53 protein-coding genes and 1 riboswitch (1 of these 54 running past the window's edge) are annotated in these 57,091 nt (G+C 60.3%); of the genes, 31 read left to right on the plus strand and 22 right to left on the minus strand.

The genetic code is table 11. The annotated features are described in order from the left end of the window. The 6 genes from ABJ99_RS07225 to ABJ99_RS07250 all read right to left on the minus strand — a co-directional run. Positions 1-2,406: 5-oxoprolinase/urea amidolyase family protein (locus tag ABJ99_RS07225; RefSeq protein WP_154864410.1), on the minus strand; the 2,406-nt coding region annotated here is incomplete at its 3' end. 109 nt (positions 2,407-2,515) lie between these two features. Then, positions 2,516-3,133: an urea amidolyase associated protein UAAP2 gene (locus ABJ99_RS07230; protein WP_054085236.1), complete on the minus strand. Its 618-nt coding sequence runs from the start codon at positions 3,131-3,133 to the stop codon at positions 2,516-2,518. Positions 3,134-3,144: 11 nt separating this feature from the next. Continuing rightward, positions 3,145-3,870 carry an urea amidolyase associated protein UAAP1 gene (locus tag ABJ99_RS07235; protein ID WP_054085237.1) on the minus strand — a complete coding sequence of 242 codons (726 nt, stop codon included), beginning with the start codon at positions 3,868-3,870 and terminating at the stop codon, positions 3,145-3,147. Then, positions 3,867-4,649: an ABC transporter ATP-binding protein gene (locus ABJ99_RS07240; protein ID WP_054085238.1), complete on the minus strand. Its 783-nt coding sequence runs from the start codon at positions 4,647-4,649 to the stop codon at positions 3,867-3,869. The genes ABJ99_RS07235 and ABJ99_RS07240 overlap by 4 nt, the downstream gene beginning before the upstream one ends. Then, positions 4,646-5,461, minus strand: a complete 816-nt coding sequence (locus tag ABJ99_RS07245) for an ABC transporter permease (protein ID WP_054085239.1) — start codon at positions 5,459-5,461, stop codon at positions 4,646-4,648. Before ABJ99_RS07245 ends, ABJ99_RS07240 begins: the two co-directional genes overlap by 4 nt. Before the next feature lie 27 nt (positions 5,462-5,488). After that, complete coding sequence (locus tag ABJ99_RS07250; RefSeq protein WP_054085240.1) at positions 5,489-6,556, minus strand: putative urea ABC transporter substrate-binding protein; 1,068 nt, start codon at positions 6,554-6,556, stop codon at positions 5,489-5,491. 63 nt (positions 6,557-6,619) lie between these two features. After that, a riboswitch (guanidine-I (ykkC/yxkD leader) is annotated at positions 6,620-6,722 on the minus strand. A gap of 490 nt (positions 6,723-7,212) precedes the next feature. On the opposite strand from ABJ99_RS07250, the gene ABJ99_RS26745 reads away from it, so the two are divergent. Together ABJ99_RS26745 and ung are read left to right on the plus strand one after the other, a co-directional pair. Continuing rightward, a complete protein-coding gene (locus ABJ99_RS26745) occupies positions 7,213-7,587 on the plus strand; it encodes a hypothetical protein (protein WP_162491544.1) in 375 nt (124 codons plus the stop codon). Between the two features lie 164 nt (positions 7,588-7,751). Beyond that, entirely contained in the window at positions 7,752-8,444 is a 693-nt protein-coding gene (gene ung, locus ABJ99_RS07255) for a uracil-DNA glycosylase (protein WP_054085241.1), read from the plus strand. A 9-nt stretch (positions 8,445-8,453) separates the two neighbouring features. On the opposite strand, the gene ABJ99_RS07260 is transcribed toward ung, so the two are convergent. The 4 genes from ABJ99_RS07260 to ABJ99_RS07275 all read right to left on the minus strand — a co-directional run bounded on the left by ABJ99_RS07260 (position 8,454) and on the right by ABJ99_RS07275 (position 12,501). Beyond that, positions 8,454-9,488, minus strand: coding sequence for an AbrB family transcriptional regulator (locus tag ABJ99_RS07260; protein WP_054085242.1), 1,035 nt, complete (start codon positions 9,486-9,488; stop codon positions 8,454-8,456). Further along, positions 9,481-10,995, minus strand: coding sequence for a tripartite tricarboxylate transporter permease (locus ABJ99_RS07265; RefSeq protein WP_054085243.1), 1,515 nt, complete (start codon positions 10,993-10,995; stop codon positions 9,481-9,483). The genes ABJ99_RS07260 and ABJ99_RS07265 overlap by 8 nt, the downstream gene beginning before the upstream one ends. Position 10,996: 1 nt before the next feature. Continuing rightward, a complete protein-coding gene (locus tag ABJ99_RS07270) occupies positions 10,997-11,455 on the minus strand; it encodes a tripartite tricarboxylate transporter TctB family protein (protein WP_054085244.1) in 459 nt (152 codons plus the stop codon). 62 nt (positions 11,456-11,517) lie between these two features. Further along, on the minus strand, positions 11,518-12,501 hold the full coding sequence (locus ABJ99_RS07275) for a Bug family tripartite tricarboxylate transporter substrate binding protein (RefSeq protein WP_174518460.1): 984 nt from the start codon (positions 12,499-12,501) through the stop codon (positions 11,518-11,520). Between the two features lie 480 nt (positions 12,502-12,981). Here ABJ99_RS07275 and ABJ99_RS07280 point away from each other — a divergent pair, with 480 nt between their 5' ends. Both ABJ99_RS07280 and ABJ99_RS07285 read left to right on the plus strand, forming a co-directional pair. Continuing rightward, positions 12,982-13,653, plus strand: a complete 672-nt coding sequence (locus ABJ99_RS07280; RefSeq protein ID WP_007248804.1) for a response regulator — start codon at positions 12,982-12,984, stop codon at positions 13,651-13,653. Then, positions 13,646-15,031, plus strand: coding sequence for a sensor histidine kinase (locus ABJ99_RS07285; RefSeq protein WP_054085246.1), 1,386 nt, complete (start codon positions 13,646-13,648; stop codon positions 15,029-15,031). Before ABJ99_RS07280 ends, ABJ99_RS07285 begins: the two co-directional genes overlap by 8 nt. 10 nt (positions 15,032-15,041) lie before the next feature. Here the strand turns inward: ABJ99_RS07285 and ABJ99_RS07290 are convergent, their stop codons facing one another. Continuing rightward, positions 15,042-15,863, minus strand: coding sequence for an HDOD domain-containing protein (locus tag ABJ99_RS07290; protein WP_054085247.1), 822 nt, complete (start codon positions 15,861-15,863; stop codon positions 15,042-15,044). A 112-nt stretch (positions 15,864-15,975) separates the two neighbouring features. After that, positions 15,976-16,917 (minus strand): CAF17-like 4Fe-4S cluster assembly/insertion protein YgfZ, encoded by a 942-nt coding sequence (gene ygfZ / locus ABJ99_RS07295; RefSeq protein WP_054085769.1) that lies wholly within the window; start codon positions 16,915-16,917, stop codon positions 15,976-15,978. A 159-nt stretch (positions 16,918-17,076) separates the two neighbouring features. Between ygfZ and ABJ99_RS07300 the strand changes: the two genes are divergently transcribed. Both ABJ99_RS07300 and ABJ99_RS07305 read left to right on the plus strand, forming a co-directional pair. Beyond that, positions 17,077-17,331 carry an FAD assembly factor SdhE gene (locus ABJ99_RS07300; protein ID WP_004881759.1) on the plus strand — a complete coding sequence of 85 codons (255 nt, stop codon included), beginning with the start codon at positions 17,077-17,079 and terminating at the stop codon, positions 17,329-17,331. After that, a complete protein-coding gene (locus ABJ99_RS07305; RefSeq protein WP_054085248.1) occupies positions 17,315-17,782 on the plus strand; it encodes a protein YgfX in 468 nt (155 codons plus the stop codon). Before ABJ99_RS07300 ends, ABJ99_RS07305 begins: the two co-directional genes overlap by 17 nt. On the opposite strand, the gene nadB is transcribed toward ABJ99_RS07305, so the two are convergent. Beyond that, complete coding sequence (gene nadB, locus ABJ99_RS07310; RefSeq protein ID WP_054085249.1) at positions 17,751-19,367, minus strand: L-aspartate oxidase; 1,617 nt, start codon at positions 19,365-19,367, stop codon at positions 17,751-17,753. The two genes, ABJ99_RS07305 and nadB, sit on opposite strands and share 32 nt — an antisense overlap. Positions 19,368-19,864: 497 nt before the next feature. On the opposite strand from nadB, the gene rpoE reads away from it, so the two are divergent. The 11 genes from rpoE to pdxJ all read left to right on the plus strand — a co-directional run bounded on the left by rpoE (position 19,865) and on the right by pdxJ (position 30,207). After that, entirely contained in the window at positions 19,865-20,446 is a 582-nt protein-coding gene (gene rpoE / locus ABJ99_RS07315) for an RNA polymerase sigma factor RpoE (protein ID WP_002554912.1), read from the plus strand. A gap of 33 nt (positions 20,447-20,479) precedes the next feature. Next, on the plus strand, positions 20,480-21,070 hold the full coding sequence (locus tag ABJ99_RS07320) for an anti sigma-E factor RseA C-terminal domain-containing protein (RefSeq protein ID WP_054085250.1): 591 nt from the start codon (positions 20,480-20,482) through the stop codon (positions 21,068-21,070). Positions 21,071-21,078: 8 nt separating this feature from the next. Continuing rightward, the gene (locus tag ABJ99_RS07325; RefSeq protein ID WP_054085251.1) at positions 21,079-22,038 is read left to right on the plus strand and encodes a MucB/RseB C-terminal domain-containing protein; all 960 of its coding nucleotides are present in this window, start codon (positions 21,079-21,081) and stop codon (positions 22,036-22,038) included. Positions 22,039-22,333: 295 nt separating this feature from the next. Further along, positions 22,334-23,752 carry a DegQ family serine endoprotease gene (locus ABJ99_RS07330; protein ID WP_230081001.1) on the plus strand — a complete coding sequence of 473 codons (1,419 nt, stop codon included), beginning with the start codon at positions 22,334-22,336 and terminating at the stop codon, positions 23,750-23,752. 171 nt (positions 23,753-23,923) lie between these two features. Continuing rightward, positions 23,924-25,720: a translation elongation factor 4 gene (gene lepA, locus ABJ99_RS07335; protein ID WP_042912503.1), complete on the plus strand. Its 1,797-nt coding sequence runs from the start codon at positions 23,924-23,926 to the stop codon at positions 25,718-25,720. Between the two features lie 9 nt (positions 25,721-25,729). Next, the gene (lepB, locus tag ABJ99_RS07340; protein WP_054085253.1) at positions 25,730-26,584 is read left to right on the plus strand and encodes a signal peptidase I; all 855 of its coding nucleotides are present in this window, start codon (positions 25,730-25,732) and stop codon (positions 26,582-26,584) included. 110 nt (positions 26,585-26,694) lie between these two features. Further along, complete coding sequence (locus ABJ99_RS07345; RefSeq protein ID WP_054085254.1) at positions 26,695-27,072, plus strand: DUF4845 domain-containing protein; 378 nt, start codon at positions 26,695-26,697, stop codon at positions 27,070-27,072. After that, the gene (gene rnc, locus ABJ99_RS07350; protein WP_007248792.1) at positions 27,069-27,758 is read left to right on the plus strand and encodes a ribonuclease III; all 690 of its coding nucleotides are present in this window, start codon (positions 27,069-27,071) and stop codon (positions 27,756-27,758) included. The genes ABJ99_RS07345 and rnc overlap by 4 nt, the downstream gene beginning before the upstream one ends. Further along, on the plus strand, positions 27,751-28,653 hold the full coding sequence (gene era / locus ABJ99_RS07355) for a GTPase Era (RefSeq protein ID WP_007248791.1): 903 nt from the start codon (positions 27,751-27,753) through the stop codon (positions 28,651-28,653). The genes rnc and era overlap by 8 nt, the downstream gene beginning before the upstream one ends. A gap of 59 nt (positions 28,654-28,712) precedes the next feature. Beyond that, a complete protein-coding gene (gene recO / locus ABJ99_RS07360; RefSeq protein ID WP_054085255.1) occupies positions 28,713-29,396 on the plus strand; it encodes a DNA repair protein RecO in 684 nt (227 codons plus the stop codon). A 70-nt stretch (positions 29,397-29,466) separates the two neighbouring features. Further along, entirely contained in the window at positions 29,467-30,207 is a 741-nt protein-coding gene (pdxJ, locus tag ABJ99_RS07365; protein ID WP_054085256.1) for a pyridoxine 5'-phosphate synthase, read from the plus strand. 8 nt (positions 30,208-30,215) lie between these two features. On the opposite strand, the gene cmoB is transcribed toward pdxJ, so the two are convergent. The 4 genes from cmoB to lon form a co-directional block, all read right to left on the minus strand. After that, positions 30,216-31,175, minus strand: coding sequence for a tRNA 5-methoxyuridine(34)/uridine 5-oxyacetic acid(34) synthase CmoB (gene cmoB, locus ABJ99_RS07370; protein WP_054085257.1), 960 nt, complete (start codon positions 31,173-31,175; stop codon positions 30,216-30,218). Beyond that, positions 31,172-31,915 (minus strand): carboxy-S-adenosyl-L-methionine synthase CmoA, encoded by a 744-nt coding sequence (cmoA, locus tag ABJ99_RS07375; RefSeq protein ID WP_054085258.1) that lies wholly within the window; start codon positions 31,913-31,915, stop codon positions 31,172-31,174. Before cmoA ends, cmoB begins: the two co-directional genes overlap by 4 nt. Positions 31,916-32,015: 100 nt before the next feature. Next, complete coding sequence (locus tag ABJ99_RS07380; protein ID WP_054085259.1) at positions 32,016-32,408, minus strand: protease inhibitor I42 family protein; 393 nt, start codon at positions 32,406-32,408, stop codon at positions 32,016-32,018. A gap of 209 nt (positions 32,409-32,617) precedes the next feature. After that, complete coding sequence (gene lon, locus ABJ99_RS07385; protein WP_054085260.1) at positions 32,618-35,035, minus strand: endopeptidase La; 2,418 nt, start codon at positions 35,033-35,035, stop codon at positions 32,618-32,620. Positions 35,036-35,214: 179 nt separating this feature from the next. Between lon and ABJ99_RS07390 the strand changes: the two genes are divergently transcribed. From ABJ99_RS07390 to ABJ99_RS07405, 4 genes are read left to right on the plus strand one after another with little or no spacing between them, the layout of a single operon-like run. Further along, on the plus strand, positions 35,215-35,889 hold the full coding sequence (locus tag ABJ99_RS07390; RefSeq protein WP_054085261.1) for a methylamine utilization protein: 675 nt from the start codon (positions 35,215-35,217) through the stop codon (positions 35,887-35,889). Further along, positions 35,886-38,240, plus strand: coding sequence for a putative bifunctional diguanylate cyclase/phosphodiesterase (locus tag ABJ99_RS07395; RefSeq protein WP_054085262.1), 2,355 nt, complete (start codon positions 35,886-35,888; stop codon positions 38,238-38,240). Before ABJ99_RS07390 ends, ABJ99_RS07395 begins: the two co-directional genes overlap by 4 nt. 3 nt (positions 38,241-38,243) lie before the next feature. Then, positions 38,244-39,107 carry a DUF3034 family protein gene (locus ABJ99_RS07400; RefSeq protein WP_054085263.1) on the plus strand — a complete coding sequence of 288 codons (864 nt, stop codon included), beginning with the start codon at positions 38,244-38,246 and terminating at the stop codon, positions 39,105-39,107. Continuing rightward, complete coding sequence (locus ABJ99_RS07405) at positions 39,107-39,529, plus strand: group I truncated hemoglobin (RefSeq protein WP_054085264.1); 423 nt, start codon at positions 39,107-39,109, stop codon at positions 39,527-39,529. Before ABJ99_RS07400 ends, ABJ99_RS07405 begins: the two co-directional genes overlap by 1 nt. A gap of 348 nt (positions 39,530-39,877) precedes the next feature. On the opposite strand, the gene ABJ99_RS07410 is transcribed toward ABJ99_RS07405, so the two are convergent. Then, positions 39,878-40,870, minus strand: coding sequence for a GntR family transcriptional regulator (locus ABJ99_RS07410; RefSeq protein WP_054085265.1), 993 nt, complete (start codon positions 40,868-40,870; stop codon positions 39,878-39,880). Between the two features lie 346 nt (positions 40,871-41,216). On the opposite strand from ABJ99_RS07410, the gene ABJ99_RS07415 reads away from it, so the two are divergent. The 8 genes from ABJ99_RS07415 to ABJ99_RS07450 all read left to right on the plus strand — a co-directional run bounded on the left by ABJ99_RS07415 (position 41,217) and on the right by ABJ99_RS07450 (position 48,975). After that, positions 41,217-42,587 (plus strand): amidase, encoded by a 1,371-nt coding sequence (locus ABJ99_RS07415; protein WP_054085266.1) that lies wholly within the window; start codon positions 41,217-41,219, stop codon positions 42,585-42,587. Positions 42,588-42,655: 68 nt separating this feature from the next. Continuing rightward, a complete protein-coding gene (locus ABJ99_RS07420) occupies positions 42,656-43,537 on the plus strand; it encodes a polysaccharide deacetylase family protein (RefSeq protein ID WP_002554892.1) in 882 nt (293 codons plus the stop codon). 27 nt (positions 43,538-43,564) lie between these two features. Then, positions 43,565-44,905, plus strand: coding sequence for an MFS transporter (locus ABJ99_RS07425; RefSeq protein ID WP_054085267.1), 1,341 nt, complete (start codon positions 43,565-43,567; stop codon positions 44,903-44,905). Positions 44,906-44,915: 10 nt separating this feature from the next. After that, on the plus strand, positions 44,916-45,677 hold the full coding sequence (locus tag ABJ99_RS07430) for an SDR family NAD(P)-dependent oxidoreductase (RefSeq protein ID WP_054085268.1): 762 nt from the start codon (positions 44,916-44,918) through the stop codon (positions 45,675-45,677). A gap of 32 nt (positions 45,678-45,709) precedes the next feature. Then, positions 45,710-46,459 (plus strand): SDR family NAD(P)-dependent oxidoreductase, encoded by a 750-nt coding sequence (locus tag ABJ99_RS07435; protein WP_054085269.1) that lies wholly within the window; start codon positions 45,710-45,712, stop codon positions 46,457-46,459. Between the two features lie 22 nt (positions 46,460-46,481). Next, complete coding sequence (locus ABJ99_RS07440) at positions 46,482-46,781, plus strand: hypothetical protein (protein ID WP_054085270.1); 300 nt, start codon at positions 46,482-46,484, stop codon at positions 46,779-46,781. Next, positions 46,778-47,782, plus strand: a complete 1,005-nt coding sequence (locus ABJ99_RS07445) for a CobW family GTP-binding protein (RefSeq protein ID WP_054085271.1) — start codon at positions 46,778-46,780, stop codon at positions 47,780-47,782. Before ABJ99_RS07440 ends, ABJ99_RS07445 begins: the two co-directional genes overlap by 4 nt. Beyond that, positions 47,779-48,975: an ABC transporter substrate-binding protein gene (locus ABJ99_RS07450; RefSeq protein WP_054085272.1), complete on the plus strand. Its 1,197-nt coding sequence runs from the start codon at positions 47,779-47,781 to the stop codon at positions 48,973-48,975. Before ABJ99_RS07445 ends, ABJ99_RS07450 begins: the two co-directional genes overlap by 4 nt. Before the next feature lie 318 nt (positions 48,976-49,293). Here ABJ99_RS07450 and ABJ99_RS07455 read toward each other — a convergent pair whose 3' ends face one another. Next, on the minus strand, positions 49,294-51,714 hold the full coding sequence (locus ABJ99_RS07455) for a glucose/quinate/shikimate family membrane-bound PQQ-dependent dehydrogenase (protein ID WP_054085273.1): 2,421 nt from the start codon (positions 51,712-51,714) through the stop codon (positions 49,294-49,296). A 444-nt stretch (positions 51,715-52,158) separates the two neighbouring features. Between ABJ99_RS07455 and ABJ99_RS07460 the strand changes: the two genes are divergently transcribed. Together ABJ99_RS07460 and ABJ99_RS07465 are read left to right on the plus strand one after the other, a co-directional pair. After that, positions 52,159-52,386 (plus strand): VF530 family protein, encoded by a 228-nt coding sequence (locus ABJ99_RS07460; protein WP_054085274.1) that lies wholly within the window; start codon positions 52,159-52,161, stop codon positions 52,384-52,386. Positions 52,387-52,458: 72 nt separating this feature from the next. Next, positions 52,459-53,118 carry a Pr6Pr family membrane protein gene (locus ABJ99_RS07465; RefSeq protein WP_054085275.1) on the plus strand — a complete coding sequence of 220 codons (660 nt, stop codon included), beginning with the start codon at positions 52,459-52,461 and terminating at the stop codon, positions 53,116-53,118. Positions 53,119-53,133: 15 nt separating this feature from the next. On the opposite strand, the gene ABJ99_RS07470 is transcribed toward ABJ99_RS07465, so the two are convergent. The 3 genes from ABJ99_RS07470 to ABJ99_RS07480 form a co-directional block, all read right to left on the minus strand. After that, a complete protein-coding gene (locus ABJ99_RS07470; protein WP_054085276.1) occupies positions 53,134-53,901 on the minus strand; it encodes a siderophore-interacting protein in 768 nt (255 codons plus the stop codon). Then, complete coding sequence (locus tag ABJ99_RS07475) at positions 53,898-54,497, minus strand: PadR family transcriptional regulator (RefSeq protein WP_080378068.1); 600 nt, start codon at positions 54,495-54,497, stop codon at positions 53,898-53,900. Before ABJ99_RS07475 ends, ABJ99_RS07470 begins: the two co-directional genes overlap by 4 nt. Before the next feature lie 80 nt (positions 54,498-54,577). Beyond that, on the minus strand, positions 54,578-57,091 hold the 3' portion of the coding sequence (locus ABJ99_RS07480; protein WP_054085277.1) for a transglycosylase domain-containing protein. 606 nt of this gene lie beyond the right edge of the window; only the last 2,514 of its 3,120 coding nucleotides appear in the window; its start codon lies off the right edge, out of view; it ends in the stop codon at positions 54,578-54,580.

Here is a 57,091-nt window from a genome sequence, read left to right on the forward strand (position 1 = left end):
CGGACTTGTCCGCGAAGAGGCCGGTACATCTGCGGCATTTTCTGTGTCTGAAATATAGCCTTCGCGAGCAAGCTCGCTCCCACATGGGTTTACGGTACTTTGGGGGAGGGTTGAGTTCATCGCCGCATGACACGCCTCGACACTCACCGGGTAAAACCGCACCCGATCTCCGGCCTTCAACTGTCCCAATTGCCACAAATCCGCTTCGATAATGGTCACCGGGCACACGAAGCCGCCCAGGCTTGGGCCGTCCGGGCCGAGGATGACCGGCATGTCGCCCGTAAAATCCACCGCGCCAATGGCATACGGGTTGTCGTGGATGTTGGACGGGTGCAGACCTGCCTCGCCGCCATCCGCACGAACCCATTCCGGCTTGGGACCGATCAGACGTACGCCGGTGCGGCTGGAATTGAAATGCACCTCCCAGTAGGTAGCAAAAAAGGTCTCGATATACGCTTCGGTGAAGTATTCCGGCGCGGCATGCGGGCCGTAGATTACCCGGATCTGGCGAACCTCCTTCAGTTCATCAAGCTCTTCATCGGCAATCCACTGGCCCGCATTGCGGTCAATCAAGGGCGCGATGTGCAGCACGTCACCGGCGCGTAACGCCCGGCCGCCATGTCCGCCGAACTGGCCGAGGGTGAAGGTGCTTTTGCTGCCCAGGTAATCTGGCACGTCCAGCCCGCCGCGCACGCACAGGTAACTGCGCACGCCTGCCCCCGTGATAGTGCCCAGCGACAGGGTCGACCCTGCGTGCACCAGCAACGCGGTGTTCATGGCGCAGGCTTCGCCGTCCAGTGTGATCGGGATCTGCGCGCCGGTCACGGCGATCACCGCATCGGTGTTGAAGCGCAGCAGCGGCCCGCTCATAGTGATTTCCAGCGCGGCGCAGCCCTCGGCATTGCCCAGCAGCCGGTTGCCCTGACGCAGGGCGCGGCTGTCCATCGGCCCGGACGGCGGCACACCGACTGCCCAGTAACCCAGTCGACCGGGATAGTCCTGAACGCTGGTTTGCGTTCCGCCGCTCAACACTTCAAATGTATCAGCGTGATACACCAGACCTTCCAGGCAGCGCGTCCACGGCTGACCGCTGGCAAAAGGCGCGTCGTCGATGATCTGGCGCAGGTAATCGCGGTTGGTCTCCACGCCGTACAGGCGCGTTTCGTGAAGCGCGGCAGCCAACCCGGCGCTGGCCTGATCGCGACTCGGCGCCCAACTGATCAGCTTGGCGATCATGGGGTCGAAATACGGCGGGATCTCGCATCCGGCTTCCACCCAAGTATCAATGCGCAGCGCACGGCCATCGGCAGGCGGAAAGCTGACAGCGGTCAGCAGGCCGGGGCAGGGCTGGAAGTCACGGCCCGGATCCTCGGCGTACAGCCGTGCCTGAATCGCATGGCCGACCGGCTTCAAGTTGGCCTGCAACTGATCGAGCGGCGGCAGATCGCCAGCGGCCAGTTGCACCATCCAACTGACCAGATCGACGCCCCACACCTGCTCAGTAACACCATGCTCGACCTGCAAGCGTGTGTTCACTTCCAGAAAATAAAAGCGCTGGTCCTCACTGTCGAACACAAACTCGACGGTCCCGGCGCTGCGATAGTTGACCGCTCTGGCCAGCTTGATCGCCGCCGCGCACAGCTCATCGGCCATGCCGTCCGGCAGGTTGGGCGCCGGGGTTTCTTCCAGCACTTTCTGGTTGCGGCGCTGCACCGAGCAGTCGCGCACGCCGAGGGCCAGCACCTCGCCCTGGCCGTCACCGAACACCTGCACTTCCAGATGGCGGGCGCGCTGGATGTATTTCTCGATGAATACTCCCGCGTCGCTGAAATTGTTCTGGCCCAGACGTTTTACCGCTTCGAACGAGTCCGCCAGCTCCTCGGCGCTGCGGCACACGCGCATGCCGATGCCGCCACCGCCTGCGGTGCTTTTGAGCATCACCGGATAGCCAATGCTGCGCGCAGCTGCGATGGCGTCTTCCAGGCTGTCGAGCAGTTCGGTGCCTTCCAGCAGTGGCACGTTATGTTGTCGGGCCAGCGCACGGGCGGTGTGCTTGAGGCCGAACACGCGCAGTTGCTCGGGCGTCGGGCCAACGAAGGCGATACCGGCGTCTTCGCAGGCTTGAGCAAAGCCGGCGTTTTCAGAGAGAAAGCCGTAGCCGGGATGAATGGCTTTGGCGCCGCTGGCGTTGGCGTTGGCGATGGCGAGGATCTTGTCCACCGCCAGATACGTCCCGGCCGCGCCGCCTTCGCCCAGGCTGTGGGCTTCGTCGGCCTGCATCAGGTGCAGGCTGGCAGCGTCGGCTTCGGAATACACCGCCACGCCGTTGACCTGCAAGCTGCGCAGGGTCCGCAGGATGCGGCAGGCAATGGCGCCACGGTTGGCGATCAGCAGTTTGTCGAACATGGCATAACCCCGGAAACCCGGCTAAGCCCGGTTTCGTGATGGGAAGCGGGCCGTCCCGCTATTGATCTATCTACGCAACGGTCGTCCGTTGCTGAGGGCGGTCGCCGGGTCAGTCGCGAATCAGTAAGTGCGCGGGCGTCGGGTTGTAACCGTTGCAAGGATTGTTGAGCTGCGGACAGTTGGAAATCAGCACGATCACGTCCATTTCGGCGCGCAGTTCGACGTACTTGCCGGGTGCGGAAATACCGTCTTCGAAGGTCAGGCCGCCGTCGGCTGTCACCGGCACGTTCATGAAGAAATTGATGTTCGGCCCGATGTCGGCCTTGGTCAGGCGACCGTCGTGCAGGCAGGCGCGCAGGTAATTGTCGCGGCAGCTGTGCATGTAGCGTTTTTCCAGGGCGTAACGCACGGTGTTGCTCTCCTGGGCGCACGCACCACCCAGTGTGTCGTGGCGACCGCAGGTGTCATCGATGATGGTCAGCATCGGCTGGCCGAGGTTGGAAAACAGCACGCTGCCCGTGGTCAGGTAAACGCTGTTCTGCCGCCGCAAAGTACGCTGCACATCGTAGCGCTCGCGCGGGTTAGCGAGGCTGAAAAACAGCGTGTCGACCGCCTGATTGCCTTGCAGATCGAGAATGCGCACGGTCTGCCCGGCCTTTACTTCGGCCAGAAACGGCTCGCCGGCCGGAATGGTCGCGTCGCAGCAATGATGATTGTGTGAGTTCATGACAGGGCTCCTCAGGCGAACAGGCGGTCGGTATTGATGAAGCCGCGCTCGTTTTCCGGGCGCGAGGTGCGGCAGTGCTCGGCAACGCTGGCGTCGGCTTTCATCCAGCCGAGTTTGAGCGGCTGCGGTGCGTATTCGGGGTTGGGGTCCATCGGGTGTTGCAGCGCGGTCAGCACCACCAGCGTGTCCATCGGCGCATACAGCTCGATGTAATCACCGGCTGTTGAGTTGTTCGGGACGAAATGCAGCGCGCCCGTGTCGTCGACATCGACGCGGCTGAACAGGTTGAGGGTCATCAGCAGATCCGACAGCCCGAGACCCCATTTGCCCAGCTCGACCAGCAAATTGTCGACGCCGTTGCGAAAGAAGCCGTTGCGCAGTTCCTGATAGCGGCCCTGGCCGTATTTTTCAGCGACTTCCTGGGCGTTGAGCACGCCGCCAATGCTGTCGCTCCAGCCGCAGGTGTCGGTGACGATGGCAGCCAGCACGCGGCCCATGTCCGAATACAGGCAATGGCCGTTGCTCAACTTGGCGGTGTGCTGGCATTTGAGGCTGTCGGGCAGGTTTAGGCGCTCGGTTTTTTCGTGAGCGTTGAGCAGCGTCAGGCTGACGTTCGCGTTGCCGTGCAGGTCGGTCAGGCGCAGCAGTTCGCCGCGCTTGAGGATGAACGAACGATGGCCGCCGCCGGGCAGCAGTTCTTCGGCGAAAACCGGGTACAGCGTGGTCGAGTCAGTCATTGAACGGGCTCCTCTGAAACGGTAAGCAGCGAATCGATGGCGGCGCGTTCGGCGCGGCGTTCGCTGTTGAGGGGGATGTCGTAAGTGATGCGCGCGCCATACGCGCCGGGTTCGTGCGGGTCATGGCGCACCTTGTCGAACACCAGCAGGCGGGTGCCGAGGTTGAAGCCTTCGGACAGGTCATGGGTAACCATGAACACCGTCAGTTTCGTCTCGCGCCACAGCTCCAGCAGCAGATGGTGCATGTCCTTGCGGATGCCGGGGTCGAGCGCGCCGAAGGGCTCGTCCAGCAGCAGCACGCGGGGTTTCATGATCAGCGCCTGAGCAATCGCCAGCCGTTGTTGCATACCGCCTGACAACTGCGTCGGGTACTTGTCCAGCGCGTGGCTCAGGCCGACTTTGTCCAGCAAATGCGCGGCTTGCTCGCGGGCCTGGCGTTTGGTCTGGCCGAACAGGCGACCGAGCAACGGCGAGCGGGGCAGCTCCAGGCCCAGCGCGACGTTGTCCAGCACCGACAGATGCGGAAACACCGAATAGCGCTGGAAGACCACGCCACGGCTGGCGTCCGGCTCATTGCACAGGGCTTCACCGTCCAGCGTGATCAGACCGCGGCTCGGGGTTTCCTGGCCCAGCAGCAGGCGCAGAAACGTCGATTTGCCGCAGCCCGATGCGCCGACCAGCGTGCAGAACTCACCCTCGGCAACGTCCAGATTCAGGCCCTCGAGCACCACTTGATCGGCGTATTGCTGCCAGACATTACGCACACAGATAAAGCTCATGCGCGGGCTCCTTCGTACCAAGGGAACGCGCGTCGGGTCAGGGCTTTGAGGCACCAGTCCATCAGCCAGGCGAGCAGGGTGATCCACACCACATACGGCAGAATCACATCCATCGCCAGATAACGCCGCACCAGAAAAATCCGGTAGCCCAGACCGTCAGTCGAGGCGATGGCCTCGGCTGCGATCAGGAACAACCATGCCGAACCGAGCACCAGCCGCAGGGCAATCAACAGGCGTGGCAACAACTGCGGCAGGATCACCCGCAGGATCAGCGTCCAGGTGGTGGCGCCCAACGTCTGCGCCTTGATCAACAGTTCGACCGGAATTTCCCGGGCGCGTTGTTCCAGGTCACGGGCCAGAATCGGCGTGATGCCGATCACGATCAGCATCACTTTTGACAGTTCACCCAGGCCGAAGACGATGAACAGAATCGGCAGGATCGCCAGTGGCGGCACCATCGACAGCACCGTCAGCAACGGCGACAACGGCGCGCTGAACAGCGGCAGAATGCCCGCTGCAATGCCCAGACACAGGCCCAGCAATGCGCTGATGCCAAGGCCGATCGCCAGGCGCTTGAGGCTCGACGCGGAGTCTAGCCACAGCAGGTAGTCGCCGGTTCGGGCGTCGGCAGTGAACGCCACGCGTTTGACCGCATCGGCCATCTGCATTGCGCTGGGCAGCAGTTTGTCGGTGGGGTTTTCCGCGAGCCGGGTGGCCGAGCCCATGAAATAGGCGAACAGCAACAGGGCGAACGGCAGGATCACCAGAATCAGGCGACCGGCGCGATCCGGATGGCGGTTTATCAAGCGCATGGCAATGACCTTTCTACTGAGCGTGATTTACAGCTTGCCGTCGGCGGCCATCTGCACGTAGCTGGGGGCAAAGTGCAGCTTGAGGTTGGCCTTGTCGCCGAGAACCACGCCGTTGGCGAACGACATGCCGACCGCGTTCGCGTCGCGAGCACCTTCGCCAAGCAAACCGTGGGCGAACGAGAAGTCAGCCACCTTGCGCTGGGTCTCGGGCAGCTGTTTGCTGGTGGCGAATTCGAGCGCTTCCTTTGGGGTGGCAAACAGCTTGGTGGTGTCGAGCTGCGCCTGGAAACCGGCCAGATCAGTGCCCGATGCCTTGGCCATGTGTTCCAGTGCGGCTTTGCTTTGGGCGTTTTTGGCGTTCATCAGCGCGACCACCTCAAACCACGCGCCGGTCAGGGCTTTACCCAGGGCCGGGTTGTCTTTCAGGGTCTGGCTGTTGACGACCATCATGTCCATGATCTCGCCGGGGATCTGGCTGGAATTGAACACTTCGGTCACGCCGGGCTTGGCCTTGATGTCCGACAGCATCGGGTTCCAGGTGGTGACCGCCTGCACGTCATCAGTATTGAAGGCAGCCGAGATATCGGCATCCGAGGTGTTGACGACTTTCAGGTCTTTTTCGCTGAGCTTGACGCTGTCCAGCGCGCGGGCCAGCAGGTAATGGGACACCGACAGTTCGACCAGATTGACGTCCATGCCCTTGAGGTCAGCGACTTTCTTGTCTTTGCCTTTGAGCACAATGCCGTCGTTGCCATTGGAGAAGTCGCTGACGATCAGCGCGGTGCTTTCCACGCCGCCTGCGGCCGGAATGGTCAGGGCGTCCATGTTGGTCATGGTGCAGCCATCGAACTGGCCGGCGGTGTACTGATTGATGGATTCGACGTAGTCATTGAGCTGAGTGACATCGATTTTGATGCCGTACTTTTTCGCCCACTTGTCGACGATGCCCTGGCTACCGGCATATTCCCACGGCATCCAGCCTGCGTAGATGGTCCAGCAGACGTTGAAGTGATCTTTCTGGGCGGCATTCGCCGAGAGGCTCAACGCAGCAAGCAGGCCTGCGGTAATCAGGCCGAAAAGACGAGACTTTTGCATGTTGAGAAATCTCCAGTAGTGAAAAAAGGCGGCCAGGAGCAACGTGACACCACTGGTGTCCCTGTCTCCCGGGCTTTTGTCCCGCCGTGTAACCTCTACTGGAGGTCGCCAACTCTCGGACCAGCCACTTGCCTGCTGGCAAGCCGGAACCCTAGTCGGCTATTGCAAATTGTGGTGCCGCGAACCTGTGTTGACTCCTGCACACCAGACATCAAGCGAGAGTTGTGCCAACTCGCCAGAAGTACCGGTTTACAGGGGGCGCTGCTGACGTCGAGCGGGCGGTGAATGCGAAATTGCCTTGTGCTGGTGCGGCCTTGCACCGCGATGAGGCGCACGTGCATTTATTGAAGTGAAATGTTTTGTAGCATGTTTGTATAAAACTGAAACAATCCCGTGGAGCACGGTTTTCGGGCCGCTTGGCACCATATCGCCATTATGGACGGGTCCCGGTCAGGGGCGTGTTCAGGGCACTAGAAGGGCATTTCGCTGTCATAACTTTCGTCCGCCAACCGCTTTGGCGGACGCCGACCAGCGTCGCTGGTTTGTGCCCAATCGCGGTCCAGGAGGCCGCCATGTATCGAAGACCCTTGCTTGTCACGTTGCTGACCCTTTTTCTTGCTGGTTGCTACGGAGGCCCCGGTTATTACGAATCCGATGTGTACACGCAGCCGACGACGGTCGTCAGTGGTGGCACTTACGCGTATGACAACGGCTACAACGCCACTTATTATCAGGAGCGGCGCATCTACATAGCGCCCCAACCGCGCTATTACAACCAACCGCGCTATTACGTTCCGGCACCGCGTTACTACGCGCCGCCGCCTGTGCCACGTTATTACCAGTCAGGACGTCAGCCCGGCTATGGCTGGAGGAATGATGGCTTTCGTGGCAATGGCGGTTTCGGGCGTAATGACGGTTTCCGCGGAGACCGGGGTAATCGCGGCTGGGACGACCATGGCGGTCGAGGCGGGCGCGATGGCCGCGATCATGGACGAGGCGGGCGTGGCGATGGTCGTGGTGGCCATCGCTAGCTGAAACTCACTTCAGACTGACTCTCGCTATCGTGCCGGCGCTCCGCGTCGGCACGCCTTTGCGGACGCTCTGCGTCCTGTTTTGAGTGCGCAAAGCGCAGCCGCCATTGACTTTGCCGCGGGGCTTTCCTAGTGTCCGCGCATTGTTTTTACCGGATGTAACCATGACTAGCGATGACCGCATCAAGCTTGAGCCTAGCTGGAAAGAAGCCCTGCGTGACGAGTTCGAACAGCCCTATATGACTCAGCTGCGCGATTTTCTGCGTCAGGAGCATGCGGCCGGCAAGGAGATCTATCCGCCGGGGCCACTGATCTTCAACGCGCTGAATTCCACGCCGCTGGATAACGTGAAAGTGGTGATCCTCGGTCAGGACCCGTACCACGGCCCGAATCAGGCCCACGGTCTGTGCTTCTCGGTGCAGCCCGGCGTGCCGACGCCGCCGTCGCTGGTCAACATCTATAAAGAGCTGAAACGCGACCTGAACATCGACATTCCCAATCATGGTTGCCTGCAATCCTGGGCCGATCAAGGCGTGCTGCTGCTCAACACCACTCTGACTGTCGAGCGCGCCAACGCAGCCTCGCATGCGGGCAAAGGCTGGCAGCACTTCACTGACCGGATCATTCAGGTGGTGAGCGAGCATCAGCCGCATCTGGTGTTTCTGTTATGGGGTGCTCATGCGCAGAGCAAACAGAAGCTGGTCGACGCGACCAGGCACCTGGTGCTGACGTCCGTCCATCCATCGCCGCTGTCGGCCTACAAAGGCTTTTTGGGCAACGGCCATTTCGGGCGGGCCAACAAGTACCTTGAGCAAAACGGCATCGAACCGATTGATTGGCGACTGCCTAACCTGTGAGCGACGCGCTCAGTCAGCGAGCCGCTTGTTCCAGAGGCGGTACAGCGGCTCGGCGAGAAACAGCACGAACAGCAGGCGCATGACCTGCATGGCCGTAACCAGCGGTACTGACAGTTGCAGCACCTCGGCGGTCAGGCTCATCTCGGCAATGCCGCCGGGCATCATGCCCAGCGTCAACGAACGCAAATCCAGCTGGGTGAGGGCGCTGAGGCCCAGTGCTGCGAGTGCTGCGATCAGCATCGTCAATGCAGTGCCCAGCAGGGTGCGTGCCAGAAACGACGGCGCTCGCCGAAAGAACGCCCGGTTGAAGTGACAGCCCAGCCCGCTGCCGATCAGCAATTGACCGAGCTGGCTGGCACCGTTGGGCAAACCGATCCGCAGATCCCAGACCACACTCACCACCGCGCTCAGCAGCAACGGGCCGAACAGCCATGGGTTGGGCTGCTTGAGACGTTGCCATAACCAAGCCAGTGCGGCACCGACCGGCAGCAGCAACGCCAGCCAGCGCCAGTCCACCAGCGTGGCGTGCAGCGTGGGTGCGCCATCCCCCAGCAAGTATTTGAAAATCGCGGGCACACAGAGCACCACGGCCAGCACCCGAAGACTTTGCGCAGCAGCCACGCTGCTGAGCGTGGCACCATTGCGGGCACCGAGGTTGACCATCTCTCCCGAACCGCCCGGCATGCTGGAGAAAAACGCCGTAGGCCGGTCCTCGCCAGTACGCAGCATCAGCCAGACGCCGATCAGGCACGACAGGCTGGTGACCAGCGCACCGAAAAAAATCAAGCCGAAATGCGCCAGCACCTGTTCGATGACCACCGGGGTAAAGTGCAGGCCGATGCCGGTCCCGATGATCAACTGACCGCATTTGCGGCCGCCGGGAATCTGCGCCAGTTGCCAGGGTGTCAGGCAGCGCACGAGGATGATCGCCAGCAACGAGCCGACCATCCACGGCAGCGGCCAGCCGACCTGACTGGCGAGGTAGCCGCCCAGCAGGCCGACCAGCGGCGTTGCCCACCAACAACGCAGAGCAGGCTCAGTCATGAATCGTGATAGCGCGTTGTTTCGCGCGTTTACGCCAGATCCGCAGCAGCGGGAACAGCAGCATGAACGCCGTCACCACCCAGACCCCGAGCGTGATCGGGCTGGACCAGAGAATCCCCAGTTCGCCATTGGAGATCGACAGGGCGCGGCGCAGGTTTTGCTCCATCAGGCCGCCGAGGATGAACCCGAGCAGGATCGGCGACAGCGGGAAGTCCAGCTTGCGCAGGATGTAACCGAAGATGCCGATGCCGACCATCAGAAACAGGTCGAACGTGGTCGCATGCACCGCGTACACGCCAATCCCGGTGATGATCGCGATCACCGGCACCAGCGCCCAGTTCGGCACCGCAAGGATGCGGGTAAAAATGCGGATCATCGGGATGTTGAGGATCACCAGCATGATATTGGCGATGAATAACGACGCGATCAGGCCCCAGACGATGTCCGGTTGTTGCTGAAAGAGCATCGGCCCCGGCGTGATGTTGTACAGCGATAGCGCGCCGATCATCACTGCCGTGGTACCGGAGCCAGGAACGCCCAGGGTCAGCATCGGTACCAGAGCGCCACAGGCCGTGGCGCCGATGGCGGTTTCCGGTGCGGCCAGACCGCGCATGTCACCCTGACCGAACTTGCCGCTTGCGCCGGCGATGCGTTTCTCGGTCATGTAGGCGACCGCACTGGCCAGCGTCGCCCCTGCACCCGGCAGCACGCCGAGGATGAAGCCCAGCAGCCCGCAGCGCACATTAACGGCGAATACCGAAGCGGCTTCCTTGACGTTGAACATCATGCGCCCGGTGGCGTTGACCGCTTCCTGGCCGCGATGGGTTTTCTCCAGCAATAACAGAATTTCGCTGATCGAGAACAGCCCCAGGACCAGCACCACAAACTGAATGCCATCGGTCAGGTGAATGTTATCGCCGGTAAAACGGTATACGCCGCTGTTGGCATCGATGCCGACGGCGGATAGAAACAGGCCGATCAACGCAGCGATAAACGTTTTCAGTGGCTTGTCGCCCGCCATGCCGCCCAGACAGACAATCGCGAACACCATCAGCACGAAGTATTCTGCCGGGCCGAAGGCAATCGCCCACTTGGCGAGCAACGGCGCGAACAGCACCATGCCGCAGGTTGCGATGAACGCACCGATGAACGAACTCCATGCTGACAGCGACAACGCGACACCGGCCAGGCCCTGACGCGCCATCGGGTAACCGTCCAGCGTGGTCATGACGGTCGAGGCTTCACCCGGAATGTTAAGCAGAATCGAGCTGATACGGCCGCCGTATTCGCAACCCAGGTACACGGCCGCGAGCAGAATCAGTGCCGATTCGGGCGGCAGGCCCAGCGCGAAGGCAATCGGAATCAACAGCGCCACGCCGTTGATCGGTCCGAGCCCCGGCAGCAGGCCGACGACGGTACCGATCAGCGTGCCGGACAGCGCGGTGATCAGGTTGTAGGGAGTGAGGGCGACGCCGAAGCCCTGGCCCAGATAGCCGAACGTATCCATATCAGTTCTCCAGAACGCTGAGCAGGCCTAAAGGCAGCGGAACATCCATGGCCTTGTCGAACAGCAGGTACAGGCCGACGCTCATCAGAATCACCACCACGATGCTGGGCAGCCAGCGTCCGCCATAGAGGCGCGCCATGGGGATGCCGATCAGGATGCTGCTGAGAATGAAGCCCAGCGGTTCGAACAGCCCGGCAAAGATCAGCAGCAGGCCGATGCATATGCCGATCTTGATCAGGGTTTGACGGTCCAGCGCGGGCTCTTCTTCAGTGTGGACGATGGCCGTAGGACGAATCAGCATGTACAGCAGGCCAACGCCCATCAGCCCGAGGATCAACAGCGGAAAGGCGCGGGGGCCAACCGGTTCGTAGGAAAAAGTTGCCTGATAAGGCCAGGCCATAAGGGCCAGGCCGGCGCATGCCATTAACAGAATGGCCGCGAAAATGCGTTGTATGACCATGAGAAGCTCCTGCGTCGCGCCCGTCTGGCGGGCGCAACCGAAAGTCAGTCAATTGCGTTCAATTACTGAATCAGGCCGAATTCCTTGGCCAGCATCTTGTAGTCGGTCACCTGTTTCTTGACGTAGGTGTCCAGTTCCGGACCGGTCATGGCAAACGGGAACAGCTCGCGCTGATCACGCAATTTGGCAAAATCTTCCGAAGCCAGAATCTTGTCGAACGCCGCTTTCCACCAGTTGTAGTCTTCGTCGCTGACCTTCGGCCCCAGATAGAAGCCGCGCACGACGGGCCAGACGATGTCGTAGCCCTGTTCCTTGGCGGTCGGGATGCCTTTCATTTCCGGTTCGTCGATGCGCTTCTCGGCGAACACGGCAAGCAGGCGCATGTCACCGCTCAAGATGTGTGGCATCGAGTCGGAAATGTCGGTGCTGCCCACCTGAATGTGGCCGCCCAGCAACGCCGTGGCGATCTCGCCGCCACCTTCCAGCGCGACATAGCGCAAGTCGCGAGGGTTGATGCCTGCGGCTTTGGCGATCAGCGCGGTTTGCATCCAGTCCTGGCTGCCGACCGTGCCCCCGGAGCCAATCACGACTTTGCTCGGATCGGCCTTGAGGGCTTTGACCAGATCGTCGAGGTTGTTGTACGGCGAGTCGCTTTTCACGGCGATGGCACCGTAGCTGGTGCCGACGGCGGCGAGCCAGCGAACGGCGTTCTCGTCAAAACGGCCGAATTTGCCTTGTGCCAGATTGAGCAGCGAGCCGCTGGACCACGCAACCAGCGTGCCTGCATCAGCCGGGCGCTGAGCGACCACCGCGTTGTAGGCCACTGCGCCGACACCGCCGGGCATATACGTCACGCGCATGGGCGTGGACAGAATCTTTTCGTTGATCAGCGCGCTCTGGATCAGCTTGCAGGTCAGGTCGAAGCCGCCGCCGGGCGATGCCGGTGCGATGCATTCCGGGCGCCGAGGGTCTGCAAACAGTTGGCTGGCAAGCAACAGACAGCCAGCAGTGGCCGCTAGCTGACGCAGGGAAATCTTCATGTTCAGTCTCCAGATTTGTTGTTTTTAGCTGAGAGAGTTTTGTGGGGTCAGGAAGCTGCCGGGCAATCGCTTTGATCGCGCGCACAACGAAAAGCTGTTCGCTGACAACAGGCTGTCATCGGTACAGAGGTGTGCACTGCCGGATTGAAGCGTGACTGGTTGAAGACCGTGGAGCAGGGCGCTGAGCTATCCACGAGGGACAGGCGGCCGGGGGAAACGCAGGCCTGGTAGGGCGTAGACATGGGGTGACTCCATTTACCGATTTATTGTTTTTATTTTCAGACGCATCCGGGCGTCTGTGTTTACGTACCCGTTTCAGCGGGTCGTTAAGCGATGCTAAATCATCAACCTTTCGCAAACCTTTCAGTGGCCTGCCAGGTGACCGATGAAGCTTCAAGTCGTTTCTGTTCTTCACAGGCAGCGGCCTGCCTGTAAACTCCTCCGCCACAAGCCCCGGCTAACAACAGTGTCAATCAGGAGACGGCGATGCGTGTTCTTCTTGTGGAAGATCATCTGCAATTGGCTGAAAGTGTTGCGCAGGCGCTCAAGAGCGCGGGTTTGACCGTTGATGTGCTGCATGATGGCGTGGCCGCCGACCTGGCCTTGAGCAGTGAGGAATATGCCGTCGCGATTCTTGATGTCGGGCTGCCGCGCATGGACGGCTTCGAGGTGCTGGCGCGTTTGCGGGCGCGCAGCAAGAACCTGCCGGTACTGATGCTGACCGCGCGCAGTGACGTCAAGGATCGCGTTCACGGCCTCAATCTGGGGGCGGATGATTACTTGGCCAAGCCCTTCGAACTGTCCGAACTGGAAGCCAGGGTCAAGGCCTTGCTGCGACGCAGCGTGCTGGGGGGCGAGCGGCAGCAGTGCTGCGGCGTGCTGACTTATGATCTGGACACACGGCGTTTCACGCTCGGCGAAGAACTGTTGACGTTGACCTCGCGCGAGCAGGCGGTGCTGGAGGCCCTGATCGCCCGGCCCGGCAGGGTGATGAGCAAGGAGCAGCTGGCGGCACAGGTCTTCGGGCTTGATGAAGAAGCCAGCCCCGATGCCATCGAAATCTATATTCATCGCCTGCGCAAGAAGCTCGACGGGCATGCCGTGGCCATTGTGACCTTTCGGGGTCTGGGGTATCTGCTTGAAAGTCGCGATGATTAACGACAGCCTGCGCTGGCGGCTGTTGTGGAATCTGGCATTGCTGTTGGTGGTGCTGATGCTGGCCAGCGGCATGAGTGCTTACTGGAACGGCCGGGAAGTGGCCGATACGGCCTACGACCGTACGCTGCTGGCATCGGCGCGAACCATCGCGGCCGGCCTGACTCAGCGTGACGGCACCTTGAGCGCCGACATTCCCTACGTGGCGCTGGACACCTTCGCCTACGACAGCGAAGGGCGGATTTATTATCAGGTCAATGACATCCATCAGAAGCTGATCTCCGGCTACGAAAACCTGCCATCTCCGCCGCCGGGTACTCTGCGCACCGACGATTATCCGGCGCTGGCCAAGTTTTATAACGGCACCTATCAGGGGCAGGACGTGCGGGTGGTCAGCTTGCTCAAGCCGGTGACCGACCCTGGCATGAACGGGGTGGCGGAAATCCGCGTGGCGGAAACCCAGGAGGCGCGCAAAGGCATGGCGCGCAGCCTGATGGCCGACACCTTGCTGCGCCTTGGCATGCTCGGCGGTGGCGCATTGCTGCTGGTCTGGTTCACGGTCAGCGCAGCGTTGCGCCCGCTGGAGCGACTGCGCACGTCGGTTGAAGAGCGCCAGTCGGACGATCTTCGTGCATTGCCGATGGTCGAGGTGCAGCATGAACTGCGCCCGTTGGTCGGCGCGCTGAACCACTTCACCGAACGGCTGCGCATGCAGTTCGAGCGGCAGGCGCAGTTCATCGCCGATGCGGCCCATGAATTGCGCACGCCCCTGGCGGCCCTCAAGGCACGGGTCGAGCTGGGCTTGCGTGAGCGTGAACCGCACCGCTGGCGCGAAACGCTTGAGGCGGCGGCGCTGGGCACGGATCGGCTCACGCATCTGGCCAATCAGTTGCTGTCGCTGGCGCGGATCGAAAACGGCGCGCGGGCGATTGCCGAAGGTGGCGCGCAGCAACTGGACCTCAGTCAACTGGCCAGAGAGCTGGGCATGGCCATGGCGCCGCTGGCCCATTCACGCGGCGTCGCGTTGGCGCTGGAGGCTGACGAGCCGGTCTGGCTGCGTGGCGAGCCGACCTTGTTGAACGAGTTGCTGAGCAATCTGATCGACAACGCGCTGGCGCACACGCCGCCAGGCGGCAATGTGGTGCTGCGGGTCTACGCGCCCGCTGTGCTGGAGGTCGAGGATGACGGTGCGGGCATTCCGCAAGACGAGCGCGAACGGGTTTTCGAACGCTTCTATCGCAGCAGTCAGCGGGGCAGTGGCGCAGGGCTCGGTCTGGCTATCGTGGGCGAGATCTGCCGGGCGCATCTGGCCAGGATTACGCTGCATGATGGCGCCGAGCGAGGTCTCAAAGTGCGGGTCAGTTTCACAACCATGTCCTGATCCTGATCAGCTAGTAGAGCATGCTCTTGGCTTCTTCCATCTGCGCCGCCAGCGTGCCGTCGGCTTCGCTCAGCCTTAACTGATGGAATGCGGGCAGGTCGGCCATCTCGATCTCGCTGAACGGGTGGTCGGTGTTCTTGTGGAGGTGCACCGTGGCAATCTGCACCAGGTCGGTGTAGTCGGGGTTTTTTGACACGCGGGCAAAGTCCTGGAACTGGCCAGGCACGCAAGCCAGTGGCTCGGGGAAGTCCCATGAACGCAGCAGGCGCTCGCCGATGACCGGGTGAATGCTGTCAATGACATGGTTGAGGCTGATCGGGTCCGCCAGCAGTTCGAAATGATCTTCGGCATACGTCAGAATCGGCAAAATGCCGATCAGATGGATCAGCCCGGCAAGCGTCGCCTGATCTGGCTTGAGGTGAGTGTAGCGCTGGCAAAGGGTGTAGCTGATCCCGGCGACCTGAAGGCTCTGTTTCCAGATTTCACGCATCTTCTTTTCAATGACTTCCGACTTGGCGTGAAACATTTGCTCGACCACCAGGCCGATGGCCAGGTTGCAGGTGTAATTGACGCCCAGGCGACGAATCGCCGTGTTGACGTCGCTGACTTCAAAATTAGGGCGCAACAAGGGGCTGTTCGCCACTTTGATCAGGCGTGCGGAGAGGGCGGTATCGCTACCAATGACCTTGCTCAAGTCCGCGATACTGATTTCAGTGTCTTCGGCGGCAAGGCGAATTCTCAATGCTACTTCCGGCAGGGTCGGCAGAAACAGGGCATCTCTATCGATAGCCTTGATCAGGTTTCTCTGCACCTCGTCAGCCATCTTGCTCATGTGCATCTCGCAGCCGTTAAGAGTGTCCAGCGTTTTCCGCGCGCCCAAAGCAGCGCCAGCGTGCTTCTGGATCGCTCTAGAGACATTAGGAACGTGAATGTGTTCGCCAGGCCTAGCGCAGAGTTTCGAGTTTACTGTCCAGTGTGTAGGGCAGTTCACTCATGTGCAGCGCCGGGCCTTGCGGCGAACCGAGGTGTATCTGTCCACTTTCGGCCGCATCACCCTGAAGCACGGCGAGCAATTCGATGCCCTGATCAGACTGCGCGGCCAGCACCACGTTGCCCACGGCGCTGGCGTGTACAGGCGAAAACAGCGCTGTGCCGGGCTGCGGAATTTCCTGAGCCTGCAAGGTCAGGCGATAAAGCCTGCGCTTGAGTTTGCCCAGGTACTGCATGCGCGCGACGATTTCCTGACCGGTGTAGCAGCCCTTTTTAAAGCTGACACCGCCGACCGCCTGCAGATTGATCATCTGCGGGATGAACTCTTCACGCGTGCTGCCGAATACCTGGCCAATACCGGCACGGATCTGACCCAGCAACCAGTCGTTCAGCGAGCCTTCTGTCAGTCGGGCAGCAAGACGCGATCGGCTGCTGTCTGCCTGCCCGGCGGGTACCCAGAGTTCGGCGCGGGCCGGTGAAACACGAATGGCGATCAGCGCGTCGGCCCTTGCCACTGCCCCGGTTTCCGGCGGCAGATCCAGACCCAGACTGCCGAGCGCGTCGTCGCCTTCCTGCAAGCCAAAGCGCACCCAGGCCGCGCTTTCGTCGGTGAGTTTCGATTTGGAAAACACTGCGTACTTGCGCAGATCCAGCAATTGCGGCTCGATCAATTCGCTGGCCATCGCCAACAGGCAGCCATCGCCTTCGAAAACGAGACGAAAGCTCGACTGCATGCGGCCTTTCTGCGTGCAGCGTGCGCCCAGGCTGAACTGGCTCTCACTCAGATAATTGAGGTTGCATGTCAATTGACCTTGTAGGAATTTGCCGGCATCCACGCCGCGAACGGCGAGAACGCCCTCATGGGATAGCGTGCAGAAAAAAGCTGTGTGGGCCATGGTCATCGCAGATTGGGAAAAAAGTCCGGGGGCACATCATAGTGCATAGTGCCCAGTCGACGATATGAATACGGTTACATGAAAACTGCTGCGACCATTGTGCGGTTCGCGCCGTCGGCTCACGGCTGTATACTCGCCGCCTACTTTGAGGAGCGCTCCATGGTCGAAGACGTTGAACTCAACCGCCTTTACTGGCACAGCCGCCGCGGCATGCTTGAACTGGACGTGCTGTTAGTGCCGTTTGTCCGTGAGGTCTACCCGCATTTGAATGACGTGGACCGCGATCTGTATCGTCGCCTGCTGACCTGTGAGGATCAGGACATGTTCGGCTGGTTCATGCAGCGTGCCGAATCCGAAGACCCTGAGCTGCAACGCATGGTTCGCATGATTCTGGACCGTGTCCAGCCCAAGTGACCGTTTCGAGTGCCACTGGCAGGCGTCGCGTCTGCTGCTGGGCGCTTATCTGGTCGCTCAGCTGCTGGCGTTGATAGCGCTGTGCCAGCTGGATATCAGCCCATGGGCGATACTGATCGGATCGGCCTCTTGCCTGACGCACGCCGTCTGGGTGCTGCCCCGGTCGATCCTGCTCAATCATCCTGCGGCGTACCGCGCGCTGAAACGTGATCGCCAGGGCTGGCAGCTCTGGAGTGAGCGGTGCGGCTGGCAACCTGTCTGCCTGAGGCCGGACAGCCTTGCTTTGCCTTGGGTCGTGATAGTGCGTTTTCGCCTGATCGGCGGCGACGGCAGGCCTTCGGGGTTCACCAGCAGTTGCTGCATTCCTCGCGATGCGCTGACGCCGGACATGCACCGACGCCTGCGCGTGCGTCTGAAATTCAGCCGGCGTAATTGGGTGGCAGCAGAATAGTGTCAAGCGCCTCGGGCAGCATGTCGGGATAATCCAGTGTGTAATGCAGGCCACGGCTTTCCTTGCGCTGCATGGCTGACTCAATCATCAGTTCGGCGACCTGCGCCAGGTTGCGCAGCTCGATCAGGTCGCGGCTGACCTTGTAGTTGCTGTAAAACTCGTCGATTTCGTCCAGCAACAGACGCACCCGATGCCGTGCGCGCTGCAAGCGCTTGTTGGTGCGCACGATGCCCACGTAGTCCCACATGAAGCGCCGCAACTCGTCCCAGTTGTGGGCGATGATCACGTCTTCATCCGAATCGGTGACCTGACTGGCATCCCAGGCTGGCAGGTTTGTGGGCATGGACACTTTATCCAACTGCTGCTCGATGTCTGCGGCTGCCGAACGCGCGTAGACAAAGCATTCCAGGAGCGAATTGCTGGCCATGCGGTTTGCGCCGTGCAGGCCGGTGAAGCTGGTTTCTCCGATGGCATACAGGCCGGGCACATCGGTGTGGCCGTGGCTGTCGACCATCACACCGCCGCAGGTGTAATGCGCAGCGGGCACCACTGGAATGGGCTGGCGAGTAATGTCGATGGAGAACTCGAGGCAGCGTTCATAAACGGTGGGGAAGTGTGTCTTGATGAATGCTTCGGGTTTGTGGCTGATGTCCAGGAAAACGCAGTCGATGCCCAGACGCTTCATCTCGTGGTCGATCGCCCGCGCCACGATATCGCGCGGGGCCAATTCTGCCCGTTCGTCGAATCGCGGCATGAAGCGCTCGCCGTTGGGCAGCTTGAGGTAGGCGCCTTCGCCGCGCAGCGCTTCGGTGATCAGAAAACTTTTGGCCTGCGGGTGATAGAGGCAGGTGGGGTGAAACTGGTTGAACTCCAGATTCGCCACCCGGCAGCCCGAGCGCCAGGCCATTGCGATGCCGTCACCGCACGCGCCATCCGGGTTGCTGGTGTACAGATAGACTTTTGCAGCGCCGCCCGAGGCCAGAATCGTGAAGCGCGCACCGTAGGTGTCGACTTCGCCGCTGCTGCGATTGAGCACATACGCACCCAGGCAGCGTTGGCCGTCAAGGCCGAGACGGCGCTCGGTGATCAGATCAATGGCTGCGCGCTGCTCCAGCAGCTCGATGTTCGGCCGCTTGCTGGCTTGCTCGAGCAAGGTACGGAATATCGCCGCGCCGGTGGCGTCGGCGGCGTGAATGATGCGTCGATGGCTGTGACCGCCTTCGCGGGTCAGGTGAAACTCAAAGCCGCTTTCGTCCGTGTCCCCGTGGTCGCCACGGGTAAACGGCACGCCCTGATCGATCAACCACTGAATGGCCTCGCGGCTGTGCTCCACGGTAAAACGCACGGCGTCTTCATGGCAAAGGCCGCCGCCAGCGTTCAGCGTGTCTTCGACATGAGACTGCACGGTGTCGCTGTCATCGAGGACCGCTGCAACGCCACCTTGCGCCCAGAATGTCGAACCGTTGGCCAGATCGCCCTTGCTCAGCACGGCAATCCGCAGATGCCCGGGAAGCGTCAGGGCCAGACTCAGTCCGGCAGCGCCGCTGCCGATTACCAGTACGTCGTGCTGAAAATGTTGACTCATCTGCGCATTCTGTCCTTGGCGGCCACTAGTATAAGTATGGGGGTAACGGCACAATAGCCGCGCCTACATGGCAATGTGAGACCACGGCGGGCTGGGATTGTGCTCCAGTCCCTGATGTCATGCCTATTTGTTTTACCGGGTTATTCACTGGAAATGCTTCAAATCAGTGATTTTCTGGAGATATATGCAGTCTGGGGTCCACGCCTGACATTGTGTCAATGGAACTTTTTACCGGGATCCAGGCTCAATAGCAGGTTGCCTACACAGGAACAGCGTCGTTTTTTGCAGTGTTAGATAAGTGATCATCAACTGCGAATTCGACGACAAGACTATTCGCGCAGCCGACCCTGTCGAGCTGCGTTTTTCGTGCAGGCGTCAAGATGGTCTGCAGGAAACTTGCTTGAAGGGGGAGAACTTTTGCGAAAAGCCCGAGTCTATGTTTGCGAGCCTGAACACCGTCAGTTGCAACGCTCCTTCAAGCTTAACGAGGAGTGTTCATGCTAACCCAGGAAGAGGATCAGCAGCTTGTCGAGCGCGTACAGCGCGGTGATACGCGAGCGTTTGATCTGTTGGTGCTGAAATATCAGCACAAAATTCTAGGGTTGATCGTGCGTTTCGTGCACGACACCCATGAGGCTCAGGATGTTGCACAGGAAGCGTTTATTAAAGCTTATCGTGCGCTCGGAAATTTTCGCGGCGACAGTGCTTTTTATACATGGCTGTACCGCATCGCTATTAATACGGCGAAGAACTATCTGGTGTCGAGAGGTCGTCGACCACCCGATAGCGATGTAAGGTCTGAAGACGCGGAGTTCTACGACGGCGATCACGGCCTCAAGGACATCGAGTCGCCGGAGCGTGCATTGTTAAGGGATGAGATCGAGGGCACCGTCCATCGGACCATCCAGCTTCTCCCGGAAGATTTACGTACGGCACTAACTTTACGTGAATTCGATGGTCTGAGTTATGAAGACATTGCGAGCGTCATGCAGTGTCCTGTTGGTACCGTGCGCTCTCGCATCTTTCGCGCTCGGGAAGCCATCGATAAAGCCCTGCAGCCGTTGTTGCAGGAATCCTGAGACAGCGGCGATAGCCCAAGAGAGGAACCCGCCATGAGTCGTGAAGCCCTGCAGGAATCGCTGTCCGCGGTACTGGATAACGAAGCGGACGAACTGGAATTACGTCGGGTATTGAATGCCATTGACGATGCTGAGACTCGCGCCACATGGTCGCGTTATCAAGTTGCCCGTGCAGCCATGCACAAAGAGTTGCTGATCCCTCATCTGGATATTTCGGCTGCTGTATCTGCCGCTATTGCCGATGAAGTCAGCCCGCTCAAGGCAGCGCGTGGTCCTTGGCGTACGCTCGGTCGTCTGGCCGTTGCAGCGTCGGTTACCGTAGCCGTTCTGGCCGGTGTCCGCCTGTATAACCAGGATGACATTGCCGGCGCGCAGCTGGCACAGCAGACCCAGCAGCCTGCCAATCTGACCGTTCCGCAAGTAAAAGGTCCGGCTGTACTGGCCGGCTACACTGAAAGCGCCGAGCAGGCACCAGGCCCTATGGCCAACGGTGTGTTGCAGGGTGCAGGTGAGGGCGATCAGCGTCTGCCTGGTTACTTGCGTCAACACGCTCAGGAAGCAGCGTTGAAAGGCACTGAGAGCGCGTTGCCTTATGCCCGTGCTGCCAGCCTGGAAAACCGTTAAGGAGGATCATGCGAGCCGTCCCTCTACTGCCGTTACTGCTTAGTGGATGGCTTGCCCTCCCGGTACAGGCTGACGACGCGCAAGACGCTGTCAATCGTCTTGCAAAAGTCGATCAGTCGCAGAATTATCAAGGCACATTTGTTTACGAACGCAACGGTAGCTTTTCTACCCACCGAATCTGGCACCGCATCGCGGATGGCAAGGTTCAGGAGCGTTTATTGCAACTTGATGGGTCTGCTCAGGAAGTGTTGCGCGTTGGCGGACTTACCCAGTGCGTCAGCGGTACGCTTGAAGCGGGTGTAGCCAATCCGGCTGTTTCCACCGCCCGTGCATTCGATGTCAAAAGACTTTCCGCTTGGTACGACATGAAAATTGTCGGCAAGTCCAGAGTGGCTGGCCGCTCGACGACCATCGTCGCGCTGTCGCCCAAGGACCAGCATCGCTACGGCCTCGAACTTCATCTGGATAATGAAACCGGACTGTTGCTCAAATCACTGTTATTAAGTGAACGGGGTCAATTGCTCGAGCGTTTCCAGTTTACCGATCTTGATACGTCCAGCGTCTTGTCCGAGCAAACGCTCAAGGCAAGCGATGAGTGCAAGCCGGTGCCTATCGTGAAAACCAAGCCTGAAGTTGCCATCAGCCCTGTGGCATGGCGCTCGGACTGGTTGCCTCCCGGTTTTGAGCTCGGCAGCAGTGGCGTCCGCAAGGACCCCGCTACGCAGTCCTCTGTCACCCGTTTGATGTACGGCGATGGTCTGGCGCGTTTTTCGGTATTCATCGAATCCGTGAAAGGGGCGTCTTCGTCGGATATCCGTACTCAACTGGGGCCGACCGCGGCTGTTTCGCGTCGTCTCACCACGCCACAGGGTGACATGATGGTGACGGTCGTCGGAGAAGTGCCCATGGGCACGGCCGAGCGTATTGCGTTATCCATGCGCAATGATGAAACTCCGGTAAAGCAATAAACATCTGAAGCGACGAATGCCCGGGATGTAAAATTTTTCATCTTGGGTTCGATGAGCCGCCAGACCGCAGTCAACCTGGCCTTGGGCGAGATACTGAAATGTTTGGTGAGGTTTTCACGTTGCAAAAATCCTCTATTTTTTCTATAGGTCACAGCCTCGCAGCTCTGGCCTTTGTCGTTTGTGGGCCCTATATCTGACTCTGGAATGAGCATCGCGGCTCAGGGTCCTTGAGTCAGTTGCTCTGTACTGCTTAATTTTGCTCGTTACGAACGGGAGCCGTATGTCGATACCACGTATGAAGTCTTATTTTTCATTGATCGCCGCCGTGCTGATGCTCGGACAGGTCGCCACGGCTCAGGCCGAGAACCTGCCCGATTTTACCGGGCTGGTCGAACAGGCATCGCCCGCAGTGGTGAACATCAGTACCCGCCAGAAATTGCCGGATCGTGCTGTCGCCAACCAACAGATGCCGGATATGGAAGGCCTGCCGCCCATGCTCCGCGAATTTCTCGAGCGCAGCATGCCGCCGGGGTCGCGGGCGCCAGGCAAAGGTGATCGCCAGCGCGAAGCGCAGTCGCTGGGTTCGGGGTTCATTATTTCGTCGGACGGTTACGTTCTGACCAATAATCATGTGATTGATGGCGCCGACGAGATTCTCGTGCGCCTGTCCGATCGCAGTGAATTGAAGGCCAGGCTGGTCGGTACTGATCCGCGTACTGACGTGGCCGTACTGAAAATCGAAGGCAAAGACCTGCCAACTGCCAAGCTGGGCAATTCCAACACGCTCAAGGTGGGTGAGTGGGTACTGGCCATCGGTTCGCCTTTCGGCTTTGATCATTCGGTGACCAAAGGCATCGTCAGTGCCAAGGGACGCAGTCTGCCGAATGACACTTACGTGCCGTTCATCCAGACCGACGTGGCGATCAACCCGGGTAACTCGGGCGGCCCGTTGTTCAACATGGCGGGCGAAGTGGTCGGGATCAACTCGCAGATCTTTACCCGTTCCGGCGGCTTCATGGGCCTGTCGTTCGCAATCCCGATTGACGTCGCCATGGACGTTGCCAACCAGCTCAAGGCCAGTGGCAAAGTCAGCCGCGGCTGGCTGGGTGTGGTTATTCAGGAAGTGAACAAGGACCTGGCCGAATCGTTCGGGCTGGACAAGCCTGCCGGTGCGCTGGTTGCCCAGGTTCTGGAAGACGGCCCGGCGGCCAAGGGCGGTTTGCAGGTCGGTGACGTGATTCTCAGTGCCAACGGTCAGCCAATCGTCATGTCGGCTGACCTCCCGCACTTGATCGGTAATCTCAAGGATGGCAGCAAGGCCGAACTCGAAGTGATTCGTGACGGCAAGCGTCAGAAACTGACCGTGACTGTCGGCGCATTGCCGGATGAAGGTCAGGAGATGGGCGACATTTCGGGCTCCGGTGCCGAGCGCAGCAGCAATCGTCTGGGCGTATCGGTGATCGAACTGACCGCCGAGCAGAAAAAGACTCTGGATATCAAAGGTGGTGTGGCCATCAAGGAAGTCTCCGGTGGTCCGGCAGCGTTGATCGGTCTGCAACCGGGTGATGTGATCACTCACCTGAACAATCAGGCGATCATCTCCGGCAAGCAGTTCACCGAAGTGGCGAAAAGCCTGCCCAAGGACCGTTCCGTCTCGATGCGTGTTCTGCGTCAGGGCCGTGCGACTTTCATTACCTTCAAACTGTCCGAGTAACGGGCTGATTTGATCGGGAAGGGTGGCTGCGGCCACCCTTTTTTGTGGCTGACCGGTTGCCCGGCACCGATCCGGGTGCCTGTAAGCGTGACGCCTCTTGCTTAGTTCAGGTACAATTCCCGGCTATTTTTCGGCGGGCAATCTGCCTGCAACCTTTTTGAGTGTTGATCCGTGAGTGATTTGAGTCATATCCGCAATTTCTCCATCATCGCCCACATTGACCATGGCAAGTCGACGCTGGCCGATCGCTTCATTCAAATGTGCGGCGGCCTGTCCGAGCGCGAAATGGAAGCGCAGGTGCTCGACTCCATGGATCTCGAGCGCGAGCGCGGGATCACCATCAAGGCCCATAGCGTTACCCTGTACTACAAGGCCAAAGACGGTATCACCTACCAGCTGAACTTCATCGACACCCCGGGGCACGTCGACTTCACCTATGAAGTCAGCCGTTCCCTGGCTGCGTGCGAAGGTGCGTTGCTGGTGGTCGATGCCGGTCAGGGTGTTGAGGCCCAGTCGGTTGCCAACTGCTACACCGCAATCGAGCAGGGCCTTGAGGTCATGCCTGTCCTGAACAAGATGGACTTGCCGCAGGCCGATCCGGACCGCGTCAAGGAAGAGATCGAGAAGATCATCGGCATTGACGCCACTGACGCCGTAGCGTGCAGCGCCAAGAGCGGCATGGGTGTCGACGAAGTCCTCGAGCGTCTGGTAGCGACCATTCCGCCACCGACCGGCGACATCGAAGCGCCGTTGCAGGCGCTGATCATCGACTCATGGTTCGACAATTACCTGGGCGTTGTGTCGCTGGTGCGTGTACGCCATGGTCGCGTGCGCAAGGGCGACAAGATCCTCGTCAAGTCCACCGGCAAGATGCACCTGGTCGACAGCGTGGGTGTGTTCAATCCCAAGCACATAGCCACCGTTGATCTGAAAGCCGGTGAAGTGGGCTTCATCATTGCCGGCATCAAGGACATTCACGGTGCGCCGGTGGGTGACACCCTGACCCTGAGCACCACCCCCGACGTAGACGTGCTGCCGGGTTTCAAACGCATTCAGCCGCAAGTCTATGCCGGTCTGTTTCCGGTTAGTTCGGACGATTTCGAAGACTTCCGCGAAGCCCTGCAAAAGCTGACGCTGAACGACTCCTCGCTGCAGTATCTGCCGGAAAGCTCCGACGCACTGGGCTTCGGCTTCCGTTGTGGCTTCCTTGGCATGCTCCACATGGAGATCATCCAGGAGCGCCTGGAGCGCGAGTACAACCTCGACCTGATCACCACCGCGCCAACCGTAATCTTTGAACTGCTGTTGAAGACCGGTGAGACCATCTACGTCGACAACCCGTCCAAACTGCCAGACCTGTCGGCCATCGAAGACATGCGCGAACCCATCGTTCGGGCAAATATTCTTGTGCCGCAGGAGCACCTGGGCAACGTCATTACCCTGTGTATCGAAAAGCGTGGCGTTCAGCACGACATGCTGTTCCTCGGCACCCAGGTGCAGGTGAGCTACGATTTGCCGATGAACGAAGTGGTCCTCGACTTCTTCGACCGTCTCAAGTCTGTCAGCCGCGGTTATGCTTCGCTGGACTATCATTTCGATCGTTACCAGTCAGCCAACCTGGTCAAGCTCGACGTGTTGATCAACGCCGAGAAGGTCGATGCCCTGGCACTGATCGTTCACCGCGACAACGCCCACTACAAAGGGCGTGCGTTGACCGAGAAGATGAAAGAGCTGATTCCTCGGCAGATGTTCGACGTGGCAATTCAGGCGGCCATCGGCGGTCAGATTGTGGCGCGGACAACCGTCAAGGCGCTTAGAAAGAACGTATTGGCCAAATGCTACGGCGGTGACGTCAGCCGCAAGCGTAAATTGCTGGAGAAGCAAAAGGCCGGTAAGAAACGCATGAAGCAGGTCGGCAACGTGGAAATTCCACAGGAAGCCTTCCTTGCAGTGCTCAGGTTGGAATAGTCAGGTCCTATGTCACTAAATTTCCCGCTGTTGTTGGTCATCGCTGTGTTCGTCTGTGGCGTGCTTGCACTGATCGACCTGATTGTCCTGGCGCCTCGTCGCCGGGCGGCCATTTCGAACTATCAGGGTAGCGTCGGTGAACCTGACATTGCTGTCGTCGAGCGATTGAACAAGGAACCTTTGCTGGTTGAATACGGCAAATCGTTCTTTCCGGTGTTGTTCATCGTGCTGGTGCTTCGTTCGTTTCTGGTCGAGCCGTTCCAGATTCCGTCGGGCTCCATGAAGCCGACCCTGGATGTAGGCGATTTCATTCTGGTCAACAAGTTCGCGTATGGCATCCGCCTGCCGGTCCTGGACCAGAAAGTGATCGAGATCGGTGACCCGCAGCGTGGCGATGTGATGGTTTTCCGCTACCCGAGCGACCCGAGCGTGAACTACATCAAACGTGTCGTCGGGCTGCCGGGTGATCGCATCCGTTACACCAGCGACAAGCGCCTGTTCATCAACGGTGAGCTGGTGGCCAAAAAGCTGATCGGCACCGAGCCGGGTACGCTGGGCAGCGCGGAGTTGTATGAAGAACAACTGGGCACAGTCGAGCATCAGATTCGTCAGGAGATGACCCGTTACCGTGCGCCGCCTGACAGTGAATGGACAGTACCTGCCGCTCACTACTTCATGATGGGCGACAATCGCGACAACTCCAATGACAGCCGTTACTGGGATGACCCTAACATTCCGAAGGACGAGCTGGGCATGGTTCCGGACAAGAACATCGTCGGCAAAGCCTTTGCGGTGTGGATGAGCTGGCCAGAGCCGAAGCTCAGCCACTTCCCCAACTTTGCACGCGTAGGGTTGATCAAGTAATCGATGCGGCGCTGCCTGAGGCAGCGCCGTTTGTCATTTCGGCTGACGGGAAGCGCCTCTGCACGATGAGCCGGCCCGATCGGGCAGGCTGCGCACGTTTGAGGTCGAACATGAAGTTTTCTACTTCTCAAAAAGGTTTTTCGCTGGTGGGATGGCTGCTGGTTCTGGCGTTGGTTGCCTTTGCGACCACCACGGCCTTCAAGCTCGTCCCCCATTACCTCGACTACAGGACGATGACGAACATCATCGAAACAGTCGACACCAACAAGACCCTGGATATCACCACGGTCGACGAATTTTACGGTTATGTCGGTAAGAACATGCAGGTCAACAGCATTCGGGATATAGATTTGAACAAGGCGTTGAAAGTGACGGTGGAGAACAACGCGTTCAAAGCCCATTTGAATTATGAGCAGCGTGAGCCGTGGTTCCAGAACATCGATCTGGTGTTGAAGTTCGACAAGCAATTCAGTGTGGGGAAACCGTGAGCGTATCCCTGAGCCGCCTGGAGCGTCAGCTCGGCTACACCTTCAAGGATCAGGAACTGATGGTCCTGGCGCTGACCCACCGCAGCTTTGCGGGTCGCAACAATGAGCGTCTGGAATTCCTCGGCGATGCCATACTCAATTTCGTCGCCGGCGAGGCGCTGTTCGAACGCTTTCCGCAGGCCCGCGAAGGTCAGTTGTCACGCTTGCGTGCGCGGTTGGTGAAAGGCGAAACCCTGGCGCTGCTGGCGCGTGGTTTCGACCTGGGCGAATACCTGCGTCTGGGCTCCGGCGAGCTGAAAAGCGGCGGTTTCCGCCGTGAGTCCATTCTGGCTGACGCACTGGAAGCGCTGATTGGTGCGATCTATCTCGATGCCGGCATGGAAGCGGCCCGCGAACGTGTTCTGGCCTGGCTGACCACCGAGTTCGACAGCCTGACGCTGGTGGACACCAACAAAGACCCGAAAACCCGACTGCAGGAATTCCTTCAGTCGCGCGCCTGCGATCTGCCACGTTACGAAGTGGTGGATATTCAGGGCGAACCGCATTGCCGGACGTTTTTCGTCGAATGCGAGATCAACCTTTTGAATGAAAAGAGCCGAGGACAAGGTGTCAGCCGCCGGATTGCCGAACAGGTAGCCGCAGCAGCCGCACTCATTGCCCTGGGCGTGGAGAACGGTCATGACTGATACAACCGCAACTCGCTGTGGCTATGTTGCCATCGTCGGCCGCCCTAACGTAGGCAAGTCCACGCTGCTCAACCATATTCTGGGTCAGAAGCTGGCGATCACCTCACGCAAGCCGCAGACCACGCGTCATAACATGCTGGGCATCAAGACCGAGGGCGCCGTGCAGGCGGTCTATGTCGATACCCCCGGCATGCACAAGAATGGCGAAAAAGCGCTTAACCGCTACATGAACAAGACCGCGTCGGCTGCGTTGAAAGACGTCGATGTGGTGATCTTCGTGGTCGATCGCACCCGCTGGACCGACGAAGACCAGATGGTTCTGGAACGCGTGCAGTACGTGCAGGGTCCGGTCATCCTGGCGATCAACAAGACCGACCGCATCGAAGATAAAAGCGATCTGATGCCGCATCTGGAATGGCTGCAAGGCCAGTTGCCGAATGCCTCCATCGTGCCGATTTCCGCGCAGCACGGGCACAACCTCGAAGCGCTGGAAAGCCTGATCGCGTCCCATCTTCCGGAGAACGAACACTTCTTCCCGGAAGACCAGATCACCGACCGCAGCAGTCGTTTCCTGGCTGCCGAACTGGTCCGCGAGAAGATCATGCGCCAGCTGGGTGCCGAGCTTCCGTACCAGATCACCGTCGAAATCGAAGAGTTCAAGCAGCAGGGCCGCACGCTGCATATCCACGCGTTGATCCTCGTCGAACGTGATGGTCAGAAGAAGATCATCATTGGCGACAAGGGCGATCGCATCAAGCGCATCGGCAGTGATGCCCGTCGCGACATGGAGCTGCTGTTCGACTCCAAAGTCATGCTCAACCTGTGGGTCAAGGTCAAGGGTGGCTGGTCCGATGATGAGCGTGCGCTGCGCTCGCTGGGTTACGGCGACCTCTAAGCTGTCCTTCACCCGACCTCTTTGCGGTCGGGCGAACCCTTTTCTTTCGAGCCCGTCTGATGAGCACGCCCACCGGCCAACCTGCTTATGTGCTGCATAGCCGTGCCTATCGCGAAAACAGCGCGCTGGTCGACTTTCTCACGCCGCAAGGGCTTCTGCGAGCCGTGTTGCGCAGCGCCAAGGGCAAGGCCGGTTCGCTGGCGCGTCCTTTCGTGCCACTGGAAGTCGAGTTTCGCGGGCGTGGCGAACTGAAGAATGTCGGTCGCATGGAAAGCGCAGGCGTGGCCACCTGGATGACCGGTGAAGCGCTGTTCAGCGGCATGTACCTCAACGAACTGCTGATTCGCCTGTTACCCGCCGAAGATCCACACCCTGCGGTATTCGATCACTATGCCGCCACCTTGCTGGCGTTGGCCGCGGGGCGTCCGCTGGAACCGCTTCTGCGTTCTTTCGAATGGCGATTGCTCGACGATCTGGGCTACGGTTTTGCCATGGACACCGACATCAATGGCGAACCACTGGCAGCAGACGGCATGTACCGCCTGCAAGTGGACGCCGGGCTCGAGCGTGTCTATCTGTTACAGCCAGGCTTGTTTCAAGGCGTCGAGCTGCTGGCCATGGCCGAGGCCGACTGGAGCACGCCGGGCGCGTTGTCTGCTGCCAAGCGTCTGATGCGTCAGGCGCTGGCGGTGCATCTGGGCGGTCGCCCTTTAGTCAGTCGTGAACTGTTTCGCAAGCCGTAATCAGGCTTTATGCTCCATAGCCAGCATCAAGTCGATAAACATCAGTTCGTACCTTTTTCTGGAGACAACCGTGACCCAAAGCACTCGTATCCTTCTTGGCGTGAACATCGATCATGTGGCCACCTTGCGTCAGGCTCGCGGCACGCGTTATCCAGACCCGGTGAAAGCTGCGCTGGACGCCGAAGAGGCGGGTGCTGATGGCATCACCGTGCACCTGCGTGAAGACCGTCGACACATTCAGGAACGTGATGTGCTGTTGCTCAAGGATGTGCTGCAGACGCGCATGAACTTCGAGATGGGCGTAACCGAAGAAATGCTCGCCTTTGCCGAGCGTATCCGCCCGGCGCATATCTGCCTGGTGCCGGAAACACGTCAGGAGCTGACCACCGAAGGCGGTCTGGACGTCGCCGGGCAGGAAGCACGCATCAAGGCCGCAGTCGAACGGCTGGCAAAGATCGGTTGTGAGGTCTCGCTGTTCATCGACGCCGACGAGCGTCAGATCGCGGCATCAAAACGTGTGGGTGCGCCCGCCATCGAACTGCACACCGGCCGCTATGCCGATGCTCAGACCCCGACCGAAGTCGCCGAAGAACTGCAACGGGTGGCCGATGGGGTCGCATTCGGTCTCGCTCAGGGCCTGATCGTCAACGCCGGTCACGGCCTGCACTATCACAACGTCGAAGCGATTGCGGCCATCAAGGGCATCAACGAACTGAACATCGGCCACGCACTGGTGGCCCATGCCTTGTTCGTTGGCTTCAAGGCGGCGGTGTCAGAAATGAAAGCGCTGATCGTGGCAGCGGCCCGCTAACCCCTTCGTCAAGGCTTGCGCCCCACGATCACCGCACGCATGGGCGCAGGCAAGCCTTCTACGGTCTTGCTGTGATCGTCAGGGTCCAGATAGTCACTCAACGACTGAAAGCGCATCCACTCGGTGCTGCGCTGTTCTTCGACCGTGGTATGGCTGACGTCCACACAGCGCACGTCGGTAAAGCCTGCGCGGCGCATCCACAGCTCCAGCGCGGGCACTGACGGGAGGAACCATACGTTGCGCATTTGCGCATAGCGGTCTTCCGGCACCAGCACCTGATGCACATCGCCCGGCACTACGAGCGTTTCCATCACCAGTTCCCCACCTTTGACCAGACAGTCTTTCAACGCCAGCAAATGGTCGATGGGCGACTTGCGGTGATACAGCACGCCCATTGAAAACACCGTGTCGAAGCCCTCAAGACCGGCGGGCAGATCTTCCAGCGTGAAGGGCAGGTGCCAGGCGGGCAGGTCGGGCAGGTAGCGCTGCATGGCCTGGAACTGGCAGAAGAACAACCAGTTCGGGTCGACACCAATCACACTGTCGGCCCCGGCACCGAGCATGCGCCACTGGTAGTAACCATTGCCGCAGCCTACGTCGAGAACGCGTTTGCCCTTCAGATCGAGGTGTGGCGACACTCGTGACCACTTCCAGTCCGAGCGCCATTCGGTATCGATGTGCACGCCAAATACGTTGAACGGTCCCTTGCGCCATGGCGACAAGCCGAGCAACGCCTTGCGTAGCACGGTACGGGTTTCGCCGTCACATTCGGTTTCCAGGGTGAAGCTGTTTTTCAGATCGACCCTCTCGGGTTGCAGGTCCGGCAATGCGTCCAGCGCACTTTGCCAGCGTTGCAGGTCGCCGTGACCCTTGGTCATCTTGGTGTCGAGCTGGGCTTGCAGGCCATTGGCCCATTCAGCAAGAGGGGTTCCCGTCAGGCGACGGACGAGGGGAGCGAGATCAATCATGGGAGGGCAATCAACGAGGCAAAGTTAAGGCATTGGAACCAGGGCACGACTTTGGAGAAGCCCGCTGCCAGCAGGCGCTGACGGTGCTCTTCAAGGCTGTCGGGTTTCATGACGTTTTCGATGGCGCTGCGTTTCTGGGCAATTTCCAGATCGCTATAGCCGTTGGCGCGCTTGAAGGCGATGTGCAGATCGGTCAGCAGCGCGTGTTCCTGCTCATCGTTGAAGCGCAGTTTCTCGGAGAGGATCAGCGCGCCGCCCGGCACCAGTGCATCACGAATGCGGCCGAGCAGCGCCAGACGCTGGTCGGGCGCGATGAATTGCAGGGTGAAGTTCAGCGCCACCACCGAGGCAGGCTTGAACTCCAGTGCCAGGATATCGCCCTCGATGACCTGCACTGGCAGCAGCTCCTGAAACATGGAGTTCTGCGCATTAAGGTATTCGCGGCAGCGCTCGACCATTGCACTGGAATTGTCTATCGCGATGACTTCACAGCCTTCGCCGCGTACGTGACGGCGCAAGGCTTGCGTGACAGCACCCAGCGAACTGCCGAGGTCATACAGCACGGTGTCGGGCTGCGCGAACTGCGCGGCGAGCACGCCGAGGTTTTCGACAATAGTCGGGTAGCCGGGCACCGAGCGCTTGATCATGTCCGGGAATACCCGCACCACGTCTTCATTGAAGGCGAAGTCAGGCACCTGAGCCAGCGGCTGGGCGAAAATGCGGTCGGGTTCTTTGCTCACGGAGGTTCCGGCGAAGGCTTTGAAAGGCGGGCATTCTAGCCAACTTGTCGCCGGGATGCATGGTGCAGCGCGTGCGCTCGGACCAGCCGTACCGAAAGCCTCAGTTCACGCTGATTGCGCACTCGAAGGTCTGCTCCGGCGGCACTTCCGGCGCCCACGGCTGTTGATAGGTCATGAGCAGCTTCCCGGTGCCGGCGTCCGTTGCCTTGTAGCGCCAGACTGATTGTCCGCCGCTGCCGACCATTTCCTTGCTCTCGGCGTTGGCATACACCTCAGGCCCCAGGCTGCGCAGGACAGTCGGTGCCGGGTTCTGGATCAGCCAGCGAAAGCCCGTCGTCGGGTTGCTGGGCAGCGTGAGGATCAGCGTCTGACCGGTTTTAAGGGCCAGCGGGCAGTCGCTTTGCGTGTCGATGGAAACGATGTTCTTGGGCGTTTGTGCACACGCCGTCAGCAGCGCAAGGCTCAATGGTGCAAGAAAACGAACAGGGGGCATGGCAAGTTCCGGTTCTGCGAGACAAGACGCAAGAATAACCGATCAGGGTTTTAGGGGGGGAGTACGGCAGGTATCGCGCTCAGGATCGGACGCAGAGCGTCCAGAGCTGCGTGCCGATGCGGAGCATCGGCACGATAGTCAGTTAGATTTGTGTATAACGATGAGCGCGGGAGCGAGAGTCAGTGTGAGACTTGCTCCCGCATCAACCTCTAAAACAACACCTTCACGACATCGGCAAAGCGCTTGGCGAAGTGGACGGTGATGCCTTCCTTGAGGTAATCCGGCAGCTCTTCGAAGTTGCCGCGGTTCGGTTCCGGCAGGATCAGTTCGTGGATCTTCTGTCGGCGCGCCGCAATGACTTTTTCGCGCACGCCACCGATGGGCAGTACATGGCCGGTCAGGGTCAGTTCGCCGGTCATGGCCACGCCTTTCTTCGGCGCCTGATTGCGCGCCAGCGACAGCAGGGCGCTGGCCATGGTCACACCTGCGCTCGGTCCATCCTTCGGGGTTGCGCCCTCGGGAACGTGAACATGCACGAACGCTTCATCGAAGAACTTCGCGTCGCCACCAAACTTCGACAGATTGGCACTGACGTAGCTGTAGGCGATTTCTGCCGACTCTTTCATCACATCGCCCAGTTGCCCGGTCAGCTTGAAGCCCCGGTTCAGGGTGTGGATGCGCGTCGCCTCGATCGGCAAGGTCGCGCCACCCATGCTGGTCCAGGCCAGGCCCGTGATGACACCCACTCCCGACAGCACCTGTTCACTGCGGAACACCGGCATGCCGAGCGACGCTTCGAGGTCTTTCGGCCCGATCCTGATCACGGAATCAGGCGCGTCCAGCAGTTTGACGACCGCTTTACGCACCAGTTTGCCGAGCTGTTTTTCCAGATGCCGCACACCGGCTTCGCGCGCATAGCCTTCGATCACGGCGCGCAAGGCAGTGTCGCTGATGCTCAGCTTGTTTTTCGCAACGCCGGCTTTTGCCAGCTGCTTGGGCCACAAGTGGCGCTTGGCAATCGCGAGTTTTTCTTCGGTGATATAGCCCGACAGGCGAATCACTTCCATCCGGTCGAGCAACGGGCCGGGGATCGAATCCAGGGTGTTGGCTGTGCACACGAACAGCACTTTCGACAGGTCCAGACGCAAGTCCAGATAATGATCGAGGAATTCGACGTTCTGTTCCGGGTCCAGGGTTTCCAGCAGCGCCGATGCCGGGTCGCCCTGATAGCTCTGGCCCATCTTGTCGATTTCGTCGAGCATGATGACCGGGTTCATGACTTCGACGTCTTTCAGCGCCTGTACCAGCTTGCCCGGCTGGGCGCCGATGTAAGTACGGCGATGGCCCTTGATCTCGGCCTCGTCGCGCATACCGCCGACGCTCAGGCGATAGAACGGCCGACCCAGTGATTCGGCAATCGAGCGGCCGACGCTGGTCTTGCCTACGCCGGGCGGGCCGACCAGCAAGACAATCGAGCCGCTGATCTCGCCCTTGTACGCGCCCACGGCGAGAAATTCGAGAATCCGCGCCTTGATGTCATCCAGCCCGGCGTGGTGCTGATCGAGCACTTTGCGGGCGTGCTTGAGGTCCAGTTTGTCCGCACCATAGACGCCCCACGGCAACGAACTGGTCCAGTCCAGGTAATTACGCGTCACGGCGTATTCAGGCGAGCCGGTTTCCAGCACCTTGAGCTTGCCGATTTCCTCGTCGAACTTCTTGCGCGCCTGTGGCGGCAAGGTCTTACCCTCAAGGCGCTGCTCGAATTGTTCGATATCCGCGCTGCGGTCGTCTTTACTAAGCCCCAGCTCCTGCTGAATGACTTTGAGCTGTTCCTTGAGGAAGAACTGGCGCTGATGCTCGCCGATCTTGCGGTTCACCTCGGCGGAGATCTCTTTCTGCAAGCGTGCGACTTCGACTTCCTTGCGCAGCATCGGCAGGACTTTTTCCATGCGCTTGAGCATCGGCACGCAGTCGAGCACCTGTTGCAGCTCAACGCCGGTAGCGGAGGTCAGTGCCGCAGCGAAGTCGGTCAGCGGTGACGGGTCGTTGGGGCTGAAGCGATTGAGGTAATTCTTCAATTCTTCGCTGTACAGCGGGTTGAGCGGCAGCAGTTCCTTGATCGCATTGATCAGCGCCATGCCGTAGGCCTTCACCTCGTCGGTAGGCTCGTTAGGCTGCTGCGGATATTCGACTTCAACCAGGTACGGCGGGCGATGGTGCTTGAGCCAGGTGCGGATTCGTACGCGGCTCAGGCCCTGCGCCACGAACTGCAAGCGACCATTTTCGCGGCTGGCGTGGTGAACCTTGACCAAAGTGCCATACTCGGGAAGCGCCGCCGTATCGAAGTGGCGCGGATCTTCCTGTGGCGTGTCCATGAAGAACAGCGCCAGCGAGTGATGCTCGGACTTGCTGACCAGCTCCAGGGTCTCGGCCCACGGCTCTTCGTTGACGATCACCGGCAATACTTGCGCAGGGAAGAACGGGCGGTTGTGAATCGGGATGATATACACCTTGTCCGGCAGGTTCTGGCCGGGCAGGGCAAGCGAGGTGCTGTCGGAACTCAGAGACACTTCGTGCTCGTCTGCGTCATTGGGCAAATCTGGCGAGTCTGTCTGCTGGTCGCTCATGGGGCACCTGAGAAGTTGAACATGGCTCTTAGATGGGGCAGCGACCCTCAGGTTTCAATAGTCTTGGTCGATAGTCTGTAAAGCGACAATAAAACCGCTTTCGTGTTACGGAGGCAGTCAGCACCTGAATCGCGCTGGCTTATTTAATTGCGGCGCTGCCGCTATGGATTGAATCAGGTATGACCAACGTATTTTTTTCAGCATTACTGGCTGGATTATGGATAGCATCGGCCGCCACAGCATCGGCCGCGACCTTTACTGCACAAATGCTCGACAGCCGGGGCAAGCCTCTCGCTGATGCAGTGGTAACGCTCAAAGGGCCACCCGGTGCTGCACCCGTTGTGCTTCAGGCGTCGATGGATCAGCGCGACCAGGAGTTTTCACCCTACGTGCTGGCGGTGCACACCGGTACGCACGTCAAGTTTCCCAATAGCGACAACATTCGCCATCAGGTGTATTCGTTTTCCCCTGCGAAACGTTTTGAATTGCGTCTTTATGAAGGCACCCCGTCGGAACCGTTGCTGTTCGACAAGCCTGGCGTCGTGGTTCTCGGTTGCAACATTCATGACTGGATGGTGGGTTATATCTACGTGACCGACGAGCCATGGTTCGGCGTTACGGACAGCAAAGGCCTGCTGAAGCTCGACCAGGTCCCTGCCGGGCACTATGCCGCCACCCTCTGGCACCCGCAGCTTGAAAATATGCAGCCCGTGTCGGGTGGCGAGTTCGAGGTGCCCGCTACAGGCCTCGTTCAGCGCTTCAAGCTGGAGGTCGAGGCGAAAGCGGAGGACAAACCAGCCAGGCCGGCGTCCGGCGGGTTTGGTGACGCCTTTCACAAGGCCGCTCATGAATGAAGCTTAAAATCAGCTTTCAGGCGCGTATCGCCGGGGTTCTGATTGCCCTGTTGCTGATTGTCGTGGGCGCAGTGTTTCTGGCGGTCAAGTTCGCGACCGGCGATGCAGTGCGCACCCAGGCGCAGGCGCAACTGGAAGTTGGTAGCCGGGTGTTTGAACGCCTGATAGATCTGCGCGGCAAGCGCTTGCGGGACGGCGTGCAGTTGCTGGCTGCCGACTTCGGCTTTCGCGATGCGGTGGCCAGCTCTGACGCATCGACGATTCGCTCGGTACTGCTTAACCACGGCAAGCGGATCAATGCCAGTGACATGTTCCTGCTGGGCATGGACGGTGTGGTGATTGCCAGCACCATTCCCGACGTGCCAGAGGGCTCCAGATTCATCTACGACCAGGCGCTGCGCAATGCCAAACGCGCCGGGCAGTCCGTATTGATCATTCCCGGTGGCGGGACACCGCATTTGCTGGTGGAAAGTACCGTGCTGGCGCCGTTGCCGATCGGTCGGGTGGTCATGGGATTCGCCATCGACAGCAACATTGCCGAAGAACTGCGCTCGCTCAGCGGCCTGGAAGTGTCTTTCCTCACGGTGGAAAACGGTGAACCCGGCAGCTTGATCAGCACCCAGTCGCCCGCGATGCATGAAGGGCTGGTCGAACTGATGAGAAACTCCTCCGGCGGTCAGATGCGCGTCACCGAACAGGCCAACCAGAAATTCCTCAGTCAGACCCTGATGCTGGCCAACACCGGCAATGCCGGCGACGGGCAAGTGATAGCGCTGTTGCAAAGCCCGCTGGACAAGGCTTTTCAAGCCTTTGCGCCGCTGGATGAAAAGATTTTCTGGATTTCCATGGCCGCCTTGCTGGCGTCCTTGATCGGCACGCTGGCACTGGCGCGCAGCGTTTCGTTACCGGTGCGGGCTCTGGCGATTGCCGCCAAGCGCATCGGCGACGGTGATTATGAAACCCCGGTCAACATGGCCCGCGACGATGAGCTGGGCATGCTCGCTGATGCCATCAACACCATGCAGCATGGCATCGCCGTGCGCGAGAGCCAGCTTGCGCATAACGCGCTGCATGACAACCTGACCGGCCTGCCCAACCGGGCGCTGGTCATGGAGCGTCTGGGCAGCGCGATTGCTGCCGAGCGCCCGGTTGCGCTGCTTTACCTGGGTATCAGCAATCTCGCGGCGATCAGTGAAAGCGCGGGTGCCGAGGGGGTGGAGCCGTTGTTGCTTCAGGTCGGGCAACGCCTGCAAGGCATTCTGCGTGCTGGCGATACAGTTGCCCGGCTGGCCGCCACCGAGTTTCTGCTACTGCTGGACAACACCACCAGCGACGGCGCCGTGGGCATGGGCGACGCCGTGCAACGTTCGCTCGCCGGGTTGCCGCGCATCGACAATCTGGATCTGGCGCTTGAATGCTGTGTCGGCATCACGGTGTACCCGGAACACGGTGGCTCTGCTCACGAGCTGGTCAGTCGTGCCGCGATTGCCCGCAAAGACGCGACCTTCCTGCCTGGCCGTCTGCAGATTTATCAAGACGGTCGTGACCTTGCCCACCAGCGCCAGATCTGTCTGATTCGTGACCTGCGCAAGGCACCGCAGAACGGCGAGCTGACGCTGCATTACCAGCCCAAGCTGGATATCCGCCAAGGCTATGTGCGGCAGGCCGAAGCCTTGCTACGCTGGGTTCACCCACGGTTCGGCAATGTATCGCCGGCCGAATTCATCGTGCTGGCCGAGCGCACCGGCAGCATTCATCTGCTGACTGACTGGGTCATCGAAGAAGCGTTTCGCCAGTTAGCCGACTGGCGCCAGCGCGGGCTGGTGTTGCAGGTGTCGGTCAACATCTCTGCCGATGATTTGTTGAGCGGGGACCTGGCGGGGTACGTCATGCGCTTGATCAAGCAATATGGCGTGCCTGCCGAGCAGTTGGTGTTCGAAATCACCGAAAGCGCAGTCATGAGTGAGCCGGAAAAGGCGCTGATTGTTCTGCACCGCCTGCGCGATTGCGGCATCAGCTTGTCGATCGATGACTTCGGCACTGGTTACTCGTCACTGGCGCACTTGAAGCGACTGCCGGTGCAGGAACTGAAAATCGACCAATCCTTCGTGCGCGATCTGGATGAAACCAGTGAAGACGCTGTGATTGTGCGTTCAACCATCGAAATGAGCCACAACCTTGGGCTCAAGGTCGTGGCCGAAGGCGTTGAATATCAACACAGTCTGGACTTGCTCCGACGCTGGCATTGCGACACGGCACAGGGTTACCTGATCAGCCGTCCGCTGCCGGCGGCCGCCTTTGAAGCATGGATTGCCAAGTCTCAGGTGTCACCCGGCGTTAGGGTGAACTAAGTCATGTCCTATAAAATCTCGTTGCTGTTGGGCTGTGTTCTGGGCGCTTTCGCACCGCTTGTACTGGCTGACAACGGTCGCTTGATTGCCACCGGAGGCGCTACCAGCATCGAAGGCAGCGCTGGCGGCGGCATCACGCCATGGGCGGTGATCACCGGCTACAGCGAGCAGGGCGAGTGGGGCGCAACCGCCTTCGCCACGCATGTCAATCTGCCGGATTACAACCTGGACGTGGCGGGCCTGGCGTTCGCTTACGGCAACCGCATCGAGCTGTCCTACGCTCACCAGCGTTTTGATATCAGCCCTTTGCAGCACCGGCTCAGCTTGCCGGACGATAACCTCAGCCAAGACGTGTTCGGCGTCAAACTGCGGCTGTTCGGCGACCTGATCTACGACAGCCTGCCGCAGGTGTCGTTGGGCGTGCAGTACAAACATCAGAATGACTTTCTCATCCCCAGCCTGGTCGGCGCGCAGCGCGATTCGGACGTCGAAGGCTACCTGACGGCCAGTCGGCTGTTCATGGGCGCTGTGTTTGGCTACAACGTGGTGGTCAACGGTGGAGTGCGTTACAGCCGCGCCAACGAAACCGGCCTGCTCGGTTTTGGCGGTGACCGGCGCGACCGCCGCAGCGTGCTCAAAGAGGGGTCGGTAGCGGTCCTGTTCAACCCGCACTGGGCGCTGGGTGTCGAGTATCGCGAGAAGCCGGACAACCTTTCGTTCGCGGGCGAAAGCGACTGGGCGGACGTGTTCGTCGGGTATTTCCCCAACAAGCACCTGTCCGTTGTGTTGGCCTACGCGCGTCTGGGTGAAATCGTCACGCTGGATAACCAGAACGGCACCTATCTGTCCGTGCAGGGGAGCTTTTGATGCGGCGTTTGTTTATTTGCCTGATGCTGGCGGTCCTGGCCGCTTGCGCCCAGCAGCCTGTGAAGGACGATAGCCTTTATCAGGACCTCGGCCAGCGCGCCGGTATTCAGCGCATCGTCGAAGGCATGCTGATCAATGTGGCCAGGGACGAGCGCATCGTCGAACGCTTCAAAAGGGTCAACATTGTGTTGTTGCGCGACAGCCTGGTCGACAAGCTCTGCGCTGAAACCGGCGGGCCTTGCCGCTATACCGGCGACAGCATGGCTGAATCCCACAAAGGCCAGAACCTGACGCCCAGCGACTTCAACGCACTGGTCGAAAACCTGATCGCCTCGATGGACGCCGAGCACATCCCAGTCCCCGTACAAAACCGCCTCATCGCCCGACTGGCGCCGATGCGGGGTGAGGTGATTGGCAAGTGAAATGACGCGCTGCGTCAAATCTGTGCTGCTGAACAACGTCATGTCTTGCACGTAGTCACTGCATGTAAACGAAAGCGCTCTTTCATCGCGATGGCACTGACGACGCAGAGTGCTACGTAAGTGACGGCTGAGCCCTGACACTGATCCGGGTGATGNGACGCCGAGCAAGCCGCACCGGTCCCTCAAAGTGAGTCGCCGAGGCGCGAAAAGGTGACCTGAGTCGGAAGCAAATCCCACTGATATTGCAGAACCGCTGTGCGAAGCGGAGCGTGGGCACGAGAGCGATCCTTCAGGTACTTACGGCTTCGCGCGGCGGCTGACGAAAGGCCTGGTGGTTTCAGGCGCACCTCAACTCAACCGCGTCAGATACCGCGGCACTTCCTGCTCCGGCAACACCGACAGCACTTTCAGGCGCTGGAGCATGCGTTGCCGGGCGCGTTGCAGGTGTTCCCTGAGATTGAGGGCGGCAGCGTCGAACGCGCCGTGCAGCAATAACTCAATGATCAGCCGGTGTTCGGCGAGCATCGCTTCGTCTGCACCGATGTCCAGCAAGCGGTAGAAAATCCGGTTGATGATCATGGGGCTCTGCGCCTGGCTGATCAGCGTCGCGATCTTACGGTTTTGCAGGCCCGACAGGCACTGCTGATGCAGGTCGTCCTCAAGGCGCTCGATGTCTTCCAGGCTGCATCGCTCGACGCTTTGTGCATGGACGACTCTGGCCAGCATCGCTTCAAGGGTGTCACGGCTCAACGTCGGGGCCGTCAGGCGCAAGGCTTCCGGCTCCAGACAGGCGCGCAGTTCGTAATCTTCGGTGATTTCCCGAGCGGTCAGCGGCCCGGCCAGCCATTGTGAGTAAGGCTCCTTTTCCACCAGCCCTCGATCACGCAGACGCATCAGCGCCTCACGGACCACCGCACGGCTGACACCGTAGTGCTGCGCGGCGCTCTGTTCATCCAGCCGATAATGACCAAACGCAATGCACGCCGACAGCGCCGCGCCGATCTCGTCATGGATACGTTCGCCCAGCGGACGGGTGTCGACCAGTTCTTCGCTGCTGTCCAGGCCAAATTGCGTGTGGCTGAGGCTCAGGCGCAGCGGCTCGACCTCACGAGACTCCGGATTGACCAGATAACCGCGGCCATCGAAACGGCTGATCAAGCCTTCTTCATGCAGCAAATTGAGCGCTTTGCGCACCGGCACGCGGCTGGTGCCGAACAATTCCGCCAAGGGTGCTTCGAGCAACACCAGTCCATTGGCAGCCGCACCGGAAAGTATGGCGTTACGCAAGACCTCTCGGATCATGGCGTAGCGCGACGCGGTGCGCGGGTCCTCTTCTGACATGGGTTTCTTACACGTGTGACGGCTGACGGACGATTCTCGCACAGATGCACGGCTGTCACCTTGGGCTACGTCCAGATGCTCACTCATGGGGCCACCGTTACTTTTTTGCACTTAAATGTATCTTTTATAAAAGATACATTATTTCTTTATGACGATTCGTTTCTCTTGTTAACCGCTACCGAACTGAAACCGTCTTTTCGCGGAAAAGAGTTCTAGCACGCTGGTTCCAGCTCGGCGGGCCTGATCGGCTGCTCGTGTGCGACGTCGTTCGGTGAAGATTGGCATGGAATCTGCCTTTGTTAAATGTACATTTTAGTAATAAGTACATTTTAGAGGCATGACGTTCATGATCGATACCGGGAGTCACCGTGTCACCCGTGATGCCTGCGCAATGGCTGATGACTTTGCACAGGGCCGCAGTGATCCTGTGCGTGTGCTGGATCAGGCGTTGCAGCAGGCGACGCAGGTCGACCACGTGTTCATCTCCATGAGCGTCGAGCGTGCGCGCCGTGAAGCCGAAGCCTCGGCAGCCCGCTGGAAGCACGGGCAGCCATTGAGTCCTTTCGACGGCGTGCCGATTGCCTGGAAAGACCTGTTCGACGTCGCTGGCTGCGTCACCACCGCAGGTGCTGCGCTGCGTAACACTCTTTCGCCTGCCTTGCTGGACGCGCCGAGCGTCGGGCTGCTGGCGCGCGCGGGCATGATCAGCCTGGGCAAGACCAATCTCAGTGAATTCGCCTACTCCGGGTTGGGACTGAATCCGCATTTTGGCACGCCGGTCAACCCGCTGAGCGACGCCGTACCGCGCATCCCGGGGGGCTCTTCGTCGGGCTCGGCCGTGGCGGTCGCGTCGGGCATCGTGCCGATTGCGATGGGCACCGACACCGCCGGGTCGATCCGCATTCCTGCAGCGTTCAACGGGCTGGTCGGCTTTCGCAGCACCAGCCGCCGCTACAGCCGTGACGGTGTGTTCCCGCTGGCGCTGACCCTTGACAGTGTCGGCCCGTTGACCCGCAGCGTGCGCGATGCGCTGGTGATCGATGACTTGCTGTGCGCGCGCAGCAAGCCGACCTCACTGCTGCCGCGCAGTCTTGCCGGGCAGCGTTTTCTGGTCGATCAGGCCGTGCTGGAGGACGAGCGTGTAACGCCTGCGGTTCGCGAAAACCTGTTGCGCGCCGTTGAGGTGTTACGTGCTGGCGGCGCGCTTGTCGAGTTGCGTCCGTGTCAGGCATTTCAGGCCACCTTGCAATTGATCCAGCATCACGGCTGGCTGGGTGCGGCCGAGGCGTTTGCCCTGCACCAGCCGCTGCTCGACAGCGACGCCGCCGACCAGCTCGACCCTCGGGTACGCAAGCGTCTGGAAGCCGCGCGGTCGATGTCTGCCAGCCTGCTGGTCAACCTGTACAGCGCCCGCGAAACGTTACAAGAGCAGCTGACCCTCGAACTCGATGGCGCGTTACTGTTGACGCCCAGTGTCGCTCACGTCGCTCCGCCGCTTGCGCCATTGCTGGCCGATGACGAGCTGTTCATTCAGACCAACCTCGCAACGCTGCGCCTGACCATGCCCGGCAGCCTGCTGAACATGCCCGGCGTTTCATTGCCCAGCGGAGTCGATGCCGCAGGCCTGCCCACTGGCTTGCTGATCAGCGCGCCAGCGGGGGAGGACGCGCGTCTGCTGCGTGCGGCTCTGGCCGTGGAGTCACTGCTCAAATCCTGAACAACAGCAAACCGGCACGCGTGCTGAATACCGCGCTGCCGCTCTGATAAACCAGCGGGAGAAGCAAAATGGCCAAAGAAATTCTGTGTGCGTTTGGGGTGGATGTCGATGCAGTCGCAGGCTGGCTCGGCTCGTATGGCGGCGAAGATTCACCGGACGACATTTCTCGCGGGCTGTTCGCCGGGGAAGTCGGTGCGCCGCGTCTGCTCAAGCTGTTCGAACGCTACGGCCTGCGCACCACCTGGTTCATTCCGGGCCACTCGATGGAGACTTTTCCCGAGCAGATGAAAGCCGTGGCTGACGCCGGACATGAAATCGGCGTGCATGGTTACAGCCATGAAAACCCGATTGCCATGACCCCCGAGCAGGAAGAGATCGTGCTCGACAAGTCCATCGACCTGATCACGCAAATGACCGGCAAGCGCCCGACCGGCTATGTCGCACCGTGGTGGGAATTCAGCAACGTCACCAACGAACTGCTGCTCAAGAAGGGCATCAAGTACGACCACAGCCTGATGCATAACGACTTCCATCCTTACTACGTTCGCGTCGGCGACAAGTGGACCAAGATTGATTACAGCCAGCATCCCGACACCTGGATGAAACCGCTGGTGCGCGGCGAAGAAACCGATCTGGTGGAAATTCCCGCCAACTGGTACCTCGACGACCTGCCGCCGATGATGTTCATCAAGAAAGCGCCGAACAGCCACGGTTTCGTCAACCCACGGCACCTGGAAGAAATGTGGCGCGACCAGTTCGACTGGGTCTATCGCGAGCACGAACACGCTGTCTTCACCATGACCATTCACCCGGACGTGTCTGGTCGCCCGCAAGTGCTGCTGATGCTGGAGCGCTTGATCGAGCACATTCAAAGCCATGCTGGCGTCAAGTTCGTCACGTTCGACGAGATTGCAGACGATTTCGTACGTCGCAATCCCCGTACCCGCTGATACATTGCCCTGTCCGAGGCGTCACTCATGTCCATTTACAACAAGCTCGACCTGACCGGCTGGAAACCTGAGCAACTGACTCCGGACCAAGTGCGGTTCGCCACATGGATTGCGTTTTTCGCGTGGGTGTTTGCGGTATATGACTTCATTCTGTTTGGCACGCTGTTACCGGAAATCGGTCGGCATTTCAGCTGGAGTGAGGTCGAACAGGCCGAAATCGCGACCTGGGTCGCGGTCGGTACGGCGGCGGTGGCACTGGCCATCGGTCCGCTGGTAGATCGCCTGGGACGGCGCGTGGGTATCATTTTTACCGTGAGTGGTTCGGCAATCTGTTCGGCGCTCACGGCCATTGGTGGGTCTTGGGGCAAATCGCCGCTAATCCTGATTCGTTCGCTGGGCGGCCTGGGTTACGCAGAAGAGACGGTCAACGCGACCTACCTGAGCGAAATCTACGCCGCATCGGATGACCCGCGTCTGGCCAAACGTCGCGGCTTCATTTACAGCCTGGTGCAGGGCGGCTGGCCGGTCGGCGCACTGATCGCGGCCGGCCTGACGGCGGTGTTGCTGCCGATCATCGGTTGGCAGGGCTGCTTCATTTTTGCGGCGATCCCGGCCATTGTCATCGCGATTCTGGCGCGCAAGCTCAAGGAGAGCCCGCAGTTCCAGATTCATCAGCGCATCACTCAACTGCGCAAAAAAGGCGACGTCAGTCAGGCGCAGGCTGTGGCTCAGACTTACGGTGTGGATTATGACGAGCACAGCAAAGCGGGGATCGGTGCGGCCTTCCGGGGTTCTTCGCGCCGCGCCACTTTGGTGATCGGTGCTGCGATCCTGCTCAACTGGGCGGCGATCCAAGTGTTCAGCGTGCTGGGTACGACGGTCATCGTCAGTGTTCACCACATCTCATTTGAAAACTCGCTGATCATTCTGGTGCTGTCCAACCTGGTGGGTTATTGCGGCTACCTGTCCCACGGCTGGATGGGCGACCGCATCGGCCGTCGTAACGTGATCGGCCTGGGCTGGATGCTCGGCGGTCTGGCCTTCGCGGGCATGCTCTACGGGCCAAGCAATATGGCGATGGTGGTCGGGCTTTATAGCCTGGGCCTGTTCTTCCTGATCGGGCCTTACTCGGCGGCGCTGTTCTTCATCAGTGAAAGCTTTCCGACCAGCATTCGTGCAACCGGTGGCGCAATTATCCACGCCATGGGACCGCTAGGCGCTGTTGTGGCTGGCTTCGGTGCCACCTCGGTATTGAGTGCCGGTGGCGACTGGCAGACCTCGGCGCTGTACTTCGGCGCCGTGCCTTGCTTCTTGTCGGGCGCGCTGATGTTCGCCGCTAAACATGTGCGACCTGAAACCGTTAAATAAGGAGCAGCCCATGATTCGTAAAGTTGCAGTGGTCACCGGTGCCGCGAGCGGCATCGGTCAGGCGCTGGTAGTGGCCTTCGCCCGCCAGGGGGTTGCGGTGGCAGGCGGGTATTACCCGGCTGACCCGCACGACCCGGAACAAACCCGTCTGTTGGTCGAGGAAGCGGGCGGCGAATGTCTGATGCTGCCGCTGGACGTGACCTTCACAGAATCCGTCGACGACCTGGTCGCGCAGGCGGTCAAGGTGTTTGGCCGCATCGACTACGCAGTGGCCAATGCAGGGCTGCTGCGCCGTGCGCCGCTGCTGGAAATGACCGACCAGCGCTGGAACGAGATGCTCGACGTGGACCTGACCGGCGTCATGCGCACCTTTCGCGCGGCGGTTCGGCACATGGGCGAGGGCGGCGCGCTGGTGGCGATTTCCTCGATTGCCGGCGGTGTCTACGGTTGGCAGGACCATTCCCACTATGCGGCAGCCAAGGCTGGCGTACCGGGTTTGTGTCGTTCGCTGGCAGTCGAGCTGGCACCGAAAGGCATCCGCTGCAACGCCGTGATTCCCGGTCTGATCGAGACGCCGCAGTCGCTGGACAGGCAAAACTCGCTGGGGCCGGAAGGTCTGGCACAAGCAGCCAAAGCCATTCCGCTGGGCCGTGTCGGCCGGGCAGATGAGGTTGCAGCGCTGGTGCGCTTTCTGTGCAGCGACGAAGCCAGCTACCTGACCGGGCAAAGCATCGTGATCGACGGCGGCCTGACCGTGCGCTGGCCGGGCTAGATCGCGCAAACTCAACCAAGGACCCCCAACCCATGCAACAACTCAAACAAAAGCGGGCAGTGATCACCGGTGCAGGCAGCGGCATCGGCGCGGCCATCGCCCGCGCCTTCGCTGCTGAAGGCGCGCATCTGGTGCTGGGCGATCGTGATCCGGCCAGCCTGGCAAAAGTCGCCGAACACTGCCGCCAGCTCGGCGCGCAGGTGCATGAGTGTGTGGCTGACGTCGGCAGTGTCGAGGGTGCGCAGGCCAGCGTCGATGCCTGTGTCGAGCATTTCGGCGGCATCGATATTCTGGTCAATAATGCGGGCATGCTCACTCAGGCCCGCTGCGTCGACCTGAGCATCGAGATGTGGAACGACATGTTGCGCGTCGATTTGACCAGCGTGTTCATCGCCAGCCAGCGCGCCTTGCCGCACATGATTGCGCAGCGCTGGGGGCGCATCATCAATGTCGCCTCGCAACTGGGCATCAAGGGCGGTGCCGAACTGACCCATTACGCCGCCGCCAAGGCCGGAGTCATCGGTTTCAGCAAATCGCTGGCGCTGGAAGTCGCCAAAGACAACGTGCTGGTCAACGCCATCGCGCCCGGTCCTGTCGAAACGCCGCTGGTGGCTGGCATCAGCAGCGCCTGGAAAACCGCCAAGGCCGCCGAGCTGCCGCTGGGCCGCTTCGGGCTGGCCGAAGAAGTCGCGCCTGTGGCTGTGCTGCTGGCCAGCGAGCCGGGTGGCAATCTGTTTGTCGGCCAGACACTGGGCCCCAATTCCGGCGATGTCATGCCATGAGCAACCTGCTGGAGAAGCGCTGATGTGTGGACTGTGCGGCCTGCTGGGCGAAGACGTGCACTGGAGCGATCCGCTGGCTGCCGAGCTGCCCCGGCGGCGTGAGCGTTTACGGCGGATTGCGGCGATCAACAAGGTGGTCGCGCCGTTTCGCCTCAAGGTAGAAGACTTTCAGGGCGTGTCTTACCTGTTGCTCGGTGCGACCGGCAAGCAGGAACTGGCGACCGGTCTTGAGCAGTTATGGCAGAAGGCCGAGCTGTTGATCGGACGCCCGCTCGACCCGCTGGATGCTCGCGTCCTTGACCATTTGCAGAGGTCATCATGAGCATTGCCCTCAACGTGATAACCGGCTTTCTCGGCAGCGGCAAGACCACCTTGCTCAAGCGCCTGCTGGCCGATGAAAATATGGGCGATACCGCGCTGCTGATCAACGAATTCGGCGACGTTGGCATCGATCATTTGCTGGTCGAAGAAGTCGCACCGGACACCGTGCTGCTGCCCAGCGGCTGCGTTTGCTGCACCGTTCGCGGCGAACTGAAGGATGCTTTGCTGGGCCTGCTGGAGCGGCGCAATCGCGGGGAAATACCCCCGTTTCGGCGGGTGATTCTGGAGACCACCGGGCTGGCCGATCCGGCACCTATTCTCACCACGTTGAGCAATGATCCGCAGTTGCGCGGGCGTTTTCACATCGGCCTGATCGTCACGCTGGTGGACGCCTGTCACGCCGGGTTGCAGGAGCGGTTGCACCCGGAATGGCTGGCCCAGGTCGCGGCGGCGGACAGGCTGCTGCTGAGCAAGACCGATCTTGTGGAGGCGCCTGCGCTCGACGCACTGCGGCAGCGTCTGCAAGCACTGAATTTTTCTGCGCCGCTGCTGGACACGGCGCAGGTTCATAGCGGTGATCAGTTGCTGCTAGGGGAGGGCGTGCGCAGCGCCGAACCGGCTGCCGAGGTAACACGCTGGCAACTGCACCGCGTCGAGTCGACGTCTGCACGTCACGGTGACGCACAGGTCTGCTGCCTGACCTTCGACCGCCCGCTGGACTGGGTCGGTTTCGGGGTGTGGCTGTCGATGCTGTTAAGATGCCACGGCGAACGAATCCTCCGCGTCAAAGGACTGCTCAACGTGAACGACAACCAGGCCCCCATCGTGATTCATGGTGTGCAGCATTGCCTGCATGCGCCGGTTCATCTCGCGGCCTGGCCGGGTGAAGATCGCACATCACGGCTGGTGTTCATCCTGCGCGGCCTGGATGCGGATTTGCTGCGTCGCTCGTTCGAGGTGTTTTCCAGCAGCTTCGCGCCGCCTGGCGAGTGCGCGGCATGACCATCACCTTGCGCGTACTCGGCACCTCGGTGACTTTGCTTGACTCCCTGCGCGAGCGGGCCGAACAGGAACTGGGCATCAAGCTGGTCTACCAGGTTCATGACGTGCAGACCGCGCAACGCATTGCGGTCATGCAGCCGGACAGTTACGACCTCTACGATCAGTGGTTTCACAACGTTGATTTCGTCTGGCCAGCGCGGGCGATCCAGCCTATCGATACCCGGCGGATCGCGCTGTGGCATGAAATCAATGACTTGCCGAAACGGGGGCGGCTGCGGCCCTCCGATCAACCCGGTAGCGGCAGTGTGCCCAGCGAGCGTTTGTTCGTGCAGCACGACGGCAGTCTTGGCAGCACGGTGACCGAGCGTATCAGCATGTTGCCGCTGACCCACAACGCCGACAGTTTCGCCTATCGCCCCGAGCGCTTGCCGGACGGTCTGAGCTCGGCCGATGAAAGCTGGGGCTGGCTGCTGGACCCGGCCTGGGGCGGTCGTATCGCGTTGCAAAGCGATGCCGCCATCGGCGCGCTGGATGCCGCTCTGGCGGTGCAGGGCGCGGGACTGGCGACTTTCAACGACATCGGTAACATGAGTATCGAAGAGATCGACCTGCTGGCCGATATGCTGGTGCGCAAACAGCAGCAAGGGCATTTCGGTGCGTTCTGGTCGGACGACGAAGAAGCCGCCGAACTGATGCTCAGCCCGACCATCGACATACAAAGCCTGTGGTCGCCGACGCTGGTCAGGCTGCACCGCGCGGGCGTGAAATACCGGGTGGCGGTGCCCAAAGAGGGCTATCGCGGCTGGTTCGGCGGGCTGTCGTTGTCACGGCACGCCAAAGGTCCGGTGCTGGATGCCGCCTATGCGTATCTCAACTGGTGGCTGTCCGGCTGGCCGGGTGCGGTGATGGCGCGGCAGGGCTACTACATCGGCAACCCGGCACGCAGCCGCGACCACCTTAGCGCGGCCGAATGGGACTACTGGTACGCCGGCCTGCCCGCCCGCGAACAACTGCTCGGCAGCGACGGCCTGCCCCTGATCGACGCCGGAGAACTCCGCGACGGCGGCTCCTACGAAGAACGCATGGGCCACATCGCCGTGTGGAACTCGGTCATGAACGAACACAACTACCTGGTCCGCCGCTGGAGCGACATCTTGCGTGCCAGCGGCAAAAGCAGCGCAAAAGCGCGTTAGGCACGCGTTCGACACCGGACGCGGACCATCCATAAAGGCGTCACGACGCTGGAGCGCTCATCGTTATACAAGTCTTGAAGAGCCCGGAAAACTTGAATTACGGGCTTCTGCCTGAAGGGCGTGGGAGCGAACTTGTTCGCGAAGACGATGTTTTAGGCGCTGCATTTTCGGCGACTATACCGGCCCCTTCGCGAACAAGTTCGCTCCCACGTCCTTCGGCCAGAATCAAAAGCGGACCTGTGTGAGGCCAAGGCTTCAATGGCCAAAAAAAAGCGGCTACCTCTCGATAGCCGCTTTTTCATTTACCTCCAGACCACCTTACTTCGGCAGTTTGAACGCCATCACGTAGTCACCTTGTTTGGTGCCCAGCGAACCGTGACCGCCGGCTACAACCAGCACGTATTGCTGACCGTCCTTGCCGGTGTAAGTCATCGGAGTGGTTTGTGCGCCTGCTGGCAGGCGGGCTTCCCACAGTTGCTTGCCGTTACGCACGTCGTAAGCACGCAGGTACTGGTCAAGCGTAGCGCTCATGAAGGCCAGACCGCTGGCGGTCATGAATGGACCTCCCAGGCTTGGGACACCCATGGTCAGCGGCAGCGGAAGCGGCGAGCTGTCACGCACCGTACCATTCTTGTGCATCCAGATGGTTTTGTGAGTCGTCAGGTCGACCGCTGCCAGATAACCCCACGCGGGTGCCTGGCAAGGCAGGCCCATCGGCGACAGCAGTGGTTCGAGGATCACGCCATACGGTGCGCCCTTGTTCGGCTGTACGCCTTCGGTTTCACTCTTGCGACCCGGGCCGCCTTCCACTTCGGCGGATGGCACCAGTTTCGAGCGGAACGCCATGTAGTTCGGGTTGACGAAGGCGATCTGACGCACCGGGTCGACCGAAATGCCGCCCCAGTCGAAGACACCGAAGTTACCCGGATAAACAATCGAACCCTGCAGCGAAGGCGGTGTGAACGGACCGTCGTAGCGCAGCGACTTGAAGTCGATCCGGCACATCATCTGGTCAAACGGCGTCACGCCCCACATGTCGCGTTCCTTGAGCGGAGGCGGCATGAAGTTGAGGTCGGATTTGGGTTGTGTCGGCGACGTGTGGTCGCCCGCTACTGCACCCTGCGGAACCGGTACTTCGTTGATCGGCACGATCGGCTGGCCGGTGCTGCGATCCAGCACGTAGATGCTGCCCTGCTTGGTCGATGCCAAGACCGCTGGCTTCACGCCGTCAGCCGTTTTCATGTCCAGCAGTGTCGGCTGACCGCCCACGTCCATGTCCCACAGGTCATGGTGGGTGAACTGGAAGTCCCAGCGCACACGACCGGTCGCGATGTCCAGTGCAACCAGGCCAGCGCTGTACTTCTCTGACTCTGGTGTACGGTCGCCGCCCCATTGGTCCGGCGTCTGGTTGCCCATCGGCAGGTAGATCAGGCCGAGTTTTTCATCGACGCTGAACATGGACCACATGTTCGGCGAGTTGCGGGTGTAGATCTTGCCATCGGCAATCGGAGCGGTTTCTTCCGGGTTGCCACTGTCCCAATTCCAGACCAGACGACCGGTGTGTACGTCATACGCACGGATCACGCCGGACGGTTCGTCCATGGAAACGTTATCGGTGACGTGGCCGCCGATGATCACCAGGTCTTTGGTCACTGCCGGTGGCGACGTAGAGTAGTAACCGCCCGGCGCGAAAGTGCCCATATTGGCTGTCAGATCAATCGAGCCTTTGTTGCCGAAGTCTTCGCACATCTTGCCGGTGTCGGCGTTCAGAGCGATCAGACGGGTGTCGGCGGTCGGCAGGAAGATTCTGCGCGGGCAGGCACTCGCCGTGGCAGTGCTGTCAGCCGCTGGCGCAGCCGGGCTTTGTGCCGGAGCGCTGGCAGCGTACGCGGCGTCATCGTGGTAAGACACGCCACGGCAGGTCATGTGCGCCCAACCTTTGAAGTTGGCGGCGTTCTGAGTGCTGAGCTTCGGATCGAAGCGCCAGATTTCCTTGCCCGAATCCGGATCAAGGGCAATCACCTGGCTGTGTGGCGTACACACGTAGAGCATGCCGTTGACTTTAAGCGGGGTGTTCTCTGCAGTGGTTTCACCCGGGTCATTCGGCCCAGGGATGTCACCCGTGCGATAGGTCCAGGCCGGCTCCAGCTTATTGACGTTTTCCGGCGTGATCTGCGCCAACGGCGAATAGCGATCACCGAAAGCGGTGCGGCCATACGACTGCCAATCGCCGTCAGGCATGGCCGGAGCGGTGTTGGTGGTGCCGGCAGTTTCGCGGTCCAGTTGGCCTTCGATGCGGCCGGGATTGGTGAACTGGCTCGCCAGCGCGGTCAGACCGGCCAGCACGACCGCGACGCTCAACGCGCCGGTGCCCATACGCGCCGGGCCCTTGAGCAGCAACGGGCGACGGAACCACGGCAGCAGCAAGACGATGCCGAGCGCGAACCACAATGCCAGACGCGGCACCAGTTGCCACCAGTCCAGACCGACTTCCCACAACGACCATACCGTGCTCGCGAACAGCAGCACTGCGTACAGACCCAGGGCAGCAGCACGCCCGGTCATCAGCAACACGCCCGTCACAGCGAAGCCGATACCGGCCAGCAGGTAATACAGCGAGCCGTCCAGTTGCAGCAGCCGGACACCGCCGATCAGCAGCGCCAGCCCCATCAGCAGGATCACCAGCCCGAGCAGGCTCGGTAACAGGCGATTTCTATTTGAAGCACCGTCAGTGCTCATAAAATGAATCTCCGCGAGAAGTAAGTGATTGATATCTTGTTCGTATGCATCGCCTACCCTGGCGTCATTCCTTGCAGCTGCTTATTCAAACGAATCACCGACAGTCGAATTCAGCGCATCACGCACGACGCAGTGGTGCGACCGGCCTGTCACGGTCATTGAGTCGTAGACCCTGGCGGTTTGAATTCGTGCATCGACGTCTACTCGAAGGAACCTCGGTAAGAGGCAAGATGTTTAATCCGTAAACGACAATGATAGGGCGCTCACGATCTCTCGAAAAGCTTTAAACATGACATGGATCATTGCGACGGCCGTAACAGTGCGTTAAGCGGGATGTGTTTTATGAAAGCGCGGCGCTTACAATGGCAGACTTCTGGAAGTCCCCGAGCGGTCCCGATGATCTGTTCCGGTACGATTTCCTTTTCATCAGCTTCAAGGTTCAACATGACAACAGCCAATTCCGATCCGCTGCACGGCATTACGCTGGAGCAGATTCTCAGGGCGCTGGTCGAGCACTACGAATGGTCCGGGTTGGCCGAGCGCATCGATATCCGTTGCTTCAAGAGTGATCCGAGCATCAAATCCAGCCTGACCTTCCTGCGCAAGACGCCATGGGCGCGCGAAAAGGTCGAAGCACTGTATGTAAAGCTGCATCGCGGCAAAGGCTGGTAGCCGTTCCTGCCAAAACTCTCAGCATCGCCATAAAAGCCCGGCACGGACGCCGGAACTCAAGGAAACAGATCGATGCACAGCCACTATCCGCAACGTGCGCAGGGACAGCGCTATTACGCCCTGGTCGGCGCGTGTCTGGGCTGGGCAGGGCTGGTGATTCAGCTTTACCTGATTTTCATCGGGCGCCATGCCGATCATGCCAGCCTGCTGGGCGGTCTGGTGCGGTTTTTCAGTTTTTTCACCGTGCTCACCAACACCCTCGTTGCGGTTGCTCTGAGCTGCGCGCTGACCGAACGCCAATCGGCGGGCCATCGGTTGTTCCGTCACCCGGTGGTGTGTGCAGGCATTGCGGTGAGCATTGCGCTGGTCGGCCTGGCTTACAACATTCTGTTACGCCACCTTTGGCATCCGCAGGGCTGGCAGTGGGTGGCCGACGAACTGCTGCACGACGTCATGCCGCTGGGGTTCGTTCTGTACTGGTGGCTGTTTGTGCCTAAAGGCCATTTGCGTTTTAAACATATTGCGCTGTGGGCGATGTATCCGGTTGTGTACTTTGCCTACGTGCTGCTGCGCGGCGACATGATCGGCGACTACCTGTACCCGTTCATCGACGTCGGCACGATCGGCTTTCTGAGCGCGTTCATTAACGCGCTGGGCGTGCTGCTCGGATTCGTACTGATCGCGCTGCTGCTGGTCGGAATCGACCAATGGGCGGCTCGTCGTCAGGGATGAGTCGTCCGCCGCGGCTCACTCTTCGCTGTCGTCCGCTTTCCAGTAACCGGCAGCCTTGACGAAGTCTTCCTCCAGACCGAACTCGTCCAGCAGTACCCGCCGCAGCTTGCGTGACAAGCCGGACTCGGTGGCGACCCACGCGTACAGCTTGCCCTCAGGCATTTCCAGACGGCGAACAACGTCCACCAGGTTCTGTTCTCCCCGCACGATCCAGATCACATCGACCTGCGCTTCGCTCTGCAACGTCTGCTGTTCCTGCTGGCTGGCGACCTCGAGCACCACCAGTGCCGCACGGTTGGCAGGTAATGCTTCCAGACGCCTGGCAATGGACGGAATAGCGGTCTCGTCGCCAATCAGCAGATAACTGTCGAACATGTCTGGCACGACCATCGAGCCGCGCGGCCCGGCAATGTGCAGGAACTGCCCCGGTTCGGCCTGTGCAGCCCAGGTGGCAGCCGGCCCTTCGCCATGCAGGACAAAGTCGATGTCCAGTTCGCCGCTGGTTTCGTCGTAGCGGCGCGGGGTGTAATCGCGCATCGGTGGGCGCGGTGCGTCCTTGTCGCTGCTGGCGGTCAGGTCTTCCAGCGCAGCATGCTCTTGCGCGGTTTGCGGAAAGAACAATTTGACGTGGTCATCGGTCCCGAGGCTGATGAAGCCTGTCAGTTCCGGTCCGTGCAAGGTGATGCGGCGCATCAGCGGAGTCAGGTCGGTGACTCGCAGGACTTCCAGCTTGCGGCGCTTGATTTCGTGCATCACGCGGTGGATCGATTGTGGAGAATTCATACAGAAGCCTCCGATGCAGGTTGAGGCCCGTCAACGATGGCCTTGGCGGTGCTATTGAGCAGCTCGCTGACGCGGAGGATTTCTTCCGGGCTCCAGCGACCATGATGCATATGCATGGCGTGACGCAGATTGTGTACCGCTTCGTGAATCTCTGGCGGGCGGTCATGGCCGCGCAACGAGCGCTTGCTGACGTCGATACGCGTACGCACACCTTCCAGGGCAACGGCCTGATCCAGCAGCGAACTGCGGCCCGCGTCGGTGGCGGTGTAGAGCTTTTTGCCGGCCTGAGCGTCGCCACTGATCATTTCGCTTTCTTCGAGAAACGTCAGGGTCGGGTAGATCACGCCGGGGCTCGGGCAATACGCGCCGTCGAACAGGCTTTCGATCTTGCGGATCAGGTCATAGCCGTGGGCGGGCTGCTCGGCAATCAGCGCCAGCAGCAGTAATTTCAGATCACCGGGGGCAAAGACCCGTGGACCTCGGCCGCCGCGTTCACGGCCTGGACGTTTTTCGAAACCGTCGCGGTCTTCGCCCGCTTCACGAAGGTGCGGCGGACGGTGATGGGGAGGATGCTTGTCTTCACGCATGTTTTTCATCTCTGATGACACGTTTAGATATACCTTAAGATATATCTAAACGTAATCGCAAGCGATGAAGACGAACGGTTACTGATGCGTCAGGCCCCTTTGGGCGGCTCGGGTAACCGGGTGTTGCACATGGCTTGCCCATGGTTTTCCAGATACGGCGTCAGGATCGGTGCCATGCCTTTGAGCACCTGCACCGGCAGCGCCGAGGTGAAGCGAAAGCCCTCGGCAGCGCGTCCTGGGACGAACGCGGTCAATGCGCCAAAGTGGTTGTCGCCGATATAGAACACGAAGGTCGCGGTGCGGTTGATCGCCCTGGAACTGAGAATGCGTCCGCCCGCGCCGATGCTCTCGATCCGGTTATCACCCGTGCCGGTCTTGCCACCCATCGCCAGCACGCTGCCGTCCTGCATCTTGAACGTGCCCTGCACGCGCTTGGCGGTGCCGCCGTCCACTACTTGCGACAAGGCTTCACGCATGGCTGCGGCGACTTCCGACGGCAAGACCCGCTCACCCAGTTCAGGGTTGATGGTCAGCTCGGTTTCATAAGGGGTGTCGGCGGCGAAATGCAGGCTGTCGATACGCACCGGTGGCAGACGAATGCCGTCGTTCTGGATGATGCCGATCAACTCGGCCAGCGCTGCCGGACGATCCCCCGAGCTGCCGATTGCGGTCGCCAGCGAGGGCACCAGATGGTCGAACGGATAACCCACCCGCTGCCAGCGTTGCTCGATGTCCAGAAACGCTTCGACTTCCATCATGGTCCGCACCCGGCTGTCGCGTGCGCCCTTGTGGCGACTCTTGAACAGCCAGCCGTAGACTTCCTGACGCTCGAAACGGCTGGCCGCCGCTGCATCCTTGAATTGCGCTTCCGGGTGCTTGAGCAGGTAGCCCACCAGCCAAAGATCCAGCGGGTGAACCCGGGCGATGTAGCCTTGATCGGGCAGGTTGTAAGCACCCGGAGCGTAACTGTTGTAGAGCTCGGCCAGGCGCTTGTCGGTCAGTTTCGACGTCGTCCGGGTTTCTTCCAGATGGGCGCGGACGAACGCATTGAACGTAGCCTGATCGGCACCCGGCAACAGGTAGCGATGCACGGCGGCAAGGCGAATCGCGGTTGGATGGATGCCGTCCAGAAAGGTATCCAGCCGCTCCTGCGTGGTCTTGCTTTTGTAGCGCTTCCAGAAGCGCAGCAGAAACACGGTGCCTTCACGGTCGGCAAACTGGCTCAGGTATTCCTGACGGCGCGGGTTGTCATCATCCTTGAGCAGCGAAGCGCTGTTATTGGGCGCCTGATAGGTGCTGTAACGCACGACATCGCGCATCAGGCGAATGAACGGCAGGTTGATCGATTCACGCAATGACTCGCGCAGGGTCGGAATACGCTCGTTGTCTTCCCGTCGGAAATTATTGAACCGGTGCATGCCGCCGCCGGTGAAGAACGCCTCGGCGGGGCTTGCCGAATAGGTTCGGTCCAATGCGGAGGAGAGCATTTTCGCCAAATCGCGATCGCTGTTCTGCAACAGGTAGTCCACCGTCCAGCGAGTGAGCCGGTCGGGGTCTTCGACGGGGATCTTGCGCAACTGCGCAGTGCTCAGGCTGGCATAGCGCCCGTGCAGCTCGGCAATGATTTCCAGGTACGTGGTCAGCACGCGCATTTTGGCGGTAGAGCCCAGTTCCAGCTTGCTGCCTTCGTTGATGTCGAACGGCTGATCGGTGCTGTCAGTCTGCACCCTGACCCGCGAACCATCTGCGCCGCGTTCGAACAGAGTGAAGCTGTAGCGCACCTGTGTCGTGCTGGCCGGGGTCAGCAGGCGTTCGCCCATCAGGCCGACTTTTGCGGCAAATTCAGGGTTGGCCAGATCGCGCAGGTACTGGCTGACGCTGCGTTGCAGTTCGCCGTGCAACGTACTGGTGGCCGACAGATCAAGGCGATCCAGATCATACAGCGGGCGATTGAGCAGGTTCGACAGCCGGGTACGCGCGACGCTGATGCCCTTGTTGGTTTCGATGGGCTGAATCGTCGGCTGCTGCGCCCAGTCGCGGTAGGTGACCGTTGCTTTCAGTGCGGCATCGGCCAGTGGCTTGTCGATGACATTGGCCTGGGCCAGCAGGCGGATGTGACTGTCGGTCAGCTCCGCCAGTTCTGCGCGGCCCTTGGCCAGATAGTGCGACGGACGACGCTGCGCAATCACCAGCGACAGCACCTCGCGCAACGCCAGCGCCTTGTCGGCCAGGCTCTTCTGATCGGTGGGGCTCGAAGCCAGCAGCTCATTGGTTTTGGCGAAATCCACCCCGAACCAGACCCGCAGCCCTTCCGCCAGGCCATGCACCTCACCATGCCCCGGCACCGCAGACAGCGGCACGCTGTTCAGATAATCGCGCACCACCCGCTGGCGTACCGCAAGGGTCTGCTCACCGGGCTGGTACGCACGCACGCTGGCAGACACCATCTGCCGCAGTTTTTCCGAGCCGGACTGTGTCAGCCCGTCAGGTGAGTGACGATATTTTTCCAGTTGAGTCGCCAGGGTACTGCCACCGGCGGACTGACCGGGCAGGGCAAATACCTTTGCCACTTGCGACCAGGCGGCCTTGGCAAAGCGTGGCCA

Origin of the sequence: Pseudomonas syringae pv. cilantro, from assembly GCF_001293775.1 — a bacterium.
Lineage (GTDB): Bacteria > Pseudomonadota > Gammaproteobacteria > Pseudomonadales > Pseudomonadaceae > Aquipseudomonas > Aquipseudomonas syringae_P.

Coding starts and splice junctions, on each gene's coding strand:
- ABJ99_RS07230 (WP_054085236.1), bottom strand. CDS start 3,133: ATGAACTCACACAATCATCATTGCTGCGACGCGACCATTCCGGCCGGC.
- ABJ99_RS07235 (WP_054085237.1), bottom strand. CDS start 3,870: ATGACTGACTCGACCACGCTGTACCCGGTTTTCGCCGAAGAACTGCTG.
- ABJ99_RS07240 (WP_054085238.1), bottom strand. CDS start 4,649: ATGAGCTTTATCTGTGTGCGTAATGTCTGGCAGCAATACGCCGATCAA.
- ABJ99_RS07245 (WP_054085239.1), bottom strand. CDS start 5,461: ATGCGCTTGATAAACCGCCATCCGGATCGCGCCGGTCGCCTGATTCTG.
- ABJ99_RS07250 (WP_054085240.1), bottom strand. CDS start 6,556: ATGCAAAAGTCTCGTCTTTTCGGCCTGATTACCGCAGGCCTGCTTGCT.
- ung (WP_054085241.1), top strand. CDS start 7,752: ATGACTAGCGATGACCGCATCAAGCTTGAGCCTAGCTGGAAAGAAGCC.
- ABJ99_RS07260 (WP_054085242.1), bottom strand. CDS start 9,488: ATGACTGAGCCTGCTCTGCGTTGTTGGTGGGCAACGCCGCTGGTCGGC.
- ABJ99_RS07265 (WP_054085243.1), bottom strand. CDS start 10,995: ATGGATACGTTCGGCTATCTGGGCCAGGGCTTCGGCGTCGCCCTCACT.
- ABJ99_RS07270 (WP_054085244.1), bottom strand. CDS start 11,455: ATGGTCATACAACGCATTTTCGCGGCCATTCTGTTAATGGCATGCGCC.
- ABJ99_RS07280 (WP_007248804.1), top strand. CDS start 12,982: ATGCGTGTTCTTCTTGTGGAAGATCATCTGCAATTGGCTGAAAGTGTT.
- ABJ99_RS07285 (WP_054085246.1), top strand. CDS start 13,646: ATGATTAACGACAGCCTGCGCTGGCGGCTGTTGTGGAATCTGGCATTG.
- ABJ99_RS07290 (WP_054085247.1), bottom strand. CDS start 15,863: ATGAGCAAGATGGCTGACGAGGTGCAGAGAAACCTGATCAAGGCTATC.
- ygfZ (WP_054085769.1), bottom strand. CDS start 16,917: ATGGCCCACACAGCTTTTTTCTGCACGCTATCCCATGAGGGCGTTCTC.
- ABJ99_RS07300 (WP_004881759.1), top strand. CDS start 17,077: ATGGTCGAAGACGTTGAACTCAACCGCCTTTACTGGCACAGCCGCCGC.
- nadB (WP_054085249.1), bottom strand. CDS start 19,367: ATGAGTCAACATTTTCAGCACGACGTACTGGTAATCGGCAGCGGCGCT.
- rpoE (WP_002554912.1), top strand. CDS start 19,865: ATGCTAACCCAGGAAGAGGATCAGCAGCTTGTCGAGCGCGTACAGCGC.
- ABJ99_RS07320 (WP_054085250.1), top strand. CDS start 20,480: ATGAGTCGTGAAGCCCTGCAGGAATCGCTGTCCGCGGTACTGGATAAC.
- ABJ99_RS07325 (WP_054085251.1), top strand. CDS start 21,079: ATGCGAGCCGTCCCTCTACTGCCGTTACTGCTTAGTGGATGGCTTGCC.
- ABJ99_RS07330 (WP_230081001.1), top strand. CDS start 22,334: ATGAAGTCTTATTTTTCATTGATCGCCGCCGTGCTGATGCTCGGACAG.
- lepB (WP_054085253.1), top strand. CDS start 25,730: ATGTCACTAAATTTCCCGCTGTTGTTGGTCATCGCTGTGTTCGTCTGT.
- ABJ99_RS07345 (WP_054085254.1), top strand. CDS start 26,695: ATGAAGTTTTCTACTTCTCAAAAAGGTTTTTCGCTGGTGGGATGGCTG.
- era (WP_007248791.1), top strand. CDS start 27,751: ATGACTGATACAACCGCAACTCGCTGTGGCTATGTTGCCATCGTCGGC.
- recO (WP_054085255.1), top strand. CDS start 28,713: ATGAGCACGCCCACCGGCCAACCTGCTTATGTGCTGCATAGCCGTGCC.
- cmoB (WP_054085257.1), bottom strand. CDS start 31,175: ATGATTGATCTCGCTCCCCTCGTCCGTCGCCTGACGGGAACCCCTCTT.
- ABJ99_RS07380 (WP_054085259.1), bottom strand. CDS start 32,408: ATGCCCCCTGTTCGTTTTCTTGCACCATTGAGCCTTGCGCTGCTGACG.
- lon (WP_054085260.1), bottom strand. CDS start 35,035: ATGAGCGACCAGCAGACAGACTCGCCAGATTTGCCCAATGACGCAGAC.
- ABJ99_RS07390 (WP_054085261.1), top strand. CDS start 35,215: ATGACCAACGTATTTTTTTCAGCATTACTGGCTGGATTATGGATAGCA.
- ABJ99_RS07395 (WP_054085262.1), top strand. CDS start 35,886: ATGAAGCTTAAAATCAGCTTTCAGGCGCGTATCGCCGGGGTTCTGATT.
- ABJ99_RS07400 (WP_054085263.1), top strand. CDS start 38,244: ATGTCCTATAAAATCTCGTTGCTGTTGGGCTGTGTTCTGGGCGCTTTC.
- ABJ99_RS07405 (WP_054085264.1), top strand. CDS start 39,107: ATGCGGCGTTTGTTTATTTGCCTGATGCTGGCGGTCCTGGCCGCTTGC.
- ABJ99_RS07410 (WP_054085265.1), bottom strand. CDS start 40,870: ATGTCAGAAGAGGACCCGCGCACCGCGTCGCGCTACGCCATGATCCGA.
- ABJ99_RS07415 (WP_054085266.1), top strand. CDS start 41,217: ATGATCGATACCGGGAGTCACCGTGTCACCCGTGATGCCTGCGCAATG.
- ABJ99_RS07420 (WP_002554892.1), top strand. CDS start 42,656: ATGGCCAAAGAAATTCTGTGTGCGTTTGGGGTGGATGTCGATGCAGTC.
- ABJ99_RS07425 (WP_054085267.1), top strand. CDS start 43,565: ATGTCCATTTACAACAAGCTCGACCTGACCGGCTGGAAACCTGAGCAA.
- ABJ99_RS07430 (WP_054085268.1), top strand. CDS start 44,916: ATGATTCGTAAAGTTGCAGTGGTCACCGGTGCCGCGAGCGGCATCGGT.
- ABJ99_RS07435 (WP_054085269.1), top strand. CDS start 45,710: ATGCAACAACTCAAACAAAAGCGGGCAGTGATCACCGGTGCAGGCAGC.
- ABJ99_RS07440 (WP_054085270.1), top strand. CDS start 46,482: ATGTGTGGACTGTGCGGCCTGCTGGGCGAAGACGTGCACTGGAGCGAT.
- ABJ99_RS07445 (WP_054085271.1), top strand. CDS start 46,778: ATGAGCATTGCCCTCAACGTGATAACCGGCTTTCTCGGCAGCGGCAAG.
- ABJ99_RS07450 (WP_054085272.1), top strand. CDS start 47,779: ATGACCATCACCTTGCGCGTACTCGGCACCTCGGTGACTTTGCTTGAC.
- ABJ99_RS07455 (WP_054085273.1), bottom strand. CDS start 51,714: ATGAGCACTGACGGTGCTTCAAATAGAAATCGCCTGTTACCGAGCCTG.
- ABJ99_RS07460 (WP_054085274.1), top strand. CDS start 52,159: ATGACAACAGCCAATTCCGATCCGCTGCACGGCATTACGCTGGAGCAG.
- ABJ99_RS07465 (WP_054085275.1), top strand. CDS start 52,459: ATGCACAGCCACTATCCGCAACGTGCGCAGGGACAGCGCTATTACGCC.
- ABJ99_RS07470 (WP_054085276.1), bottom strand. CDS start 53,901: ATGAATTCTCCACAATCGATCCACCGCGTGATGCACGAAATCAAGCGC.
- ABJ99_RS07475 (WP_080378068.1), bottom strand. CDS start 54,497: ATGAAAAACATGCGTGAAGACAAGCATCCTCCCCATCACCGTCCGCCG.